Source organism: Salmonella sp. SJTUF15581, from assembly GCF_043356775.1.
Taxonomy (GTDB): domain Bacteria; phylum Pseudomonadota; class Gammaproteobacteria; order Enterobacterales; family Enterobacteriaceae; genus Salmonella; species Salmonella enterica.
Map to the genome: position 1 here is coordinate 173,014 of NZ_JBEUJY010000005.1, position 57,671 is coordinate 230,684.

Here is a 57,671-nt window from a genome sequence, read left to right on the forward strand (position 1 = left end):
CAGGTGATATGACCTTCGCCGGAGACGCGATCGCCGATTTTAAAGCCTTTCACTTCCTGACCGATGCCGACCACTTCGCCGACATATTCATGCCCCACGACCATCGGAACCGGGATGGTTTTTTGCGACCAGTCATCCCAGTTATAGATGTGAACGTCAGTACCGCAGATGGCTGTTTTACGGATTTTAATCAGCAAATCGTTATGGCCGACTTCCGGTTCCGGAACGTCGGTCATCCAGATGCCCTCTTCCGCTTTCAGTTTGGATAACGCTTTCATCTTACATCCTCAGGCAATCACGCCCAGTTGTTTACCAATACGCGTGAACGCGTCTACCGCACGCGTAATTTGCTCAGGCGTATGCGCCGCAGACATCTGGGTACGAATACGCGCCTGACCTTTTGGTACGACCGGATAGAAGAAACCGGTAACGTAAATGCCCTCTTTTTGCAGTTCGCGGGCAAATTTCTGCGCGACAACCGCATCTCCCAGCATTACCGGGATGATGGCGTGATCCGCGCCTGCCAGCGTAAATCCCGCGGCAGACATCTGCTCACGGAACTGCCGGGCGTTCGCCCACAAGCGATCGCGCAGTTCTGCGCCCGCTTCCACCATCTCTAACACTTTAATAGAAGCCGCCACGATCGCCGGCGCCAGGGAGTTGGAGAACAGATATGGGCGGGAACGCTGACGCAACCACTCAACGACCTCTTTACGCGCCGCGGTATAGCCGCCGGATGCGCCGCCTAACGCTTTGCCCAGCGTACCGGTAATAATATCTACGCGGCCCATTACGTCGCAGTATTCATGGGAACCGCGACCGTTTTCGCCGACAAAGCCTACCGCGTGAGAATCATCAACCATCACCAGCGCATCGTATTTATCGGCCAGATCACAGACGCCTTTCAGATTGGCGATGACGCCATCCATTGAGAACACGCCGTCGGTGGCGATCAGGACATGACGCGCGCCGGCCTCACGCGCCTCTTTCAGCCGCGCTTCCAGCTCTGCCATATCGTTGTTGGCATAGCGATAGCGCTTCGCTTTACACAAACGCACGCCGTCAATGATAGACGCGTGATTCAGCGCGTCGGAAATAATAGCGTCTTCCGCGCCCAGCAACGTCTCAAACAAGCCGCCGTTAGCATCGAAACAGGAGGAATACAGAATCGCATCTTCCATGCCGAGGAAGCTTGCCAGCTTTTGCTCCAGCGCTTTGTGGCTGTCCTGGGTGCCGCAGATAAAACGCACGGACGCCATACCGAAACCGTGGCTGTCCATGCCCGCTTTTGCGGCATTAATCAGCTCAGGGTGATTCGCCAGCCCGAGATAGTTATTGGCGCAAAAGTTAATAACGTGGCTTCCATCCGCCACGGTGATATCCGCCTGCTGCGCAGACGTAATAATGCGCTCTTCTTTAAACAATCCTTCCGCCCGGGCGGTTTCCAGATCGTTGGTTAACTGTTTGTAAAAATCCCCACGCATTGCGATTCTCCAGACTGGGCAAATTTCAGCACATATTACCCAAAGCGATACGTTGATACGAGATGACGCGTCATCACTTCTTTAAAATGCAGCATAAATCACGCGTATCCTCACGGGTTATCAGTGAATGGATGAATAGTGTTATGATAAGAGCATTCATGTCTGAGACAGTCTCTGACACCATAATTCAAAGGTTACAGTTATGATCATCGTTACCGGCGGCGCGGGCTTTATCGGCAGCAATATCGTTAAGGCCCTGAATGATAAAGGTATCACCGATATTCTGGTGGTGGATAACCTGAAAGACGGCACCAAGTTTGTAAACCTGGTGGATCTGAACATTGCTGACTATATGGATAAGGAAGATTTCCTGATCCAGATTATGTCCGGAGAAGAGCTCGGCGATATCGAAGCTATTTTCCATGAAGGCGCCTGCTCTTCCACCACCGAGTGGGACGGCAAGTATATGATGGATAATAACTATCAATACTCCAAAGAGCTTCTGCACTATTGTCTTGAGCGCGAAATCCCGTTCCTCTATGCCTCTTCTGCCGCCACCTATGGCGGTCGCACGTCTGATTTCATCGAATCGCGCGAATACGAAAAACCGCTTAACGTTTACGGCTATTCTAAATTCCTGTTTGATGAATATGTGCGCCAGATCCTGCCAGAAGCGAACTCGCAGATTGTCGGTTTCCGCTATTTCAACGTCTATGGACCACGTGAAGGCCATAAAGGCAGCATGGCAAGCGTGGCATTTCATCTGAATACACAGTTAAACAACGGCGAAAGCCCGAAACTGTTTGAAGGCAGCGAAAACTTCAAGCGCGACTTCGTTTACGTGGGCGATGTGGCCGCCGTTAACCTGTGGTTCCTGGAAAGCGGTAAGTCCGGCATCTTTAACCTGGGCACAGGCCGTGCGGAATCTTTCCAGGCCGTCGCCGACGCGACGCTGGCATACCATAAAAAAGGCAGCATTGAATACATTCCGTTCCCGGATAAGCTGAAAGGCCGCTATCAGGCGTTTACGCAGGCGGATTTAACCAATCTACGCAACGCGGGCTACGACAAACCCTTTAAGACCGTCGCCGAAGGCGTCACGGAGTATATGGCCTGGCTGAACCGCGACGCGTAAGTATGAAAATTTTGGTCATTGGCCCGTCCTGGGTGGGCGACATGATGATGTCGCAAAGTCTCTATCGCACGCTTAAAGCGCGCTATCCCCAGGCGATAATCGACGTGATGGCGCCCGCCTGGTGCCGTCCGTTGTTATCGCGTATGCCGGAAGTTAACGAGGCGATACCCATGCCGCTGGGCCACGGCGCGCTGGAAATCGGCGAGCGCCGCAGATTGGGCCATAGCCTGCGAGAGAAGCGCTACGATCGCGCCTGGGTGCTGCCAAATTCGTTTAAATCGGCGCTGATTCCTTTCTTTGCCAATATCCCGCACCGTACCGGCTGGCGCGGCGAAATGCGCTATGGCCTGCTGAACGATGCGCGCGTCCTTGATAAAGACGCCTGGCCGCTGATGGTGGAGCGCTACGTGGCGCTGGCCTATGACAAGGGCGTGATGCGCACGGCGAAAGATCTGCCGCAGCCGCTGCTCTGGCCGCAGCTCCAGGTTAGCGAGGGTGAAAAGTCGCTGATGTGCAGCGACTTTTCACTATCTTCTGAACGTCCTCTAATCGGCTTTTGCCCCGGCGCGGAATTTGGCCCGGCAAAACGTTGGCCGCACTATCACTACGCCGAACTGGCAAAACAGCTCATTAACGAAGGGTATCAGGTCGTACTGTTTGGCTCGGCAAAAGACCATGAAGCCGGAAATGAGATCCTGGCGGCGCTGAATAGCGAGCAGCAGGCATGGTGTCGCAACCTGGCGGGGGAAACCCAGCTGGAACAGGCCGTCATTCTGATAGCCGCCTGTAAAGCCATCGTCACCAACGATTCCGGACTGATGCACGTCGCGGCGGCGCTCGACCGCCCGCTGGTCGCCTTGTATGGCCCAAGTAGCCCGGATTTCACGCCACCGCTGTCTCATAAGGCCCGGGTGATTCGTCTCATTACGGGTTATCACAAAGTGCGTAAAGGCGATACGGCGCAAGGCTATCACCAGAGCCTGATCGATATCACGCCGCAGCGGGTTCTGGAAGAGCTTCATTCGCTGTTGTCGGAAGAGGGCGTTTAATGCGGGTTTTGATCGTTAAAACATCATCGATGGGCGACGTATTACATACCCTGCCTGCGCTTACCGACGCGCAACAGGCTATTCCAGGGATTCAATTTGATTGGGTTGTCGAAGAAGGGTTTGCGCAAATTCCGTCCTGGCACAGTGCTGTCGATCGCGTGATTCCCGTCGCTATTCGCCGTTGGCGCAAAGCCTGGTTTTCCGCGCCCATTAAAGCGGAACGCACAGCCTTTCATCGGGCGGTATGCGCATACCAATACGACGCTGTGATTGATGCGCAGGGGCTGGTGAAAAGCGCGGCGCTGGTGACGCGTCTGGCGCATGGGATAAAGCACGGTATGGACTGGAGTACTGCCCGCGAACCGCTGGCCAGCCTGTTCTATAACCGTAAACACCATATCGCAAAGCAACAACATGCGGTTGAGCGGACGCGCGAGCTGTTCGCCAAAAGCCTGGGATACGATAAACCGCAGTCGCAGGGCGATTATGCCATCGCAAAACATTTTCTGCATTGCCAGCAGGCGGTCAGCGATCCGTATGCGGTGTTTTTACATGCCACGACCCGCGATGATAAACACTGGCCGGAAGCAAACTGGCGCGAGCTTATCGGCCTGGTGGGCAACACCGGATTACGGATAAAACTTCCCTGGGGCGCGCCTCATGAGGAGGCCCGTGCTAAACGACTGGCCGAAGGCTTTGACTATGTGGATGTGTTACCGCGCATGAGCCTGGAGGAGGTCGCCAGAGTGCTGGCTGGCGCAAAATTTGTCGTATCGGTTGATACCGGCCTGAGCCATCTCACCGCCGCGCTCGACAGACCGAATATTACGCTATATGGCTCAACGGACCCTGGGTTAATTGGAGGTTATGGGAAGAACCAAATGGCATGCTGCTCACCAGAACAAGACCTGGCGAATTTAGATGCCACAAGCGTATTTGGAAAGATTCATTAAAGAGACTCTGTCTCATCCCAAACCTATTGTGGAGAAAAGATGCTAACCACATCATTAACGTTAAATAAAGAGAAATGGAAGCCGATCTGGAATAAAGCGCTGGTTTTTCTTTTTGTTGCCACGTATTTTCTGGATGGTATTACGCGTTATAAACATTTGATAATCATACTTATGGTTATCACCGCGATTTATCAGGTCTCACGCTCACCGAAAAGTTTCCCCCCTCTTTTCAAAAATAGCGTATTTTATAGCGTAGCAGTATTATCATTAATCCTTGTGTATTCCATACTCATATCGCCAGATATGAAAGAAAGTTTCAAGGAATTTGAAAATACGGTACTGGAGGGTTTCTTATTATATACTTTATTAATTCCCGTACTATTAAAAGATGAAACAAAAGAAACGGTTGCGAAAATAGTACTTTTCTCCTTTTTAACAAGTTTAGGGCTTCGCTGCCTTGCAGAGAGTATTCTGTATATCGAGGACTATAATAAAGGGATTATGCCATTCATAAGCTATGCGCATCGACATATGTCCGATTCCATGGTTTTCTTATTTCCAGCATTATTGAATATTTGGCTGTTTAGAAAAAATGCAATTAAGTTGGTTTTTTTGGTGCTTAGCGCTATCTACCTTTTCTTTATCCTGGGAACCCTATCGCGAGGGGCATGGTTGGCGGTGCTTATAGTAGGTGTTCTGTGGGCAATACTGAACCGCCAATGGAAGTTAATAGGAGTTGGTGCCATTTTATTAGCCATTATCGGCGCTTTGGTTATCACTCAACATAATAACAAACCAGACCCAGAACATTTACTGTATAAATTACAGCAGACAGATAGCTCATATCGTTATACTAACGGAACCCAGGGCACCGCGTGGATACTGATTCAGGAAAACCCGATCAAGGGCTACGGCTATGGTAATGATGTGTATGATGGTGTTTATAATAAACGCGTTGTCGATTATCCAACGTGGACCTTTAAAGAATCTATCGGTCCGCATAATACCATTCTGTACATCTGGTTTAGTGCTGGCATATTGGGTCTGGCGAGTCTGGCCTATTTATATGGCGCTATCATCAGGGAAACAGCCAGCTCTACCTTCAGGAAAGTAGAGATAAGCCCCTACAATGCTCATCTCTTGCTATTTTTATCTTTCGTCGGTTTTTATATCGTTCGTGGCAATTTTGAACAGGTCGATATTGCTCAAATTGGTATCATTACCGGTTTTCTGCTGGCGCTAAGAAATAGATAAAAAAACGCGCTGATACTTATTACGGTATCAGCGCGTTTTTCATCATCCGGGCTCAATCACTTATCAAACCAGCTTTTCATTTGTTCCTCGAAACGCTGCGCTACATTTTCCCAACTGTATTTTGAAAACACCAGGGATTTTGCTTTTTCGGCAATCTGGTGGCGTTCCTTATCAGCAAGCGCACGGTTAATATCATTAATTATACTGTCGCTCGACATAGGCTCTGCGAGGTGATAGCCCGTTATGCCATCTAACACAAATTCGCTAATCCCCCCTTTTTTGCTGGCAAGAACCGCTTTTCCTGCTGCCATCGCTTCTACAGCCACCATGCAAAATGCTTCTTCAACCTGAGACGGCACAATAACCAGATCGGCTATATGATAGAAGTTATGCATCTGGTCGGGAGATTGCCCCCCAGCCATAATACAATCCGTTCCAATCTCTTTTGCGGCGTCCAGTACTTTCTTTTGATACTCAGCTTTTTCACCCTTGCGGCTTGCATAAGGGTCGCCAACAACGACAAGTTTAATATTACTTTTTAAGGTACGTAATTTTTTGAACGCCTGCAAAAGCAACAGGATGCCTTTATCAGGCGAAATTCTCCCGGCATATAAGAGAACGGTGGCATCTTCCGCAATATTTAATTGCTGACGGAGGTTATTTTGTGGGTTTCTTTTATAAGTCTCAGCACAAAAACCATTAGGCACAATACTAACAGCAGCGGCGGGCAACCTTTCTTCATAAAACGCTTTAAGAAACTGACTGGGTACGATAATTTTTGCATCGTTATCAGGAAGTTCTGGTTCAAATGCGTTATGCATGTGCATAACCAGTTTTGCATTCGGATTGCGCTCTCTGATCTGCCGATACAGTTTCATACTATTATGAATAACAATGACGCTATCTTCCTGGGTAGTCACTTTATCTCTAATATTAAGGATGCGCTGGGAATAGGGTAATGGGTCGAGACGAGTCCATTTCTGAAAAAGACGCTTATAAACTTTACTAAACCCAATGTAATGAATATCACAGTTATCGTTTATTTTATTATATTCAGGATAGCCAGCATTCTTTATACAAGCAATAGCACTCGGTATTGATAGTCGTTTTGCAACCTGGTAAATCCAGGTTTCTACCGCAGCCGCACCACGAGGAGGAATTGAAAATATAGGAGTAACAGTAAATATGATTTTTTTAATCATAATAGCTATAATCCAGAATAGTTAACTTTATAGAAAAAGAAATGTTATACAAAAAGAAATGCGTGCCGAAGCAACGCAAAATAATGATTTATCTAGTATCTAGACAATTTTATCGTAATATATTTCATCCTCAAGTTCCGAGGCTGTAATATATGGAATAATATCGTAATGAATTGCAGTATCATCTGATAAATTAAAGATATTTAAATCACTCACATTTTTTCTCATAAAAGTAAAAAATGGCAGTATTTTAAACAGGTCTTTACTAAGCTCAGATGGCATAGGGCTGGTAGATTCGTCATAGAAACGTGGGCAACTTCCTGTTAAGTCAAGCCCAGAACATATAATACGACCATACTTGAGGGAATAGGCAACCTGAATAGCGGTATAAGCAATAGTATGGCAAGAGCAATACCCGATGCTGATATCCTTGCAAAATCCAGCCAGTCGCCCTCTTTTCGAAAGAGGAACTGAAATAAGTAATGCTTTATGAACCCGCTTGAGGATATTAAATTTAATTTTCTTTAAAAAGCCCCCTTTTTCTCGGCGATAAAAGGAGCGAATAATTAAACAGTTTTCTTCAATATATTTTTGATCATCCACTGAAGCCTGTTCGTACACATCAAGATTGACGATAGTAAACTGACTGTTACGGCTAAAGTTATAAAAATCTTCGCGCCGGCGATGGAGGAAGCGAACATCCGTCAGAAGGTACAAAAATGGCTTGACGTTATTGTTTAGCAAATATTGAACAGAACCATTGACTGCAATGACATCTTTCATTCGTAACAAGGACAGCGGCGTCTTTCTGGACGTAGGACCAGAAAGAAAAATAATACAATCTTCAGCCGTTCTTTTCGCAATAAGTTGCAGAACATCGGCGTGAGTTATGAAGTTAACGCTGCCCATAAAAAACTCGTATGTTTATCATGCAACCTATAAATAAATGTTATATTCAATAACTAATATTACATCTCAAATTCTCTCAAGTATGTCATAACGCTGCAGCAAATAAAAGTCAGTCAGCTCCTTAAATTAAACCAAACGTGCTACATTGATCAGCGCTTTTCCTTACCCTTAATACGACGAAGGAAATTTCTGAGTTTTTTCTTATAAATCAATAAGTAAAATCCGATATCTCTCACATTATTTTTGATACCATAATGTCTTTCTAAATCAATACGATCCTTTGCTTTTCGTTGTCTGGAAGGTCTTTTTCCGGACAAATCGATAATTCTGATCTCATTGCCTTGCAGGATAAAGTTACCTTTATGGGGATCGCCCGAAACCATACCATGCTGATGCAGAGAATATATCGACTGTTTGATTTTTCCTCTCACCTCGTCAGAAATTTCTGGCATATCAACAAGTTCAATACCTTCAATATACTCAATTATCATCACGTATGTTTTTACATAGCGTAATGTTTTAATTTCCGCCAGCAGGTAAAAATCATTAAGCGCCGCAAACCCTTCACGCCGCACACGATCTGTCTGATGAAAAAGCTTTTCGTAGTAATCTCCTTTTACTAACGATTTGAAAAAGCGTTCAGTATTTTTTACTTTTGGACTAAATACTTTGAGAATATATTTTCCGTAGTCTGTATTAATCAATACAACTTTTGTATCTTCTATATTACGGAAGACTTTAATAACCTGATGATTATAAGATAGAAAATCTTTGAATATCTCAATGTATTTTTCACCGTCTTTTTTGACAAAGACGGTATAGTTTTTAATCTTTTTTTCAATAATCATAATGGAGATTTAGGGAGGGGAATTATTTGTGGAAAAATTTACGATAAAGATATGCGCTTCCAGCCAGAAGGCCTTTAAAATAATGCCCCTGCACGAGAAGATGTTTATATCGCTTCTTAAATTCGACTATGGTACGCGCATCTTTTGCAGGAGAATCTTTCCAGGGCGAGTTCAGTCGTGCATTTTTATAATAGATAACTGAAGGATAATTTGCCCAGGCATGCCATGGTTTTGTAGCGCCCGTATAATGAATTAAAACAGTATTATCATTAATTATATTGCTATATTTTTTATGTGACTTATCTTTCAACTCACTTTTGATAGTATAAATGGTATTATACGGTCGCGGTAGAAAAATGACTTTGTCCTGTAGGAGAATATTCAAAACATCCTGATCGGGATATTTAAAAGAGTCAGCTTCTTTACCTGCCAGAAGTAAAAATGCCTTTTTGGTTAAGGCATTCTCTTTCCATAATTTCAGGTTAACAAAAACCACGCCGGAGTTAAAATAACCACCTTGTAAATTAAATGCTCTTAATCTCTCATTTACCTTATTCTGGATGGAATCAACATCTCTTACGACCGCAGCAATCTTCTCTGTCAAATCAAGCTGTAGAAGATCTTGCAAAGATCCTTTGCATACAACATCGGCATCCAAATAAAGTAGTGTATTTACCTTCTTGCTGAGATAATCGAAAGCAAATAAACGAAAATACATTGCTCTCGACCATACTTTAGTTTGAGGCAATACCTCAAGGCTTTCTACTTTAATAAGATAAAGAGAAATTTTTATGTGATGCTGTACGGCTAAACGCTCTATATATTTTACAAAACACGGGGAGTATGAATCACAAATAATGTGAAAAGCGAGCGGGATATTATTGTTTAATACAACTGAAGCGATTGATACTCCCACACCATCAAGATAGTTTTCATCAACGCCATAAGAAATGTTTAATACGTTATTATCATTATTATTACTTTCATCAAAAACTTTATATTCAGCTATTTCTATCTCAGGAAATGAATCCATTACATCACCTATGGGTTTTATTCAAGAAGTTTACGTTTAAAGTAGGCTATATAATAATTTATACCCGAAGTATAATGCTTCTGATTAAACATATGCTTTGCCGCATAACGTAACTGATGGCTAGTCACTGGATTTAAAAGTGCACAATGAGACCATGGTGAGTTGCTCTTAGCCTGTAAAAAATATTGTGACACGGAGTAAGCCCCCCAACTATGCCAGGGCTTCGTTGGTCCGATATAATGAACAAATACAGTCTCAGCATCGACTGGATTAATAACTGAATCTTTTAATTCATAGTTAAGACTAAATTGTGTATTAAATTTTTTATCAACAAAACGCGCTTTATTCACTAACAATATATTTAATACATCCTGATCAAGGTGCGTTATGCGCTGTACTACCTCCGGATCTTTTAGCATTTCAATCGCTTTCTTAGAGATATTTTCTGCGGTCCAAAGAGGTATGTTAATTAAAATAAAACCGGCATTAAAATAGCCAGAAACCAGCCCAGGCGTTGCCAGGCTAACCGAGCGCTTAGTCCACCATTCCAACTCGCCTTCAGCAACGACAGCCGCAATCTCATTTTCAGCGAAATTAAGATCAATAAGTTCCTGAATACTCCCCTTACATGCAATATCTGCATCCAGATAAAGTACTCTATCTGTTTTATCTGAAAAATAATCGGCGATAATGAATCTAAAGTATGTTGCATAGGTCCAGTTTTTGGTACTGGGTAGCGATTTTAAGCGCTCACAGTCGATTAGGTAAACAACAATCTGCGTAGCGTACTGTTTTGCTAATGCCTCAAATCGCTGCTGGTCTTCAGAGCCAAAGAAATCGGTAAAAACATGGAAAGCTAACGCCTTCTCTGGGTTAGCGAGGAGAACCGATGCAATAGAGACACCACAGCCAAAAAGAAAGTTTTTATCAATCCCATAAGCTATATTAAATTTAGCAGCGTCACTATGTTGTGCATAGTTATAATCTAAAGTCTGTTGAATGACTTCTTCTTCAAAATATTTTCTGCTCATAGTGATCACTTTTGTAATTTCGAGAATATTGCATTATTAAAATTTTTAAAATATAGCACATCGTAAAATCTCTCAATCGTGCCGGGAATAATATCATGCTGATATTTTACCTCACCAGAAATAACACGATTAAGGTGTCCTACAAAATCATCTATAGCCCCCGGAGTGTAAAGCTCACCATTCAAACCGGGTTTAATCATATCGCGCGGGCCAGACATACAATCAGAACTAATACACGGAATTCCATATGACATTGCTTCCAGCAGGGTCATAGGAAATCCCTCAAATGCAGAGGTAAGTAGTAACGCGGTGACATTTTTTATTTTTTGCTGTACGACTTGCCACGGCGCGCTTTGCCAACCATACCAGATCACACGCTGCTCAATACCAAGCTCCCGACTATAGGCCTGGCACTTTTCAAAATCTGAGCCATCACCAATAATATGTAGCTGCCATTCCCCTGTCGTACGAGCTAAGCCATCAAATAAATCTTTAACTCTTTTCTGCCCTTCAAATTTAAGACGCCCTACATAGAGAAATACAGCGGGTTTATCGCGCTCAGGCGGCGGCACAATGACTGTTTTAATAGAGACAGGATTATAAACGACGCTAATATCTTGCGCTGAGATACCCCGTGCCATCATCTGTTCTTTAATACCACTACTGATGGCCAGATGATAATCCGCGTACGTTATACATTCTGCATGTTTTTTATGGTCGAGCGAAAAATGCGGCCACGAGAAAATAGTAAACTGTTTACCACTTTTCTTTCGTGCTTTATTGGCATAAAGACATGAGATGACATCAATACATATCACAATATCCGGTGACGTTTCTTTCAGCCATTGACTAAAATTATAAACATGCTTAGCTCGACGAAGAAAACTTAATTTTATATTTGAGAATGATTGCGCATATTTAATCTCTTTTAGCCATGCTTTATCCATTTTGTCATTACGACAAAAGAAAAACATTTCACAGTTGATTTTCGGAGAGCTATTTTCAAACGTATGGATAACGTTGCTAATAACGGTTTCCATCCCTCCAAAACCAGATACCGCTTCGCCAATAAATGCTATTTTCATATATACCCCAGAGTTAAAACCTTAATCTAAAGACTTTAGATATTAAATAGCAAAAATAGTAATATAACCCTATAGAGTAATTTTTACCTGACATCTCTCTTTTTGCTTTAAGGCGTATTCAATATCTTTATTATTTTCGATAATGGAATATATTGCCACACCTGCTGGCATTATAAAACCATGATCAAAGCAAAGAGCAATGTCCAGTCTTCTTCCAAAAAAATCATCATGTTGAATTATGTTTTTTTGGTTTGAAATATAACTTTTAATGTCAGACATTCTGTCTATCCTTGTCTCACTCATAAATTACTCACTGAGTGCATAATTATTATAATTACAGATTTTTTCTTATTGTTCTTTCTTTAATTCGAGCGGCTTTAACATCTGCCTGATGAATCAACCCCGATTCTTTTTGCAAAATCTCTCGCAGGGGGAGAGAGAAATACTCACGCATAAACCGGAATATATCTCGCTGAGTCAGGCCAATATTCATTGAAGAAAAATAAAGCCCAATTAAATCTTTGTCACGCCAGCGAAGGGGAACGTGCTGGCGTATCTGCGCGCGATGCAGGTCGATTACGGAGATTTTTAAATCCTCTTCGCGACCAGTGAAAGGTAAATGCAGAAGAAAGTGGCAAATATAACAGTCGCGATGGTTAATTCCCCCGGCGTGCATTTTACGTACCATAGTCGCAACACGCTTAATGATCATCCACTTCACCTGCGCGTCCGGTGGATTAACAGCCCAGTCAGCACAGTAGTCTTCAAGGCTAATGGTAGGCGTTAAATCTTCGGTGATAATAAATGATGTTCTGGTTAGCGGGTTTACGCCTTTTTCACCAAAACCAACACCGTGCATCGTATCAACGCCCAGCTCATGTAGACGATGAATGGCGTGCCATTCTCTGTCAGCGCCCAGAACAGGCATACGTAACGAAATCAGGTTCTTCACAATTTCTTTCAGCGAAGTGCCTTTATGCCACTTCAGGAAGTAGCTTTTACCGTCCAGCTCAAACCGCAATGTTCGACGCGTCTCCAGCTCTCTGAACACTTCGCCCTGTAACGTTTTCACTTCCTCAAAAACATCTTTACCGCGCCATAGTGTGGTTAACGGCGCTTTCAGCTCAACCATCTAAATCACCTGTAATAATATCTGCGGCCTTCTCCGGTAAGCTGTATAAATCCTGGGTATCAGCATAATACCGCGCATTTTCAGCCCAGGCGTTGCGTAAGGAAGGCTGTGTCAGCGCTTTGAGTAAAACCTCATTTAGCGCATCCTGGCGGAATGGTTCAGTCATCGCTTCGCCACAGTTTGCATCCACAATATAATGTGCATAACCGCACACCGCGGTTGTCAGCACCGGCAAACCAGCAGTAATGGCTTCCAGCAAAACAATACCAGCAGCTTCCTGATAGGCTGGATGCAGTAAAAGGTCGGCTGCCGCCATTAACTCCGCGATATCATTACGTCCGGAGAAAAAATGCACATTCGTGCCGACGCCGCTTCTTTCAGCCAGTGCTGCAAACTTCTTCGGCTTATCCTGCCCGACAACATAGAGCACCGTATTTTGCCGTAAAGATTCGGGTAGCGATGCCAGCGCTTCAATAGAGCGATCCACACCTTTACGGGTAAAGTCAGACCCTACTTGCAACAGTAATTTTTGCTGTTCTGAGATACCATTTTTCTGACGATAAATTTGACGACTGTTCGGGATCTGTTGGCTATATTTTCTGTCCGGGTAAATCCCCGGAGGAAGAATATGGAAACGCTCCGCTTCAGTCTGATAATGTTTTTGGAAGTCAGCAATCTGCTTATTCGTCAGCATTAATAGTTGCGTCGGCTTGCCGTGTTCAAACGTGGCGCGTTCAAAAGCAGCATAATGCCGATAGCGTGATGTCAGGCGATAGAAAAAACCTTTTTCCTGTGCGACTTTTTCGGCGTAACACACGTCTGCGGCGTAATACACATCAAGGCCCGGCATCTTATTGAATCCAACCACCCGATCGACAGGGTGGTCGCGCAAATGGTGTTGCACCCAGGCATAATATTCTGCGTTACGACCGTGGTTCGTCCGGGATTTAACCGGCACGCGGATTAATTCAAAGTTATCCGGGCATTCCCCTTCCCATGACTGAGTATAAACACGAACCTGATACCCTCGCGCCGCCACGGTTTGGGCAATGCGCATAAAATCACGCTGCAGACCGCCAAAAGGAAAATATTTATATAAGCAAAAGGCAACTCTCATAGCAGGCTGTCCAAATCTATGGTGCGTGCCTCATGCGGCAGCATTTTTTCCGTCGCGGCGATAACATCTTCAGCCGGAATCACAGAAAGGTATTTTTTATTACGATCAAGCTCATGCCGTTCAGGCATCGGCTGATAATTGCCTGCCCAAAACTGAATGATGTCGTCGGTCCAGGGACGCCAGAACACATGATCCGTCGCGCCGAAAAGGCAAATGACCGGCGTTTTGACTGCTGCGGCAATATGACCAGGGGCCGAATCAACGCCGATAAAGAGATCCGCATGGTCAATCAACGCGCCTAATTCAGGAAAGCGAGTTTTACCCGCCAGACCAGTAACCGGTTTTGTCTCACAGCCGCGTGCAATAGCATCCACGCAGGCCATCTCGTCTGCGGCCGGGCCTGACGTCAGTACAACTTGATAACCGCGGCGCTGCACGGCATCAATAACCTGCGAGAATTTATCATTATCCCAGCACTTAAATAGCTGCCGTGCCGTAGGCTGAATAACAACATATTGTCGGGTCACACCAAGTTGTTTGAGCTGTTGTCGCATGTTTTCCCAATGTTCCGGGCGATAGCTCATGGTGGTTTCAGTGACATACTGTTTTAGCGCTAACGGCTTTAGCGCGGATAATGTGCGCTCAACAGCATGTTCTCCCGCATAAGGTACTAAATGCGTAAAGCTTTTTTTCCATAAAGCAGACTGACGATTACCGAAATCCTGCGAGATTTTTATTTTTGCGTTTAAAAAACGCACAATAAGCGCCACGCTCCACTGATCGGTGAGATTGACGACCAGATCATACGAGTTAGCACGCAATTTTTTGATTAGCGATAGCGCGTTTTTGATCTTCTCTTTTGTTCCTGCGCCTTTGTTACTGATGCCGTAGAGTGCATTAATCTCCGGATTTTCCGACAATATCGGTATGGTGTTCTGGTAAAGAAGCACATCGATTTTTGCATCGGGATAATTCTGCTTCAGCGTACTGATGACAGGGGTGGTAAGTAACATGTCTCCATGAAAACGCATTTTTATAATCAGAATTCTTCGAAATGGCTTTTCCACAAGCGACTCTTTGGTTGAAATTGTCCGGATAAATAAGCAGAAAAAAGCACGCTACCGCCCCAGGCTTCACAGCAACCCGATGGCTAATACCGCACTCATTTTAGATGCGCTAGTGTAACACTTCTTTCGCAGCAATCCGATACGAATAATTTTTATACACAATCATTTTTTTAATTATAAATTCAAAGAGATAATAATTTATCCCTCTCTTGTGAATGGTCATTCCCATTGTCCGGGGCGACAAGGGCGGCAAATTTCAATGGATTGCGTAAAAATGCAAAAATAATGGGGTTCAGCGCCTGGAATCCTCGCTTCTGAGCCAATTTGGCGCAAAAATGGGAAAAGTAATGGTAAAGCCCAGGCTAAATACATAGAATCCCCAGCACATCCATAAGTCAGCTATTTACTATGCTCGAATTGCTTTACACCGCTCTTCTCTACCTTATTCAGCCTCTGATCTGGATACGGCTTTGGGTGCGTGGCCGTAAAGCGCCGGCCTATCGTAAACGCTGGGGTGAACGCTACGGATTCTACCGCCGTCCGTTGAAACCGGGCGGAATCATGCTGCATTCCGTCTCGGTGGGCGAAACTCTGGCGGCCATCCCATTGGTCCGCGCTCTACGTCATCGCTATCCCGATCTGCCTATTACCGTAACGACTATGACGCCGACCGGCTCGGAGCGCGTCCAGTCCGCCTTTGGCAACGATGTTCAGCACGTTTACTTACCTTATGATTTGCCCGATGCGCTCAATCGTTTCCTCAATGAGATTGATCCTAAGCTGGTATTGATCATGGAGACTGAGCTCTGGCCAAATCTGATTGCTGCGCTGCACAAACGTCATATTCCGCTGGTTATCGCTAATGCGCGGCTTTCCGCCCGCTCAGCCGCGGGTTATGCGAAGCTTGGCAAGTTTGTCCGTACGCTCCTGCGCCGTATCACCCTGATTGCCGCGCAAAACGAAGAAGATGGCGAACGCTTTGTGGCATTGGGCGCGAAGAACAATCAGGTCACGGTCACCGGCAGTCTGAAATTTGATATTTCAGTTACGCCGCAGCTGGCGGCTAAAGCCGTTACGCTACGCCGCCAGTGGGCGCCGCACCGTCCGGTCTGGATTGCCACCAGCACCCACGATGGCGAAGAGAGTATCGTTATCGCCGCTCACCAGGCGTTATTACATCAATTCCCGAATTTATTACTGATTCTGGTGCCCCGCCATCCGGAGCGTTTCCCGGATGCTATCAATCTTGTGCGTCAGGCAGGGTTAAGCTACATCACTCGCTCTTCGGGCGAAGTGCCGTCCGCCAGCACCCAGGTCGTGGTAGGCGATACCATGGGCGAATTAATGTTGCTCTATGGCATTGCCGATCTCGCCTTTGTTGGTGGTTCGCTGGTTGAACGCGGCGGTCATAACCCGCTGGAGGCCGCCGCTCATGCGATTCCGGTACTGATGGGTCCGCATACCTTTAACTTTAAAGATATTTGCGCCCGTCTGGATCAGGCGAGCGGACTTATCACGATTACCGATGCGGCTACGCTGGCAAAAGAAGTTTCCTCTTTACTGACCGACGCTGATTATCGTAATTTCTACGGACGTCACGCAGTTGAAGTGCTGTATCAAAATCAGGGCGCGCTCCAGCGTCTGCTGCAACTGCTGGAACCTTATCTGCCACCGAAAACGCATTGAGGACTGTCATGCAAAAACGGGCGATTTATCCAGGTACGTTTGATCCGATTACTAACGGTCATCTCGATATTGTGACGCGCGCAACGCAGATGTTCGACCATGTCATTCTGGCTATCGCCGCCAGCCCCGGCAAGAAACCCATGTTCACCCTGGACGAACGTGTGGCGCTGGCGCAAAAAGCGACCGCACACCTGGGTAACGTAGAGGTGGTGGGCTTTAGCGACCTGATGGCCAATTTCGCCCGCGACAGACAGGCGAATATCCTGATTCGTGGTCTGCGCGCGGTGGCGGATTTTGAATATGAAATGCAGTTGGCGCATATGAATCGCCATCTGATGCCGCAACTGGAAAGCGTTTTCCTGATGCCGTCCAAAGAGTGGTCGTTTATTTCATCGTCGCTGGTCAAAGAAGTGGCACGCCATCAGGGCGATGTGACCCACTTTCTGCCGGACAATGTACATCAGGCGCTAATGGATAAGTTGAAATAAGTTTCCTTCCTTGCCGGGCCTGGCATTTTACTTCTGACAGTGACGGCAATAGAACGTCGCACGCTGTGCGTGTTTCGTTGCGACTATCGGCGTACCGCATACCCGACACGGCTCGCCTTTGCGCCCGTACACCTGCAACTCCTGCGCAAAATAGCCCGGTTTCCCATCGCTTTGCAGAAAATCCTTCAGCGTTGTCCCGCCTTGTTCAATAGAGCGCAGCAAAACGGCTTTAATCACCCGTGCCAGCAGGTCGCACTCCTCTGTCGAGAGTGACAACGCCAGGCGGTCAGGGTGAATACCAGCGGCAAACAGCGACTCGCTGGCGTAGATATTCCCCACGCCGACCACCAGCTTGTTATCCATCAGCCAGGGTTTAATCGCCGTCTTCTTCTTCGCGCATTTCTGCTGCAAATATTCGCCATTAAACTCATCGCTTAGCGGCTCCGGTCCCAGATGCGCCAGTACGTTATGCCCTTCCAGCTCTTTGGTCCATAACCAGGCGCCAAAGCGGCGAGGATCGGTATAACGTAGAATTTTGCCGTTGCTCATCACCAAATCGACATGGTCGTGCTTTTCCGCCGGCAGCGCTTCCGGCAGTATCCGCAAGCTTCCCGACATCCCCAGGTGAATAATTATCCAGCCGTCAGGCAGCTCCAGCAGTAGATATTTAGCACGACGCTGAACGCTAAGGACGGGTGTATCGCTCAGACGATAAATTTCGTCTGAAACCGGCCAACGCAGACGACCGTTACGGATATGGGCGTGCAGGATAGTAGCGCCAACTAAATGGGGTTCAATACCCCGGCGGCTGGTTTCAACTTCGGGTAATTCAGGCATAACGTCTCCGGCTGTGTGGCAGGTCTCATTAATATGGGGACGGCCAGAAAACAAAAAACCCCGCCGAAGCGAGGTTTTTGTTACATCAAAGCGAGAATTATTTGATTTTCGCTTCTTTGTAGATCACGTGCTGACGGACAACTGGATCGAATTTTTTCAGTTCCAGTTTTTCCGGCTTAGTACGTTTGTTCTTCGTAGTGGTATAGAAGTGACCAGTACCAGCAGAAGAAACCAGCTTGATTTTCTCACGAATACCTTTAGCCATGACTTATTTCCTCTTAGTACTTAGTACTTTTCGCCACGGGCACGCAGTTCAGACAGAACTGTTTCGATGCCTTTTTTATCGATGATACGCATACCTTTAGCAGATACACGCAGGGTGACAAAACGCTTCTCGCTCTCAACCCAGAAACGGTGAGAGTGCAGGTTAGGCAGGAAACGGCGTTTAGTCGCGTTCAGTGCGTGGGAACGGTTGTTACCGGTCACCGGACGCTTGCCAGTAACTTGGCAGACTCGGGACATGTCTATTCTCCAAAAATCAAATTAGCTCGAGCTTCGTATGGGGTATCGGCGCCTCGTCAGGCTTTACAGCCTGGTCATCGCGCAGTTCTATTGAACTCTCGATTGCCAGGCCCAAATGCCAAACCCGAGATTCTCAAAGGTGGCGTAGTATACGCTGACCCGGCGATATGCTCAAGTCCCGAACAGACAAAGATCCCGATGGATCGCGCAAAGAATCTTAAATCCAGCCGCGTTCGGCAAAAGAAACGTACTCTCCGCGCCCAATTATCAGGTGATCGAGCACCCGGATATCCATAAACTGGCAACACTTTATCACGCGCTCAGTGATAAATTTATCTGCTTTACTTGGCTCTGCGCAGCCTGAAGGGTGGTTATGCGCCAGAATGACCGCTGAAGCATTGAGTTTAATCGCTTCCCGAACAATCTCACGCGGGTGCACCTCTACGTGGTTAAGCGTGCCGGAAAACAGGCGGCTGTGCTGAAGCACCCGGTGCTGGGCATCGAGGAAGATCACCAGAAAGATCTCACGCTCTTCGCCCGTCAGTTGGCTTTGCAGAAATTCCCGCGTCATTTCCGGACTCAGCAACGCACTTTCCTCATTCATGCGCACGCTGTAATAGCGCCTTGCCAGCTCAGCAATGCCTTTCAACTGCGCGAATTTCGCCAGGCCGATGCCGTTTACGCCGCGAAACTGCGCAAAGTCCGCCGACAGCAGGCCATACAGCGACCCAAAGTGCTGCAATATCTCTTTTGCCAACGTCATAACATCTTTTCCCGGCGTGCCGGTACGTAAAAAAAGCGCCAGCAGCTCCACGTCGCTGAGGGAAGCAATGCCGGATCTGAGCATTTTTTCACGCGGTAATAATTCGTCCAACGTATCCATACGCGCACCTCCTTTTTTAAGGAAGCGGCATAGTGGCACAGCCTTTGGGAGAGATCGACGCCCCGATTTTGTTCTTGCGTAGCGCCTCGCAAAGTGGAGCGCAGGCAAAGACACGACGCCGTAGAGATTGTGATAAAATAGCCGCCTTTCAAAGTCACCCAACAGGAAAGACATGATGAGCCTGGCCGGTAAAAAAATTGTTCTCGGCATTAGCGGCGGTATCGCTGCGTATAAAACGCCGGAGCTGGTGCGCCGTTTACGTGAGCGCGGCGCTGACGTGCGCGTGGCAATGACCGAGGCGGCAAAAGCCTTTATTACCCCCCTGAGCTTACAGGCAGTGTCGGGCTATCCCGTATCCGACAGTCTGCTTGACCCTGCCGCCGAAGCCGCGATGGGGCATATCGAGTTGGGGAAATGGGCCGACCTGGTTATTCTTGCCCCCGCGACCGCCGACCTGATCGCCCGTGTAGCATCGGGTATGGCTAATGATTTAGTCTCCACCATCTGCCTGGCGACGCCAGCCCCGGTGGCCGTTCTTCCGGCCATGAACCAACAGATGTACCGCGCTGCCGCCACGCAACATAATCTGGAGGTGCTCGCCTCTCGCGGCCTGTTCATTTGGGGGCCGGATAGCGGCAGTCAGGCGTGCGGCGATGTAGGCCCAGGCCGAATGCTGGACCCATTAGTTATCGTTGATAAGGCCGCCGCGCATTTCGCTGCCGTCAACGATCTGCGACATCTTAATATCATGATTACGGCAGGCCCGACGCGCGAACCGCTCGACCCGGTGCGTTATATTTCCAACCACAGCTCAGGTAAAATGGGCTTCGCTATTGCGGCGGCCGCAGCGCGTCGCGGCGCAAATGTCACGCTGGTCTCCGGTCCCGTTTCGTTACCAACACCGCCTTTTGTAAAACGGGTTGATGTCATAACCGCGCTGGACATGGAAGCCGCTGTTCAGGCCGCCGTTCAACAGCAGCATATTTTCATTAGCTGCGCCGCCGTGGCTGACTATCGCGCAGAGACTATCGCCAGTGAAAAAATCAAAAAACAGGCGGCGCAAGGTGATGAATTACTAATAAAAATGGTCAAAAACCCGGACATTGTCGCCGGGGTGGCCGCGCTCAGTGACAATCGACCCTATGTTGTTGGGTTTGCCGCGGAAACGAATAATGTGGAAGAATACGCCCGGCAAAAACGTATCCGTAAAAACCTTGACCTGATTTGTGCAAATGATGTTTCTCTTTCAAATCAGGGATTTAATAGCGATAAAAACGCTTTACACCTTTTCTGGCAGGATGGAGATAAAGTCTTACCGCTTGAGCGGAAAGAACTCCTGGGCCAATTATTACTCGACGAGATCGTGACCCGTTATGATGAAAAAAATCGACGTTAAGATTCTGGACCCGCGTGTTGGTCAGCAGTTTCCGCTGCCGACTTATGCTACTTCTGGTTCTGCCGGGCTTGACCTGCGCGCCTGTCTCGACGACGCCGTAGAACTGGCGCCTGGCGCAACGACGTTGGTGCCTACCGGACTGGCCATTCATATCGCCGATCCATCACTGGCGGCAGTCATGTTGCCGCGTTCGGGCCTGGGCCATAAACATGGTATCGTGCTGGGCAACCTGGTCGGGCTGATTGATTCCGATTATCAGGGGCAACTGATGGTTTCGATCTGGAACCGTGGTCAGGACAGTTTTACCATTGAACCGGGCGAACGTATCGCGCAAATGGTGTTTGTTCCGGTCGTTCAGGCCGAATTTAATCTGGTGGAAGCATTTGACGCCACCGAACGTGGCGAGGGCGGCTTCGGTCATTCTGGCCGTAAGTAAATTTTACGCATCCCCATAACGTCATAATACTGCCGCAAGCGCTGAGTTTGCGGTTATAGCGTGGGTGCTCGCCTGGCAAGTGCTTATTTTCAGGGGTATTTTGTAACATGGCAGAAAAACAAACTGCGAAAAGGAATCGTCGCGAAGAAATACTTCAGTCACTGGCGCTGATGCTTGAATCCAGCGATGGAAGCCAACGCATCACGACGGCAAAACTGGCGGCCTCGGTCGGCGTTTCAGAAGCGGCGCTATACCGCCATTTTCCCAGCAAGACCCGCATGTTCGATAGCCTGATTGAGTTTATCGAAGATAGTCTGATTACCCGTATCAATCTGATTTTAAAAGATGAAAAAAACACCAGCACGCGTTTGCGCCTGATTGTGTTGCTGATTCTGGGTTTTGGCGAACGCAACCCTGGCCTGACGCGCATTCTTACCGGGCACGCGCTGATGTTTGAACAGGATCGCCTGCAGGGGCGTATTAATCAGCTTTTTGAACGCATCGAAGTGCAGCTCCGTCAGGTGCTACGAGAAAAAAGAATGCGTGAAGGCGAAGGCTACACGACGGATGAAAATCTGCTGGCAAGCCAACTGTTAGCCTTCTGTGAAGGTATGCTTTCACGGTTCGTGCGTAGCGAATTTAAATACCGCCCAACGGACGATTTCGACGCCCGCTGGCCGCTCATTGCCGCTCAGCTACAGTAACGCTGACTGGATAGTGGCTCACGCCTTATCCAGGCGACAGAAACATAAGCCCGGTAAAGCGCCACCGGGCAATTCGCTTACACGCCAAATTCTTCCCGGTATGCTCGCACAGCCGCCAGATGCTCAGCCATATCAGGTTTTTCTTCCAGATAGGCAATCAGGTCTTTCAGCGTAATGATGGAGATAACCTTACAACCATAGTCGCGCTCCACTTCCTGAATCGCGGAAATCTCGCCGCGGCCACGTTCCTGACGATCCAGCGAAATCAGTACGCCAGCCAGCGTAGCCCCGTGCGCCTGAATAATCTCCATCGACTCGCGAATCGCCGTACCTGCGGTAATCACGTCATCCACCAGCATCACGCGGCCCTGTAGCGCGCTGCCCACCAGACACCCGCCTTCGCCATGATCTTTTGCCTCTTTGCGGTTAAAGCAGTACGGCAGGTCTTTATCGTGATGTTCCGCCAGCGCAACCGCCGTCGTCGTCGCGATCGGAATACCTTTGTACGCGGGGCCAAACAGCAGATCAAATTCAATACCGGAATCCACCAGCGCTTCGGCATAAAAACGGCCTAACAACGCCAGGTCGCGCCCGGTATTAAACAGCCCGGCGTTGAAGAAATAGGGGCTTTTGCGCCCGGATTTCAGCGTAAACTCGCCAAACTTTAGTACCTGCTTGTTAAGCGCAAACTCAATAAACTGGCGCTGATACGGTTTCATGGATTCGCTCCTTTTCTTACTTTCATCATTTACGAAATTTACGGACAAAAAAAAGGCGACTTTTCAGTCGCCTTAAAATCAATTTTCTAACGCCGCCTTCTGCGTCGCCACAATGGATTCAATTCCCCCTCGGGCCAGCGCCAACAAAGTGAGAAGTTCTTCATGGCTGAACGGCTCGCCTTCCGCGGTACCCTGTACTTCAATAATGCGGCCGTCTTCAGTCATCACGACGTTCATGTCGGTTTCTGCGGCGGAATCTTCAACATATTCCAGATCGCAGATCGCTTCGCCGTTAACGATGCCTACAGAAACCGCCGCCACCATGCCTTTCATCGGATTGGTTTTCAGCTTACCGTTGGCAACCAATTTATTCAGCGCATCCGCCAACGCCACGCAGGCACCGGTAATAGACGCTGTACGCGTACCGCCATCGGCCTGGATTACATCGCAGTCCAGCGTAATGGTAAATTCGCCGAGCGTTTTCAGATCGACCGCCGCACGCAGCGCACGCGCGATCAAACGCTGAATTTCCATAGTACGGCCGCCCTGCTTACCCTTTGCCGCTTCGCGCGCGTTACGGGTATGGGTAGCGCGAGGCAACATGCCATACTCTGCGGTGATCCACCCCTGGCCTTGTCCTTTCAGAAAACGTGGAACGCCCTCTTCAATGGAGGCAGTGCACAACACTTTGGTATCTCCAAATTCGACCAGTACCGAGCCTTCAGCGTGTTTTGTATAGTTACGGGTCAGGGTTACGGGACGCACCTGATTAGCGCTACGGCCTGCTGGACGCATATTGAGATCTCCGGCTTAAAACGAATGTGGCTGCGCATTATACGGACTTCCGATGGTTATTCCTATCCTGACAAGGCCTGGATAGCTATAATCCCCTCATCTCTCCTTTAAAAACGGGAACATCTATGATCCGCAGTATGACCGCCTACGCCCGGCGTGAAATCAAGGGTGAATGGGGTAGCGCGACCTGGGAAATGCGCTCGGTAAACCAGCGTTATCTGGAAACTTACTTTCGTCTGCCGGAACAGTTCCGTAGTCTTGAACCCGTCGTGCGCGAACGCATTCGTACACGCCTGACGCGCGGCAAAGTCGAATGTATGCTGCGTTTTGAACCCGATGCCAGCGCGCAAGGCGAGCTTATTCTGAATGAAAAGCTCGCGAAACAATTAGTTAGCGCCGCAAACTGGGTCAAAATGCAGAGCGACGAAGGGGAAATCAATCCGGTTGATATTTTGCGCTGGCCAGGTGTCATGGCGGCGCAAGAGCAGGATCTGGACGCGATTGCCGCAGAAATTTTAGCCGCGCTGGACGGTACGCTGGATGACTTTATCGTGGCGCGTGAAACGGAAGGCCAGGCGCTGAAAGCGCTGATTGAACAACGTCTGGAAGGCGTCAGCGCCGAAGTAGCGAAAGTCCGCGCGCATATGCCGGAAATCCTGCAATGGCAGCGTGAGCGCCTGGTCGCGAAGCTGGAAGATGCTCAGGTTCAGTTGGAAAACAACCGTCTGGAGCAAGAGCTGGTGATGATGGCGCAACGCATTGATGTGGCGGAAGAGCTGGATCGTCTGGAAGCGCACGTCAAAGAGACTTACAACATCCTGAAGAAAAAAGAGGCGGTAGGTCGCCGTCTGGACTTCATGATGCAAGAATTTAACCGTGAGTCGAACACCCTGGCCTCCAAATCCATCAACGCTGATGTAACTAACTCCGCTATTGAATTAAAAGTGTTGATCGAGCAAATGCGCGAGCAGATCCAGAATATTGAATAATTCTGGCGCTCAATATGTCACAGAGCCCGCCTTATGCGGGCTCTCGCGTTTATCGGTAGTACGTTTTTAATTTCCGGCGAATAGCGTCGATAAGGCGTCGCTTCCACTCTACCGTTGAAGCCCGATACTGCATAAAAATAGCGCCTTCCGCCTGCTCCCCGGCAAGCGGCAGGACAAAAAGACCGCGCTTATCGGATAAATTTTCATACCAGGGGCGCGGTACAATCGCCATTAGCGGCGCCGACTGGACAGCAGGCGCAAGTTGACTGTAATCATGACAAACAAACGCCAGCGGACGTTCAAACCCGGCACGAGCCTGCTGCCTGTCCAGTTCGTTGTTCTCTTTTGTCCACGGCAAACAGTAAATGTGTTGATAATGCTGTAGATCAGCAAAATTCAACGCTGTGGCATTCTCCAGACGTGAACGCAATGGCGCGCCATAAACCGCGATCAAACGCGTAGTCCCCACCCGCTCGTAATGCAGAGCGCTGACCTGCTTTTGATGGTCGCCAATTGCCAGCACCAAATCAACCGAGCTATCCAACAGTTCATCACGCCAGGGTCGGCGGGCAAAAGGAAGGCACTCGATCACCGCCTGATGAAGATGACCTTTCTCTGCGAGAACGGGCGTAAGCAGCGCGTTCAATGCGGGAGGAAGTACCACCCGAAAACAACGGGAGCCGTTCTCTTTATCGCCAAACAGCTCCTCATTAAGCGAAACAAACACAGGTGCCAATTTGTCACGCAGCGCCTGCGCATAAGGCGTAGCAATCTGGCGGTTCCCTTCCCGTCGAAACAACGGATCGTTTAGCGCATCGCGCAATCTCATTAGCGCATGACTTACCGCAGAAGGCGACAAAGCCAGCTTTTGCGCCGTTTTCCCCGTAGAGCTCGTCTCCAGCAGCACATACAGTACTTTTAACAGGTTCATATCCATTTGCAGCAAGTTCATTAAACGTCTCTCTTATTGAACCTGGCTAAATTACTGCCAGGTATACTGCGGGCGCTTCAATCAGGAGAACATTATGAATCGCTATGCATTATTCCTTGTATGTATATTTTCAACATCAGCACTTCCTGCCATGGCGGCATTAGATCCTTCACAACCGTTATCACCCGCGCCTCCGTTATCACTGTTTAAAGCGTGGGCTAAGCCTATAAAGCCGTTTCAAATCACAGAAGGCGTGTGGTATGTCGGCACGGAAAATCTCTCTTCTATTCTGCTGACCACTCCGGCAGGGCATATTCTTATTGATGCGGGGTTGGATGAAAGCGCACCGCAAATTAAAGCGAATATTGAAGCGGCAGGATTCCGCCTCACAGACGTGCGCTATCTGTTGAATAGCCATGCGCGGCTGGATCAAGCGGGGGGCATGGCACGTTTGAAAGCGTGGAGCGGCGCACAATTGGTCGCCAGCCAACCCAACGCCGATCAGATGGCGAGGGGTGGACGAGAGGATTTTGCGCTTGGCGATGCGCTCCCCTTCCCGCCCGTCACCACTGATAAAATTATCCACAACCAGGAAAGCATCAGCCTCGGAGGGATAACCGTGACAGCACTATTCACGCCTGGACATCTACCCGGCTCAACCTCCTGGCGCGTAACGCTCCGCAACGGCAAGACGCTAATTTACGCAGATAGTCTCGCCACACCTGACTATCTGCTGATTAACAACAAAAATTACCCTGACCTGGTTACTGATATTCAGAGTAGCTTTAAGACACTGGCCGCCCAGCATGTTGATATCTTTATTGCCAACAAAGGTGACCGCTTCGGGCTACTGGAGAAACGACAGCAACTTCGCAACGGCGATACACAGGCTTTCTTTGATTCCAATGGCTTGCAACAGTATGTGGAACGCTCGCGTCAGCGCTTCATCACACAACTTACCGCACAGCAGCCATAATGAAATGACTCACCGGCGGCGCGTCCAGGGCGCCGTTCATTTAATTTATCTAAGTCAAAACAGAAAAACCTCGTATATAATAAACCACAAAGATTATGTTCAATTTATTGATATTTATAATAAATAATTATTAATCATAAATTTAAAATCATTACTAAAATTTATTAATCGCGTAATGCCTTAGAAAATCTCAATCGTGATACAGCGCACAAATCGTTAATCTTCGCCCCCAGTAAATTAGGGGGAAATCATGCTGTTGCACGTTCTTTATTTAATTGGCATCACTGCCGAGGCCATGACGGGCGCACTCGCTGCGGGTCGTCGTCGCATGGATACATTCGGCGTAATTATTATTGCTACCGCCACCGCCATTGGTGGAGGCTCGGTTCGCGACATTCTGCTCGGTCACTATCCGCTGGGTTGGGTGAAGCATCCCGAATATGTCATTATTGTGGCGACTGCCGCTGTATTGACCACCATTGTTGCCCCCGTCATGCCCTATTTACGCAAGCTTTTCCTGGTACTTGACGCGCTGGGGTTGGTGGTTTTCTCTATTATTGGCGCTCAGATAGCCCTTGATATGGGCGAAGGGCCAATTATCGCCGTGGTAGCCGCCGTCACTACCGGCGTCTTTGGCGGCGTGCTCCGCGATATGTTCTGCAAACGCATTCCACTGGTGTTTCAAAAAGAGCTATATGCCGGCATTTCGTTCGCCTCGGCGGTGCTCTATATTGCGCTGCAACATTACGTCATGAATCCGGATGTCGTCGTTATCTCTACGTTACTGTTTGGCTTTACAGCAAGGTTATTAGCGCTACGTCTTAAACTTGGCCTGCCGGTATTTTATTACCGCCATGAAGGGCACTAAGACCCAAATCCGGGAATATGCTGAGCAGCCAGCCATCTGCTCAGCGTTTTGATCTGCGGATTATCCCGCCAGTCGATAACTCTCCCGGCACGGCGCTCGCCCGTCGCTGGCAACTGCCGCCAGTGTTGCTCTGTTCGCATTAATAACTGCTCCCATGAGAGATCGCCGCTGGCCTGTAATGCGGCCTGCGTTAAGGGGATATCCATCGCCATGATCCAGCGGGTAAACGACTGCCGGCGCGCCAGGTTAAATTGCCGCCATATCTGCTCGCTTTTTCCTTTAGCAAAGCCTGGCGTGTTGGCTATTTGCGCTGACGTCAGGGCAAGCCAGGAGAAGATATGCTCAAAGCGATGCGTCTGATGCAAGGCCCGCCAGCTGGCTTCGCCCATTCCGTCCAGACCCAACGCCGACCGTGACCCCAGCCATACCAGCCTGGAGATAAACTGTTCCTGACACGTTGCCGACGCGTAAAAGCAGGTCAGCGAGTTGAAATGGCTATCAGGCGGTACAGGTTTACTCCGCTCACGACTCCGCCAGACGACCTCATCAAGCCGGGGAATGCCTTGCCCCGCCAGACTCACCAGGATCTGATCGCCCGGCGCGATATCCCACGCTTCCCAACGTTTCACAGAGCCGATATTGACCCGCTGAACCCGCTTATCATCCAATATAACGGGGACAAGCGACGCTACTACGGTAATTTTGCCGCTTTTACCCACCGAGAACTGAATAGCGCTCACTTGCGCGACCTGCGCTACTGGCGGATATTTCCATGCTGCCAGCCAGTCGCCCTGCCCGGGTCGCCAGTATTGTGACGCGGGTTCTTTAGCCATGCGTATCACTACGCCATCCGTCACAAAGGGTAACGCTGACGTCAGCCATGACTGGCGCGCCCGCTCGACCTCGCTGGCATCTTTTACCACCAGGGAATATTTCTTCGTCAGACTGAATCCAGCCTTAGCAAGTTGGCTTAATCTTTCGGGCATATTTGCCGGACCGTCCGGCCACGCCCAAATAAAAATACCCAACGAATTTAGCGCGGAGGCGTTATCCTGGCGCATTAACATTCCTGCGACTTTCGAGCGCGCATTCATCCCGCCCATCCGTTGCTGGATATGCCCCTCGCGCTGTAGAAAGATTTCGCCCTGCAACACCGCGTTAGCTAGCGCGCCTTGTGTTGTCTGCGGTATAGAGGGGATCAGGCGAATTTTTGGCGTCCAGTCCTCGCCTTGTAGTCCGTTACCCCGGCTAATAGCCCTGGTCAGTTTACCGTTTTGATAAACCAGCGTTACCGCTACGCCATCCACTTTTGGCTGTACCCAAAGCTCGCTGCGCCCGCGCATCCACTGTTCTACCGCCTGTCGGTCCGCGAGTTTGCGTACGCCCGTATGCGCAACAGGATGCATTGTTGTACCGTTTAACGGCGGTGAAACCGGAGTAGATAAAACATCCTGACCAACACAGCGTTGCCACTGAACCAGCCTTGCGCTGAGTTGGTCGTACACACTATCGTCAACCGCGCTAACACCTTGTTTCCAGTAGATGTCATTCCAGTCAGCGAGCTGTTGCTGTAAACGGGCGATTTCTTCAGCGGCCCTTGCTGGCGGCCAGGCCGGGCAAAGCGCCCCACTCTGCGAATGCCACAATAAAATTCCCCACGCCATACTTTTCCATAATCTCATCACGACCTCCTGCGCACATTGCCAGGCAGGTATAGCGCTTTAGTGAATAAAAACCGACAGGTAAAAATGCATCATCCGAGCCGCTTTCCAGATTTTTTGGTGGGTTGCTGCAACGACGCGATAAAAGCGGAAAAAGGGACGCAAAATGCAATAATCTGGCGCAAAAAGTGTGACAAAGACTACGTCGCATAACGGCGATGTGTATAATAAGCCCGTATCAAGGCTCTATTTCGATAATCACAGACGTAAGATACTCATGGCTCAAGGTACGCTTTATATTGTTTCTGCCCCCAGTGGCGCGGGTAAATCCAGCCTGATTCAGGCTTTATTAAAAACCCAACCGTTGTATGACACTCAGGTTTCCGTTTCACATACCACGCGCGCGCCGCGTCCGGGTGAAGTGCACGGTGAGCACTATTTCTTTGTAAATCATGATGAGTTTAAAACCATGATTGGCAGGGAGGCGTTTCTGGAGCACGCGGAAGTGTTTGGCAATTACTACGGCACTTCGCGCGAAACCATTGAGCAAGTGCTGGCAACCGGCGTTGATGTTTTTCTGGATATCGACTGGCAGGGCGCCCAGCAAATTCGCGAAAAGATGCCGCAAGCACGCAGCATTTTTATTTTGCCGCCATCAAAGATCGAATTGGATCGCCGTTTACGCGGCCGCGGGCAAGATAGCGAAGAAGTCATTGCCAAACGAATGGCGCAAGCGGTTGCAGAAATGAGCCATTACGCCGAATATGATTATCTTATTGTGAATGACGACTTTGATACCGCGTTAAGCGACTTGAAAACCATCATTCGCGCTGAACGTCTGCGTATGAGCCGCCAAAAGCAGCGTCATGACGCTTTAATCAGCAAATTGTTGGCAGACTGAACCCACTTTCAGTATCATGCCCAGTCATTTCTTCACCTGTGGAGCATTTTAAGTATGGCACGCGTAACTGTTCAGGACGCTGTAGAGAAAATTGGTAACCGTTTTGACCTGGTACTGGTCGCCGCGCGTCGCGCTCGTCAGATGCAGGTAGGCGGAAAGGATCCGCTGGTACCGGAAGAAAACGATAAAACTACCGTTATCGCGCTGCGCGAAATCGAAGAAGGTCTGATTAACAACCAGATCCTTGACGTCCGCGAGCGCCAGGAACAGCAAGAGCAGGAAGCCGCTGAATTACAAGCCGTTACCGCTATTGCTGAAGGTCGTCGTTAATCACAAAGCGGGTCGCCCTTGTATCTGTTTGAAAGCCTGAATCAACTGATTCAAACCTACCTGCCGGAAGACCAGATTAAGCGTCTTCGGCAGGCGTATCTCGTTGCACGTGACGCTCACGAGGGCCAGACACGTTCAAGCGGTGAACCCTATATCACGCACCCGGTAGCGGTGGCCTGTATTCTGGCCGAGATGAAACTCGACTACGAAACGTTGATGGCCGCTCTGCTGCATGACGTGATTGAAGATACCCCCGCCACCTATCAGGACATGGAACAGCTTTTCGGTAAAAGCGTTGCCGAGCTGGTAGAGGGGGTGTCTAAGCTTGATAAGCTCAAGTTCCGCGATAAGAAAGAGGCGCAGGCCGAAAACTTTCGCAAAATGATTATGGCGATGGTGCAGGATATCCGCGTCATTCTCATTAAGCTTGCTGACCGTACCCATAACATGCGCACGCTGGGCTCGTTACGCCCGGATAAACGTCGTCGTATTGCCCGTGAAACGCTGGAAATCTACAGTCCTCTGGCGCACCGTTTAGGTATTCATCACATCAAAACCGAGCTGGAAGAGCTGGGCTTTGAAGCGCTGTATCCCAATCGTTACCGCGTCATCAAAGAAGTGGTAAAAGCGGCGCGCGGCAACCGTAAAGAGATGATCCAAAAAATCCTCTCTGAAATCGAAGGACGTTTGCAAGAGGCGGGAATTCCGTGTCGCGTTAGCGGTCGCGAAAAACATCTTTACTCGATCTACTGCAAAATGGTGCTCAAAGAGCAGCGTTTTCACTCGATCATGGACATTTACGCTTTCCGCGTCATCGTTCATGATTCCGATACCTGCTATCGCGTACTCGGCCAGATGCACAGTCTCTATAAGCCGCGTCCGGGACGGGTGAAAGACTATATTGCCATTCCCAAAGCGAACGGCTATCAGTCTTTGCACACCTCAATGATCGGTCCGCACGGCGTTCCTGTTGAAGTCCAGATCCGTACCGAAGACATGGATCAGATGGCGGAAATGGGGGTCGCGGCGCACTGGGCGTATAAAGAACACGGTGAGACCAGCACCACGGCGCAGATCCGCGCCCAGCGCTGGATGCAGAGCCTGCTGGAGCTACAACAGAGCGCCGGTAGTTCGTTTGAATTTATCGAAAGCGTAAAATCCGATCTCTTCCCGGATGAGATTTACGTTTTCACCCCGGAAGGGCGCATTGTCGAACTGCCCGCTGGCGCTACGCCGGTGGATTTTGCCTATGCAGTGCATACTGACATCGGCCACGCCTGCGTCGGCGCGCGTGTCGACCGCCAGCCTTATCCGCTGTCGCAGCCGCTTAGCAGCGGTCAGACCGTCGAAATTATTACCGCGCCGGGCGCGCGTCCCAACGCCGCCTGGCTGAACTTTGTCGTCAGCTCTAAAGCGCGCGCTAAAATTCGTCAGTTGCTGAAAAACCTCAAACGTGATGACTCCGTAAGCCTGGGCCGTCGTCTGCTTAACCATGCTTTAGGCGGTAGTCGTAAGCTGGCGGAAATTCCGCAGGAAAATATTCAGCGCGAACTGGATCGTATGAAGCTGGCAACGCTTGACGATCTGCTGGCGGAAATCGGTCTCGGCAACGCGATGAGCGTAGTGGTCGCGAAAAATCTGCAGCAAGGCGAAGCCGTGGTGCCGACCGTTGCGCAATCGAATCACGGCCACCTGCCGATTAAAGGCGCGGATGGTGTGCTTATCACCTTTGCGAAGTGTTGTCGTCCGATCCCAGGCGACCCGATCATCGCTCACGTCAGCCCAGGTAAAGGACTGGTGATCCACCATGAATCCTGCCGTAATATCCGTGGATACCAGAAAGAGCCAGAGAAATTTATGGCGGTCGAATGGGACAAAGAGACGGAGCAGGAATTCATTACCGAAATCAAGGTGGAAATGTTTAACCATCAGGGCGCGCTGGCTAACCTGACGGCGGCGATTAATACCACCACCTCCAATATTCAAAGCCTGAATACTGAAGAGAAAGATGGTCGCGTCTATAGTACCTTTATTCGCCTTACCGCACGCGATCGCGTACATCTGGCGAATATCATGCGCAAAATCCGCGTGATGCCAGACGTTATTAAAGTCACCCGTAACCGAAACTAGCGCTATGAATCCAAAACGTTATGCGCGTATATGCGAAATGCTCGCCAGGCGTCAGCCTGATCTCACGGTCTGCATGGAGCAAGTCCACAAACCTCATAACGTTTCTGCAATCATTCGTACCGCAGATGCCGTTGGCGTCCATGAAGTCCATGCTATCTGGCCAGGTAGCCGGATGCGCACCATGGCTTCCGCGGCGGCGGGCAGCAACAGTTGGGTACAGGTGAAAACTCACCGTACCATTGGCGATGCGGTAGCCCATTTGAAAGGTCGGGGAATGCAGATTCTGGCAACCCATCTTTCTGATAAGGCCGTAGACTTTCGCGAGATTGATTACACGCGCCCGACCTGTATTCTGATGGGTCAGGAGAAAACCGGTATTACGCAGGAAGCATTAGACCTGGCGGATCGGGATATCATCATTCCGATGATCGGTATGGTACAGTCGCTGAACGTTTCCGTCGCCTCCGCGCTCATTCTTTATGAAGCCCAGCGCCAGCGGCAGAACGCGGGCATGTATCTGCGTGAAAATAGCATGTTGCCGGAAGATGAACAGCAGCGCCTGCTGTTTGAGGGTGGTTATCCGGTGCTGGCGAAAGTCGCTAAACGTAAAGGTCTGCCTTATCCTCGCGTCAATCAGCAGGGCGAAATCGACGCCGATGCTGACTGGTGGGCGACGATGCAGGCGGCAGGGTAATCACCATGTCAGGCCGCTTGTTAGACGCTGTTCCGCTCAATTCCCTGACAGGCGTCGGCGCAGCGCAAAGCAGTAAACTGGCGAAAATTGGCCTGCATACCGTGCAGGACCTCCTGCTCCACCTCCCTCTGCGTTACGAAGACCGTACCCATCTCTACCCTATTGGCGAACTGCTGCCTGGCATCTACGCCACCGTTGAAGGTGAAGTGCTGAACTGCAATATCACTTTCGGCGGTCGTCGGATGATGACCTGCCAGATTAGCGACGGTTCCGGCATTCTTACCATGCGCTTTTTCAATTTTAACGCGGCGATGAAAAACAGCCTGGCGACGGGACGACGTGTGCTGGCCTACGGGGAAGCGAAGCGCGGCAAGTATGGCGCAGAGATGATCCATCCGGAATATCGCCTGCAGGGCGATCTCAGCACGCCGGAACTTCAGGAAACGCTCACCCCCGTCTATCCGACCACCGAGGGCGTGAAGCAAGCGACACTGCGCAAGCTTACCGATCAGGCGCTGGAGTTGCTCGACACCTGCGCCATTGCCGAACTACTGCCGCCGGAACTGGCGCAGGGTATGATGAGCCTGCCGGAGGCGCTACGTACCTTGCATCGCCCGCCGCCGACGCTCCAGCTCGCCGATTTAGAAACCGGCAAACACCCGGCGCAGCGGCGGCTTATTCTTGAAGAGCTACTGGCGCATAACCTCAGTATGCTGGCGCTTCGCGCAGGCGCGCAGCGCTATCACGCTCAGCCGCTAAGTACCAACAACATATTGAAAGACAAGCTGCTGGCGTCGTTGCCGTTTAAACCCACCAGCGCGCAGGCGCGGGTGGTGGCAGAGATCGAACGTGATATGGCGCTGGATGTGCCGATGATGCGTCTGGTTCAGGGCGACGTCGGTTCAGGGAAAACGCTGGTTGCCGCCCTGGCGGCGCTACGCGCCATCGCTCATGGTAAGCAGGTGGCGCTGATGGCGCCGACCGAATTGCTGGCTGAACAGCACGCAAATAATTTCCGCAACTGGTTCGAACCGTTGGGCGTTGAAGTGGGTTGGCTGGCGGGTAAGCAAAAAGGTAAAGCGCGTCAGGCGCAGCAAGAGGCTATTGCCAGCGGTCAGGTGCAGATGATTGTCGGCACCCACGCTATCTTTCAGGAACAGGTGCAGTTTAACGGGCTGGCGCTGGTCATTATCGATGAGCAGCACCGCTTTGGCGTCCACCAGCGGCTGGCATTGTGGGAAAAAGGCCAACAACAGGGCTTTCATCCGCATCAGTTGATTATGACCGCAACGCCCATTCCGCGCACCCTGGCGATGACTGCCTACGCCGATCTCGATACCTCGGTGATTGACGAGCTACCGCCGGGCCGTACCCCTGTCACTACCGTTGCGATTCCGGATACCCGTCGCCATGAAATCATTGATCGTGTGCGCAACGCCTGCACAACCGAAGGCCGTCAGGCCTACTGGGTCTGTACGCTGATTGAAGAATCTGACCTGCTGGAAGCGCAGGCGGCGGAAGCCACCTGGGAGGAGCTCAAGCTGGCGCTGCCGGAGTTGAATATTGGCCTGGTACACGGCCGCATGAAGCCCGCCGAAAAACAGGCGGTGATGCAGGCCTTTAAGCAGGGTGAACTGCATCTGCTGGTCGCCACTACGGTGATTGAGGTGGGGGTCGATGTTCCTAACGCCAGCCTGATGATTATTGAAAACCCGGAGCGACTGGGCCTGGCGCAGTTACACCAGCTCAGAGGGCGCGTTGGCCGTGGCGCGGTCGCGTCGCACTGCGTGCTGCTCTATAAATCGCCGTTGTCGAAAACGGCGCAGAAGCGTTTACAGGTATTGCGCGACAGCAACGACGGCTTTGTGATTGCACAAAAAGATTTAGAGATTCGCGGCCCGGGGGAATTACTGGGCACGCGCCAGACGGGTAATGCCGAATTTAAAGTAGCTGATTTGCTGCGCGATCAAGCCATGATCCCCGAAGTTCAGCGTATTGCCCGTCATATTCACGAACGTTATCCGCAGCAGGCACAAGCGCTGATTGAGCGCTGGATGCCGGAAACCGAACGTTATTCCAACGCCTAATCCTATTCGCCGCGCGACAGAGCCGACAGAAGATCCTCAATCTGGATAGCGATAACGTCCTGGGCTGCCAGGGCATCGCGCGAGATACGCGTTGCCATCGCACTCTCCGGCTCGTCCCGCAGCATTTCCGCCGCCTTCTGCACCCCGTCGAGGATCATCTCCGACGTTAACTGCCGGGTTAAAAACGCCAGATTATTTTCCAACCACGGTTCTTTCGTCGCACCTAATGGCGGTTGCCACTGCCACGAGCCTTCTGGCCAAAGCGGGTTAACCTCTACCGGATAAATTAAATGTGCGGCGTACTGCAACGCGCATACCGCTTTACCCGGCGTATCCAGTAACCACCACTGATTCCAGAGCGAACGGATAAACGGCGCAATGCCGCCGAGAGCATTGAAGGTATCCAGCCAGGTCAGCGGAGAGTTGAAACCGCGCTCGTGATTGATTCGCGCCAGCATGGTCTCCAGCAAAAAATGCCGTACCTGCTGACGCTGAACGGCATCCATCATTTCCCGCCAGAGATAAGGCCGCCGTAACGCGCGCAGGAAAGACTCCTCGAAGTGATCGCCATAGCCATGGGTTAACAGCGTTTCGCGCCAACAGGCAAGGCACAGCGGAAACAGATAACGAAACAATTCCGGCTGCATCGGCTCGTGATAAACCAGATTCAGCACATAATAAACGCTCAGATGCCAATCGGTAATCTGCCGCCAGTCCGTCGCCGCCAGCGCCTGCAACTCAGCATCGGCATAGTCAAACTCCGCTTCCCACACGTTAAGAACCGGCGGCTCATCGCCAAAAATATGACGGCAGCGTTCACGCAGGGTTTCAGGTTGACGGCAACGTTTTTTCATCTTTATCCGGCAAACATTGGCAGCATCAGGTACAGCTTGATCACTAACGCATTGACGATATCGATAAAGAACGCGCCGACCATCGGCACCACCAGGAACGCCATATGCGAGGGGCCAAAACGGTCGGTAATCGCCTGCATATTAGCAATGGCGGTCGGCGTTGCGCCAAGGCCAAAACCGCAGTGACCCGCCGCCAGCACCGCCGCATCATAGTTTTTCCCCATCATACGCCAGGTGACGAAGATCGCGTACAGCGCCATGAAGATGGTCTGTACCACCAGAATCGCCAGCATCGGCAGCGCCAGCGACGCCAGTTCCCACAGCTTCAGGCTCATCAGCGCCATTGCCAGGAACAGTGACAAACTCACGTTCCCCAGCACCGAAACAGCACGCTCAAATACGCGATAAAAACCCACCAGCGCCAGGCCATTGCTGAGGATCACCCCAACAAATAGCACACAAACGAAGACCGGCAGTTCAAGCACCGTTCCCGCCAGTAGCTGCGCTACGATTTTGCCCACGGTCAGACAGATAGCAATCAGGGCGATAGTTTCGATTAGCACCAGAGAGGTGATCATACGACCCACATCCGGCTTTTCAAAGGCTGTCGGCACGGCCTGATCGTCAGGCATTCCATCCGGCGTGGTGGAGTGTTTCACCAGATAACGCGCTACCGGGCCGCCAATCAACCCGCCCAGCACCAGACCAAAGGTTGCACATGCCATTGCAACTTCGGTGGCACTGGCAAAACCATAACGTTCGACAAACAGTTTACTCCACGCCGCGCCGGTACCGTGTCCGCCGGACAGCGTAATTGACCCGGCAATCAGCCCCATTAACGGGTCCAGCCCCAACAGACTCGCCATGCCGATACCGATGGCATTCTGCATCAGCAGTAATCCGACCACGACGACCAGGAAGACGCCAACAACGCGTCCCCCCTTGCGCAGGCTGGCAAGGTTCGCGTTAAGGCCGATCGTCGCGAAAAACGCCAGCATCAACGGATCGCGCAGGGTCATATCAAAGTTGACCTCCCAACCGACGCTTTTTTTCAGTACCAGCAGAGCAACCGCGACCAGTAACCCCCCTGCCACCGGCTCCGGAATCGTATATTTCTTCAGTAAGGAGACAGACTGGACCAGCTTGCGACCCAGTAGCAGCACCAGCGTGGCGGCGACAAGGGTCGATAAGGTATCGAGTTCAAACATTTAAAGCTCCTGTAGTGCGCTGTGACACGTGCGCACAAATCATTTCCTGAGTCAGTTTTTTAGCTCTTTGCGAGTCTTCGGCATGGATTTTAAGCAGAAAAAGGCAAAAAGTTATATAAAAAGGTGCATTTATCTTTTTTAAATATTAAGAATATTCGCTCGCAATCGTTTGCTTTTACCATCTGGTCAGATAAAATCACCGCTTTTCCACCACGAGAATGTCCCTGATGTCCGTTAACGCCATCGAGCCGGCAGATGCGCAACCGGTTGCGCAGACGCAAAACAGCGAATTAATTTACCGTCTTGAAGATCGCCCGCCGCTCCCTCAAACCCTTTTTGCCGCTTGTCAGCATCTGCTGGCCATGTTTGTCGCGGTAATCACGCCAGCGCTGTTAATCTGCCAGGCGTTGGGTTTACCGGCGCAGGATACGCAACACATTATCAGCATGTCGCTGTTCGCCTCCGGCGTAGCCTCTATTATTCAAATCAAAGCGTGGGGGCCGGTAGGATCGGGGCTGTTATCCATCCAGGGAACCAGTTTTAACTTTGTCGCCCCGCTGATTATGGGCGGTACCGCGCTGAAAACCGGCGGCGCGGACGTCCCGACGATGATGGCGGCGCTGTTCGGCACGCTGATGCTGGCAAGCTGCACCGAGATGGTGCTTTCTCGCATTCTACATCTGGCGCGCCGGATTATCACGCCGTTAGTCTCCGGCGTCGTGGTAATGATTATTGGCCTGTCGCTGATTCAGGTGGGGCTAACCTCCATCGGCGGCGGCTATGCCGCAATGAGCGACAACACCTTTGGCGCACCGAAAAACCTGCTGCTGGCCGGCGTCGTCCTGGCCATTATTATCCTGCTGAATCGGCAGCGTAATCCCTACCTGCGCGTGGCTTCTTTGGTTATTGCCATGGCGGCTGGCTATCTTTTGGCCTGGTTTATGGGCATGTTGCCTGAGAATAACGCGCCGGTCTCACAGGACATCCTGATGGTGCCGACCCCGCTGTATTATGGTCTGGGCATTGACTGGAACCTGTTACTGCCGTTGATGCTGGTCTTTATGATTACGTCGCTGGAGACCATCGGCGACATCACCGCCACCTCTGATGTCTCCGAGCAGCCGGTATCCGGCCCCTTGTACATGAAACGGCTAAAGGGCGGCGTACTGGCTAACGGCCTGAACTCATTTGTTTCAGCGGTATTTAATACGTTCCCGAATTCCTGTTTCGGTCAGAACAACGGCGTAATTCAGTTGACCGGCGTCGCCAGTCGCTATGTGGGATTTGTCGTCGCGCTGATGCTGATTGTGCTCGGCCTGTTCCCGGCGGTAAGCGGTTTTGTGCAGCATATCCCGGAACCGGTGCTCGGCGGCGCCACGTTGGTGATGTTCGGCACCATTGCCGCCTCCGGCGTGCGTATTGTCTCGCGTGAGCCACTGAACCGCCGCGCGATTCTGATTATCGCCCTGTCGCTGGCCGTGGGTCTTGGCGTCTCGCAACAGCCGCAGATCCTGCAGTTCGCGCCGGAATGGGTGAAAAATCTGCTCTCATCCGGAATTGCCGCTGGCGGTATCACGGCTATCGTGCTGAATCTGATTCTCCCGCCGGAAAAACCGTAAAAACCCTGCGGCGGCGACACGATTCGCCGCTGCTGTAACGCTCTTTCACCATTCCTGTCTTGAGGATTGCACGCAAATCGTGCATAAATCCCCTATGTGCATTTCACGGGATGGAAGACCATGAAATTGATTGGGAGGTTGCTTCTCTACGTGCTGATCGCCTGTGTAGTGGTGATTTTCGGCTTTTATTTTCTGCTGCAAACGCGCTGGGGCGCAGATCATGTCAGCAACTGGGTATCAGAGAACAGCGGTTATCACCTCACATTCGACGTGATGGATCATCGTTTTTCCGCCCCATCCCATCTTTTACTGGAGAATGTGACCTTTGGTCGTGATGGTCAGCCTGCTACCCTGGTCGCGAAAACCGTAGATATCGGTCTGAGCATTCGCCAGTTAACCGCGCCGCTGCATGTCGACACGATCCTGTTACAGGACGGCACGCTGAATATTTCAGTGCAAACCGCCCCTTTCCCGTTTGAGGCCGACCGCCTGCAACTTCGCAATATGGCGCTCAATAGTCCCGGCAGCGAATGGCGGTTGAGCGCCCAGCGCGTTAACGGCGGCGTTATGCCCTGGCGCCCCGAAGCCGGTCGGGTATTAGGCAATAAAGCCCAGATCCAACTGAGCGCCGGTTCGCTGACGTTAAACGACGTTCCCGCCACTAATGTGCTTATTGAAGGCAGTATCGACCATAATCAGGTGATGTTAAACACCGTCGGCGCCGATATGGCGCGCGGAGCGTTAACCGGCGTCGCCCGACGTAACGCTGATGGTAGTTGGGTCGTTGAAAATCTGCGGCTGAATGATATTCGGTTACAAAGCGATAAATCCCTGAGCGAGTTTTTCGCGCCGCTTACTACGGTTCCATCTTTGCAGATTGGTCGTCTTGAAGTGACGGATTCCAGCCTGCAAGGACCAGACTGGGCAGTCACCGATCTTGACCTGAGTTTGCGCAATCTGACTCTGCACAAAGAAGACTGGCAAAGTCAGGAAGGTAAATTATCGATGAACGCCAGCGAGTTTATTTACGGCTCGCTGCACTTGCTCGATCCAATCCTGAACGCCGAATTTTCACCACAGGGCGTTGCGCTACGCCAGTTCACCACCCGCTGGGAAGGCGGTATGGTCAGAACTTCCGGCGCCTGGTTACGCGAAGGCAAAGCGCTTATTCTGGACGATACCGCTATCGCCGGGCTGGAGTATACGCTGCCGGAAAACTGGAAGCAGTTATGGATGAAGCCGTTGCCCGACTGGCTGAACAGCCTGACGCTGAAAAAATTCAGCGCCAGCCGCAATCTGGTGATTGATATCGACCCGGCCTTCCCGTGGCAAATCACCGCCCTGGACGGCTACGGCGCAAACCTGGAGCTGGTACAACATCATCAATGGGGCGTCTGGAGCGGCAATGCGACCCTCAACGCCGCAGCGGCAACCTTTAACCGTGTGGACGTGCGCCGCCCGTCGCTGTCGTTGACGGCTAATGCCAGCACGGTCAACATCAGCGATCTGAGCGCGTTTACTGGAAAAGGGATACTGGAAGCCACTGCCAGCGTATCGCAACTGCCGCAGCGTCAGACGCAAATCAGCCTGAACGGACGCGGCGTACCAATGGATGTGCTACAGCAGTGGGGCTGGCCGGCATTACCGATTGCTGGCGATGGCAATATTCAGCTCACGGCCAGCGGCAATATTCAGGCCGATGCGCCGTTGAAACCGACGGTAAACGGGCAATTACACGCGGTCAACGCACAAAAGCAGCAGATAACACAGACGATGCAAGCGGGCGTGGTGTCCGGCGGTGAAGTTACGTCAACGGAGCCAACGCTGTAATTGAGGGCTTGCCCGGTGGCGATGGCGCTTACCGGGCTTACGGTTCTTGCTCATTTGTAGGCCGGATAAGCGCAGCTCACGGCGCCATCCGGCGATTCAGATTTAAAGCGTAATCACCACTTCATTTCCCTGCGGGGTGACCACTACGCCCAGTTCACTTCCCGCATATGAGCCGCATTTGGTACCGCTAATCTGCGTAATATTACGCAGACACAGCGTCCAGTTGCGCGCCTTGCCTTCGCCGCTCACCGTAATAGTATTGCCTGTGCGTTTCGCCTGCAGCGTAAAGATTGTCGAACCATCCGTAGCAGGGACTTCGCAGACCGCTTCGCAGCCGTCATCCAGATGGAATAACTGGAAGGCCGTACCCTCATGCCAGGCGTAATCGGGCTTCTGGCTATTGTTGCCCAGCGCCAGTAGTGTATTGTCACGCACGTACACTGGCAGACTCAGGAAGTCATGCTGCTGTTTATGCCAGCGGCTGCCCTGCACTTCATCGTTGCGCCACAGGTGCGTCCAGCGGCCTTCTGGCAGGTAGAACTCCACGTCGCCCGCTTCACTAAATACCGGCGCTACCATGACCGCATCTCCCAGCATGTACTGGCGATCAAGATAATCACACGCCGGATCGTCCGGGAACTCCAGCATCATCGCCCGCATCATTGGCGTACCGGCTTCGTTGGCGCGCGCCGCTTCCCGATACAGATACGGCATCATCCGGCACTTCTGTTCGGTGAAGAAGCGCACCACGTCACAGGACTCGTCGTCATAGGCCCACGGAACCCGGTAGGATTTGCTACCGTGCAGGCGGCTGTGGCTGGAGAGCAAGCCGAATGCGCACCAACGCTTGTAGACATGCGCCGGCGCGGTATTCTCGAATCCGCCAATATCATGGCTCCAGAAGCCAAACCCTGACAGGCCGATGGACAGCCCGCCGCGCAGGCTTTCCGCCATCGATTCGTAGTTGGCGTAGCAGTCGCCGCCCCAGTGCACCGGGAACTGTTGCGCGCCCACCGAGGCGGAACGGGCGAACAGCACCGCCTCTTCAACGCCCACGGTCTCTTTCAGCACGTTCCACACCAGTTCGTTGTAGATGTAGGCATAATGGTTGTGCATTTTCTGTGGATCTGAACCATCAAACCACTGCACATCCGTTGGAATGCGTTCGCCGAAGTCAGTTTTGAAGCAGTCCACTCCCATCTCCACCAGGCCCTTCAGCTTGTCGGCATACCATTCGCAGGCTTGCGGGTTGGTAAAGTCGTAAATCGCCAGTCCCGGCTGCCATTTATCCCACTGCCACAAGGAGCCGTCCGGGCGTTTAAGTAAATACCCTTTCTCTTTCAGCTCCTGGAAGACCGGGGATTTCTGGCCGATGTAGGGGTTAATCCACACGCAGACTTTCAGCCCTTTCGCTTTCAGGCGGCGAATCATCCCTTTCGGATCGGGGAAAGTCACCGGGTCCCATTCAAAATCGCACCACTGAAAAGCTTTCATCCAGAAACAGTCGAAGTGGAAGACGTGCAGCGGCAGATTGCGCTCGGCCATACCGTCGATAAAGCTGTTAACGGTCGCTTCGTCGTAGTTGGTGGTGAATGAGGTGGTCAGCCACAGGCCAAACGACCAGGCGGGCGGCAGCGCCGGACGACCCGTAAATTGGGTATAGCGGTTCAGCACGTCTTTCGGGGTCGGGCCGTCGATGACGAAGTATTCCAGATACTCGCTCTCGACGCTGAACTGAACTTTGGAGACTTTCTCGGAGCCAATTTCAAACGACACGCACTGCGGATGATTCACCAGCACACCGTAGCCACGGTTGGTGATATAGAACGGGATATTCTTGTACGATTGCTCGGTGCTGGTGCCGCCGTCGCGGTTCCAGGTCTCCACCGTCTGACCGTTGCGCACCAGTGCGGTAAAACGCTCGCCAAGCCCGTAGACGGTTTCGCCCACGCCGAGATCCAGACGCTCGAACATGTAGTTGCGCCCGCTGTTGGTGTCCTGCACATAGCCGTTATTTTTCAACTGACTACCGGTGATACGTACACCGTTACGCAGAAAATCCAGAGACCAGAGCTCGCCTTTGGTGACGCGCACGCTCAGGCTGCCGCTCTTGAGTTCGGCAAATTCAGCGTTGTTCTGCATCTCTACGTTGATATCTTGCAAGACATTGAGCGGATAATGTGGGCCGTTATCCAAAGCGCCCTGGAAGTGTTCCATCCGTACACCTATCACTCCTTCCTGCGGCGAGAAAAAGCGCAGGGTAAACAACGGGGTATCCAGTTGCCAGGTACGTTCGCGGACATCACGCGGCGCGGCATAGATCACCATCTCATTCCCGTGCTGTTCAACGTCGAACACCTGAACCGGGTGAATCAAATTAAGGCCAGGCTGGATCAGCCAGTTTCCGTCGCTAATTTTCATAGTCTGTTCCTTTAGTTTTGCAATTCTTTATGGGTAAATTCTTGTTCGTTGCGGTGTGCGCCCTGCGCCAGTTGCTCCAGAATGGTTTTCAGGAACGGGCTTTTCAGGGTGTAGTAGCGTTTAGCGATCGCGGCGCTCAGCAGATAACAGATGGCCGGGACGATAGTGAACAGAGCGATGATGATGCTGATCGTGGCGCTGTTTTGCGTTTTCGCCGCCGCGTCGTAACCGCCGCCTGCCAGCATCCAGCCAATCAGCGCCCCGCCGAGGGCAAGACCCAGTTTCAGCACGAACAACGTGCCGGCAAAACTGATCCCCGTCAGGCGTTTGCCGTTACACCATTCGCCGTAGTCGACGGTGTCAGACATCATCACCCACTGGATAGGCGTGACTAACTGGTGCAATACGCCAATCACAAAGATAAAGACGAACATAGCGATCGTGGCGTGCATCGGTACGAAGAACATCGCCACGCTGATTACTGCGAGTAAAGCATTGGTCCACCAGAAAACGCTCACTTTGCATTTCCAGTCGGTCAACGGTTTTGCCAGCGCCGAGCCAATCAGGTTGCCGACGCAATAGGTGGTGAGGAAGGCGACAAACACGCCCGGTTTGCCCAATATCCAGGTGACGTAATACATCATCGCCCCGCCGCGCACGCATACCGCCAGAATATTCAGGATGGTGAGCAGGCCGACTATGCGCCACTGGTCGTTGTGCCAGATATCACGCAGGTCTTCACGCATGGAGGTATGGGTGGCAGGCGCTTCAACGCGCTCTTTGGTGGTAAAGAAGCAGAACGCCAGCATCAGGAACGCCACCACCGAGAGCGCCGCGATACCCCCCTGGAAGCCCAGCGCCTTATTCTCGCCGCCAATCAGTTTCACCAGAGGCATCATCAGTACGGTAGAAAGCATTCCGCCCGCCGTTGCCAGCACAAAGCGCCAGGATTGCAGGGAGATACGCTGCGTTGGGTCATTGGTTATTACACCCCCCAACGCGCAGTAAGGGATGTTGACCACAGTGTACAGAAGGGTGAGCAACGTGTAGGTGATGGCGGCATAAATCATTTTGCCGTTCAGACTGAGATCCGGCGTGCTATAAGCCAGCACACAAACGATACCAAACGGCAACGCGCCAAACAGCACCCAGGGTCGGAATTTGCCCCAGCGAGAGCGGGTGCGGTCGGCCAGCAGGCCCATGCAAGGGTCGGAGATGGCATCAAGCGCACGCGCCAGTAAAAACATGGTGCCAACAAAACCAGCGGGAATGCCGAAAATATCGGTATAGAAGAACATCATATATAACATGACGTTATCAAAGATGATGTGGCTCGCGGCATCGCCCATACCATAGCCAATCTTCTCCTTAACGGAGAGAATCTCACTTTTCATTACGCATCCTTAACGCTCACAACGCTCACTGATACCGGTTACAGTTTTTGTAAACCTTCCCTGCGAGCGTGAATATTCCGTTATTTAGTTATCAAATTACGATTCTTGTTTTCTGTGATCAGGGTAGCGTCAAAAAGTGTGATGAAATGTAACTAATGGATTTTATGGGGGTTTATATGAAACCGATCATGGCAGAAGGAAAGGGAAGTTAAAAAAGCACGGGAGGGGATGTGGAAACGTCAGGAAGTAGCTATAATGCGCGCGCCTCCATGTAGCAATCGAGGCGCGGAAGATCGTCGTCTCCGGTGAGGCGGCTGGACTTCAAATCCAGTTGGGGCCGCCAGCGGTCCCGGGCAGGTTCGACTCCTGTGATCTTCCGCCAACATCCTTCTCTCATGCCCACCATTCGTCCTCTATTTCGGGACAAAGTATTTGCTTATTATTAAGACTAGTTCTTGCATATAATACGAAAGGAAAGGTGGATAGAGAAAGTGGAATATTATTTTATTAATCACCATTTACCGATTGCTAAAACCGAACGTCCATTTATTGTGGGATATCGTCTGCAAAGAAGGGATAAAAGTACGCCAGGACTAACGCGGGCGGGACTTAACTAATCACCAAACGAACTTGTGGGTCATACTTACAGGCTCATCCTTTCTCAAAAGAGATACGCTTACCAGGCCAAAATTATGAGATCAACGTATAGAGCCATCCGGATAAAGATACATGCCTCCCTCCAGATACACGGGTTCTCCTTCTTCTACCGCTAAATTATGATACAGCGATTGCATTTCATCATCTGCACTTTCTTCCGGTTGGTTTTCAACTCGATAATAGGTATCTACATCATAGTTCTGTTTACGGAGATCGTCGTCGCTGTATACGCCAAGCCGTTTTTTTAAGCCTGTTATATTAAATATCCATTTTAACCCATCTTTAATATAATAGGCATCACCATAAGCATTTTCATCGGGGCATTCTTTATAGCCCATCCGCAATGCAACATCACAGCCATGCTTACCAACATATTTATAACTCATATCCCCCCCAATATGTTGCTTCAATATCCCAGATAAAATTCATAACGAAAACCTATCCTGATAACCTATGCCACATGAAGGATAGAATTTAAACTAAAGTACGCGTTATATTATCCCCTAAGTCCGTATCAAGTATGCGTATTCTGTAGTAGGTAGTAATATGTTCTAATTTATTAATGTGAGTTATATATGAAGAGATTATTTACAGCGATGATTATCGCTTTTATTACTGTCACGGCATCATCCGGTGCGCTTGCCTGCCCAAAGGGGCAACATCCACATGGGGGTACAGGCTCACATCATAAGGGTGGATGGTGTTCATACGAGCAGTAACGTCGCAGCTTACTCATTGAACGGCACTATAGCCTTACATTTATCAACGCAGGCGCTACGTTTGTCGATGCCGTAACTTTCTGAAGAAAAAACATGAACGAGTTGGTATCGATCGCAAAGAATATGGTTACCAGCAACAGTCACCTTGTCTCCAGGCTGTCGATATTCTACGGACACGACAGGAAAGGATTTTATTAATTCCTTAGAAAAACCATGTTAATCAACAGGATAAATAGTTAAAACGTGATAAAAGGCGTAACCTTTGCCCGCTTAAAGCGGGCAATATTGCAGGCAAGAGATGTTATTATACTAAAACATAAAAACAGGTGAGGCTGGTGTAATGAGAATCGACAAACTTTCACTGCTTAACTTTCGTTGCTTCAGACAGCTCGATATTACTTTTGATGAGCACATTACGATTCTGGTTGCACCGAATGGCGCGGGCAAGACGACAGTGCTGGATGCGATACGCCTGGCGCTGTTTCCCTTTATTCGTGGTTTTGATGCCAGCCTCTACGTAAAAGATAAATCGCTGGCGATCCGTACAGAAGATGTACGTCTGGTTTTCCGCCCCGAAGCGCTGAACATGGAAATGTCGTCTCCGGCCATGATTACGGCTACCGGGGAATGGGAAAGTGGAAAAACGGCAACCTGGATGCTCGACAAGCGAGGAGAACAGCCGCCGCATGAAGATAAGACAGCGGCGCAGCTTACCCGTTGGGGTGAACAACTTCAGACGCTGGTGCGTGAAGAGCATAATTTGCAGCAGGTTGAACTTCCCCTAATGCTTTATCTGGGGACTGCTCGCTTGTGGTATCAGGAACGTTATGAGGCACAGCCTACTGAACAGCGTCTGGATAACAGCGCCTTTTCACGTTTGTCTGGTTATGACGATTGCCTTTCTGCCACATCAAATTATAAGCAATTTGAACAATGGTATAGCTGGTTATGGCTTAGCTACCGTGAACATCAAATCACACAACTTGAATCACCTTCAGCAAAGTTAAAAGAAGGTGTTCGTGTTCAGCGGATGAAAGAAGCTATTCAAGCCATCCAGCAAACCATTAACTGTCTGACGCAGGAAGTGACTGGCTGGCACGATCTGGAATACAGCTCCAGCCATAACCAGCAATTGGTGATGAACCATCCACAGCACGGTAAGATTCCCTTATCCCAGCTCAGCGACGGCCTGCGTAATGCGGTTGCGATGGTAGCGGATATCGCGTTTCGCTGTGTCAAACTCAACCCCCATTTACGCGATGAAGCCGCCTTAAAAACACAGGGGATTGTGCTGATCGATGAAGTCGATATGTTCCTGCACCCAGCCTGGCAGCAGCAAATTATCCAGTCTTTGCGCAGCGCATTTCCACTAATCCAGTTTATTGTCACTACCCATAGCCCGCAGGTTATCAGCACGGTAAAACGTGAATCCATTCGTCTGCTTGAGCAGGATGAGAATGGCAACGGGAAAGCGTTGATGCCGCTCGGAGCGACCTACGGCGAGCCGAGTAACGACGTGCTACAAAGTGTGATGGGTGTCGATCCGCAACCTCCGGTTAAGGAGAAGGCTGACCTACAAAAGCTGACGGCTTGGGTAGATCAAGGGAAGTACGACGAGCCAGAAGCACAGCAACTGATGGCTGCATTACAGGTGGCGCTGGGTGATCAACATCCACAACTCCAACGCTTACAGCGCAGCATTGCCCGGCAGAACATGCTGAAAGGGAAAGCGCAATGAGGCATGTGATAAAAACCCGACGTGGAACAGATGCCTTACTCACTGCACATGAGCAACCACCACAAAATTCAGATCAATCAACTCGTCGCTGGCAGCACTTTGGTCGTGAGAATAAAGCAGCCTTAATGACTCTGCTTCTCAATGAGCAATATCACCTTTGCTGTTACAGCGAAATCCGTGCTGATTTGCGTGGCCTCGGCTATCACATTGAACACGTCGAAAATAAAAGTCAGCAGCCAGGGCGAACCTTCGATTATCAAAATCTCGCCGCCAGCGCGTTAGACTCTGAGAATGGTTTGCACCTGTTTGGTATCAACGCTTTCGGCGGTCACGCAAGAGGGAAACAAGAGGCCGTGGATATGGCAAAGTTTATTCATTGTCACCTCCCTGACTGTTCTCGTTATTTTGCTTACCTTTCTGATGGCCGAATAGTACCGGCTGATGAGCTAAATGCCCAGGAAATGGAGAGGGCAGAGTACACCATTGATCTACTAAATCTGAACAGCGGATTCCTTCAAACGGAACGTCGTAATCATTGGGAAGAGCTGGAACAGCTTTTTGAGGAACATATTGAAAAAGGCTGGGATCTGCAACAATTACTTCAGCTTGAGCTGGTCCCTTCGCCAGATCATAAACTGCATGAATTCTTCAGCATTACACGCCAGTTTTTCCAGCAAGAAGCTGAACAGGTATTACAGATCCACGCCCCAGCATTAATTTAACACCACTATTCCTGATTCAGGGCGACAGCGTGATTTATTGTGAGTCGCCTTCCTGATTTACACCCGCAAGATTTATTCAACTTTATTTCACCGCATAATGTGTCTGCCACTCCCGGCAGGCGCGTTTGCTTTTTACTGGCAGTTAGTTTAATTTTTTGTACGTATCCCACATAATCGTGCTATTCACATTTAGAGATCACGTCATCGATCTGCTGACGAAGGAATCTCTATGTGTAAATCCCGTCTCACTGAGCATCAGAACATCGCCGTAATTAAGTTGGTCGAAGCTGGACGAACGCTTAAAGATATCTGCCAGGAGGCGGATATTTGTGAAGTGACTGACGACATCTATGGACATTAGGTTTGACCACATCCTGTTTCTCACTAATGTGCTCCGGGAAAGAGTTTTCATCAGATGAGCGATTGAAAAGAGAAGCCAGAAGCTGAAGTTGCTTCGACCGATAAGTCTGTCGGTTGCTCACACTGTCACGATCAGAATTAAGTCAGATCAACTTATTGGCAAGGTATGACTCCCGGCGTTAAGTTACAAGATTTTCTCATGGCATTAGCATTACCCCCCCTTAAAGTTTACATGCGTCTCTATAAAAGAGTCTTAAATTTGTATATAAGAAGTTGATGAGAGCACAAATGTCACCATTAAGTCATTGAATAACAATGCAATAAAAGAAAAAATCTTAAATTAGGTTTTAATAATAAGAATTCATTACAGGTTTACAGGAATTACTTTTATATTTCATCACATCACCCCGATAGTGACGAGGACAGCAGACAGATGGTATTGAGAACCGTTATTTATCACTCTCATGATTTAGCAAATAGTGCTGTTTTAAGACGTTTTATGATATTGGAGATAATGTATAAAAATCCCAATGCGTGAAATAAAAATCCGAAATGATGTATTACGACTGTCGGATCTGTCATGGTTCCTTAAAGCTGTATTTTAGGTCTTTCCAGGAGTTTATGACACTGACAATAATTCGCGACTTTTGACAGCCGTAGCACGGTATATTATCTGGATTGACACATTTATTTACCAATGAAATATTAATAGAAACATCGACGGGAGTCGTTCAGGATGATGAGAAAGCCTTCACAAATTGTCCATTGCATTAGTTGCGATTTATCCTGTCAATTATTCCCTGACAGCGCAGTACGGGTGCAATACTGTCATAATGCGGCATTTTCCATCTGGCCAGATGGTAATGCTTTCCTGAAAAAAGGGTTTATTGAAAAGTTATTGCTTGATAGACACAACCATTTATCCAGCGGTTTTATCTTTGTTGATTTTTCTTTCCCGAATCTTCGACGATTTACCGATTTACAATGGGCTGACAGTCTGGCAAACAGTGGTATGCATATTGTCCTGATTTCTGACAGAAGTTTAACTCCGCTGGCCAATTACTGGATTTTGAAAAGCAATAAAATACAAGGAATTATTTATTCCGATGACGATGATATTGTGCAACAGCAAAAGATGCACCGCTTGTTTACCGGTCGGCTTGCCAACAGTAAACGTGGACGAACGCTTAACTATACGGAATTTATATTACTGAAGCGCTTTGTATCAGGAATAAGTATTCAGCAGATTGTAAATATTGACAATATTGATATTAAGAAACTTTATGTGCATAAGCTGCGGCTTGAAAATAAGCTAGGGCATAGCATTCATAAAATAATATCAAATATTTTATAGATCCGTTTCCATTTTTATTATTTCCATATTATTGCGATGTGGAAGACGCTTTACGCCATAATGCAGGAGGCAGAATGCCAACTCCCCAAAATTACTCATTCATCGCCATAGCGGTATCAGCAGCATTAGCCTCTATGGTATTTCCCTCCCAGGCGGCCTGGGTCGACGTTGATAGTCTGCCATCCAGTGGGCTGGTCAGCCAGTTGACGCCGGAATTACAGGCTATTATTCCCGCTCAGGCCAGTACCGGTTTCACCAAAGTCGGTACCATGCCCAACTACGTTTATCAGTGGAACACCGGCACCATCCCGGTTTATGGCAATGGCCTCACGCTTAATGGGCCGGGCGCGGAGGCGTTTGAACACACTGTCACGGTTATTCAAAACAGCGGGACGGGAAGTCCGGGCGTGATTTTTGGCAACGACCTGACCATTCGGACGCAGTCGGCGAATGCCGCGAATAATGGTAGAGACGTCGATGGCATCCGTACTCACGGCGCAAATACTCCGGATAACCCGGTATTTATTATTACCGGTGACCGTACCAACATCTACGTGGATGGTCAGGATGGTGACGGTATTAACGCCGGATATAACTCACTGGGCCAGGGTTGGACCGGATCGGCCAATATTTACGTCGGCGACGATCTGTATATCAAAACAACAGGTAGCCAGGGACGTGGAATTACAGCCAACGCCATGCGGGATGCGTCACGTGCCAAAAATACGATTGTCGTCGGCAATCGTGCACATATTGTTACTACCGGCGACAGTTCGGAGGGGCTGCGTACCGGACAAAGTGGTTCGTTGATTCGTCTGGGTGACGATGCAACCATCGAAACCTCCGGCGCATCCTCAACGGGGATTTACGCAGCATCCTCCTCCAGAACCGAGCTTGGCAACAACGCTACTATTACGGTGAACGGTGCCAGCGCACACGCGGTATATGCAACTAACGCTACCGTTAATTTGGGAGAGAATGCCACTATTAGCGTTAACAGCGCCAGTAAGGCTGCATCCTATAGTAAAGCCCCTGCCGGTTTATACGCCCTCTCCCGAGGCGCCATTAATCTGGCAGGCGGTGCGGCTATTACTATGGCGGGCGATAACAGTAGCGAAAGTTACGCCATCAGCACGGAAACTGGCGGCATTGTTGACGGTTCTTCAGGAGGACGTTTCGTCATCGACGGTGATATTCGTGCTGCTGGCGCCACCGCTGCCAGCGGTACGCTACCGCAGCAGAACAGTACGATTAAGCTCAATATGACGGACAACTCGCGATGGGACGGGGCGTCGTACATCACCAGCGCTACGGCGGGCACAGGCGTTATCTCTGTACAAATGAGCGATGCGACCTGGAATATGACCAGCAGCTCAACGCTCACTGACCTGACGCTGAATAGTGGCGCAACCATTAACTTCAGCCATGAAGATGGCGAGCCATGGCAAACGCTCACCATCAATGAAGATTATGTAGGCAACGGCGGTAAGCTGGTCTTTAATACTGTGCTCAACGATGATGATTCCGAAACGGACAGGCTGCAGGTTCTCGGCAATACTTCAGGTAACACATTTGTTGCAGTAAATAATATTGGAGGAGCCGGGGCGCAAACCATTGAAGGTATTGAAATTGTTAACGTTGCTGGCAATTCCAACGGTACTTTCGAAAAAGCAAGCCGTATTGTTGCCGGAGCCTATGACTACAACGTGGTGCAGAAAGGTAAAAACTGGTATCTGACCAGCTACATTGAGCCGGACGAACCGATTATTCCCGATCCGGTGGACCCTGTTATTCCCGATCCGGTAGACCCTGATCCAGTAGACCCGGTTATCCCTGACCCTATTATTCCCGATCCGGTGGACCCTGATCCTGTAGACCCTGAGCCAGTAGACCCGGTCATCCCTGATCCGACAATTCCTGACATAGGGCAATCTGACACACCGCCGATAACAGAACATCAGTTCCGTCCGGAAGTGGGCAGCTATCTTGCCAACAACTATGCGGCAAATACGCTGTTCATGACGCGTCTCCATGACCGTCTGGGTGAAACCCAGTACACCGACATGCTGACGGGTGAGAAGAAGGTCACCAGCCTGTGGATGCGTAACGTCGGCGCCCATACTCGCTTCAACGATGGCAGCGGGCAGCTAAAAACCCGCATCAACAGCTATGTGTTACAAGTGGGAGGCGATCTGGCACAGTGGAGCACTGACGGTCTTGACCGTTGGCATATTGGTGCAATGGCAGGTTATGCCAACAGCCAGAACCGCACGCAGTCGTCCGTGAGTGACTATCATTCCCGTGGTCAAGTCACCGGTTACAGCGTCGGCCTTTATGGCACCTGGTATGCTAACAATATCGATCGGTCTGGGGCTTACGTGGATACCTGGATGCTGTACAACTGGTTTGATAACAAGGTCATGGGTCAGGATCAGGCCGCTGAGAAATATAAATCCAAAGGAATTACCGCCTCGGTTGAAGCCGGTTACAGCTTCAGGTTAGGTGAAAGCGCGCATCAAAGCTACTGGTTGCAGCCCAAAGCGCAGGTGGTATGGATGGGCGTGCAGGCTGACGACAATCGCGAAGCCAATGGTACCCTCGTCAAGGATGATACCGCCGGTAATCTGCTAACCCGCATGGGCGTAAAAGCCTATATTAACGGCCACAATGCCATTGATGACAATAAATCTCGAGAGTTCCAGCCATTCGTGGAGGCGAACTGGATCCATAATACGCAGCCTGCCAGCGTGAAGATGGACGATGTCAGCAGCGATATGCGTGGTACGAAAAATATTGGTGAACTGAAAGTGGGTATGGAAGGACAAATTACCCCGCGCCTGAACGTATGGGGTAACGTGGCGCAACAGGTAGGTGACCAGGGCTATAGTAATACCCAAGGCCTACTGGGGGTTAAATACAGTTTTTGATTCAGGTAACAACAGAGCCGCTGATCTTCAGCGGCTTTTACCCGGAAGCGCTTTCATTTGGCTGATACGTTCCATGAACGGCTCCCAAAACAGCTTAATGTGTACAGAAAAATATCGGGCGTTTCCCGATGGTGAACATAAAGCCACGATGGCCCTGAGTCAGGATGGTGTAACTGATACTTTTCCCTGGATAGACATAAAAATCGGGTAAAACCGTCTCGATAACCGCATCGGACAGTGTTTCGTCACGCGTGACTTTGTTGATATCCGTCGATATAAAATGGGTGCTGTCTTTATTTTCACTCCATACATAGGAAACATCACGGCGGATCACGCCGCTCATTTTATTATCGACGTAATACGTTCCGCTGATGGAAACCACCCCAGTACGTTTTTTCAGCGAATACATAAAATCCAGCGTCAGGTTAGCCTGAGTGTTGTTATAAAACACAATCACAGGCGCCGTACATTTCTCTGGATCCCGGTTCTTTTCCGTATATAAATGAAAAAGATGCCCAAGCCCTACTCCCAGAAACAGTAGCGTCAGGCAGGCTAACATCAGTGCCTTTTTACCCATGTGTCACCCCGCGGAAAAAAAGCGTCACGCAGCCTGTATCACCGCGCGTTTTATAAGGTTGCTGACAAATCAATGCCGTAACCGCTGGGGTGCGACTGCTGGAAGGGAAATAGACCCATGGGTATTTCTGACAATCCATACCGGTTTTTAGAATCATTGACTTATAGCTAGCAAAGCGGCTACCGCTTTCGATATCTTCATTCCGCGAGAAAAAATGACAGCCCTGAGTTGTTTCAACCAGCGTGTAGCGATCGTAAAAATCCTTATCGGGAACGGTTTGCCAGCTTATAGTGCCAAGCAAAATACCAACAGCAAATGTCCCGGTCATCCAAAGTACAGGTACATAATGTTTAAACCAACGCCCTGACATACGCGGTGGCGTCTCACCCTTTTTTTCTATTGCCTGAGCGAAGTCTTTGCGGATGGTCATGAGGCTCACACCTGGCTCAATCTGAAAGCCTCTACGCGGAACCGTGATTATCAGCGTATCTTCATTTTCGCCAACGGTACGTAATCCGCGGCGAATAATGGAGATATTCTGATAAAGCGTATTTGCCGACACCACCATGCCGTCTTCTTCCCACACTTTTTGAAAGAATGTTTGTTGTGAGACGACGGAGGGGGCGTTTTCCAGCAGAAGGCGCAAGCAGCGGCTGGCGGGCGTTGTCAGAATAATGTTGAGATCTGGCCTCGATAATGACGCCAGGCGATTCATTTCTGGATTAAATTCAATATTATCGTTAATTATCCATAACATCGCATTGTTACCATGCCAAAACATAACGTAGTTGGAGAGGGTTAATAGACACCACTGAGTATAGTCTGATGCTGTGGCTGCGTAGCAGGACATGGATTGTCCCCTGCACATACCGATCATATAGAAGAGCGAGAGGCATAAGACATTAACAGGTAAGCGTAGACACCGCTTTTCTCATTATAGCAGGCAAGTAATGTGATGGACGCCCCTTCCTGAAGTAGCCAGAGCTATATTTTTACAAACTGCATTATTCCGGGAGTAGTATCACACGGTATTGATATTGCCAAATCTGTTTTTCAGTTCTGCGTCTGGATGGATGGTGGCTCCGTTGCATGGAATAAAAAAATCTCACGCTCCAGATTGCAGGATACCTTTCGACAAATTGAGCCCGTAACGCTTAACGCTATGAGGCTTGTTTAACCTCTCATTTTTGGGGAGTAACGTTCAGTACAATGGGGTATCCCGCGAGGCTGACTCCAGCACAACATGTGAAAGCCTTTTTTCGTAGCCAGAGGAACAACGCCAACGATACTCTGGCAATTTGTGAGACTGTGTTTCGCCCGGGTATTTACTTTGTTTCTGTAAATACACCTCTCTGTGGGGTGAAAAAAAGGCAGGATACTCCAGTTTACCCCTGGTGCTATTTTCAGTGGGAAGGTCAGCTCTGAAATTTATTTCATAACTTATGGTTCTACCCTGGAACCGACGAATTTTGAGCGATTATTTATGAAAGTTACGTTTTTTTGGAAGCTGGTAACGTTGTACACGCTCCTGATGCTCCCTCAATTTTTCCTTGTACCACATATCACTACACCCCGGATCACTCGGAGTAAGGCAATATAAATTTTTATCTGTTTGAGGCTCCTTCTTCTCCCAGGATAATGTTGGTTTATCTTTTGGTAAATATAAATATTCTTTATTATCAGTAGAATATGGATGATTTGATGAGGCAGATGCTGCCATGCTATAAAGCAATAAGATTAAAAGGATATTCATCTTTTTTAAGCGTGGCATGAGCGTGCTTCCTTCAGGATTAAATACATACGACCTCCCTGAAAAGGTCAAAGTTCCCGTTAAAGCATTGACCCTCCCCCCTGAAAACAACGACTGCTGGTAGCATTTCAGGAACACGCCCTCCCGGATAAGTGTAAGCTTTCCCGGACGGGCACTCAGCGCCACCCTATCCTTTATCTCCATCATTCATTGTCCTTATTTTCCCCCGCGTTCCCGCGGAGGAGAATAAAAACCATCATTAAAAATAAAAACCAAAGGTTAAAAACTAAAGACCCTGACGACACACCACGTTGATCTTGCTGCTATCGCTGCTGAAGTAGACGCCGCCATAGCGCAGGCTGACGTTGTTATGGGAGCCGCTACTCAACTGATCCGATGACCAGTAGGTGTTGTCGGAGAAACGCGCGCTGGTATAACGTGTCATCATGCCCCACTCGTTCAACAGCGCTCCGGTGCCCCGGATCAGTGTTGCGGTGTGATTTGTACGCAGGATCATCTGGGCGATCGTCGGCAGGCTGTAACCCGACTGCGATGAGCAATACGTGTTCGCGTCGGACCAGCTCATTCTGGTCGACCCACTATGTATGAACCAACTCTTAAGCGTGAAACTGTACTTAATGATGTTCCCCTGACTGCTTGTCGGCGTACCCGTAATGGTCACCTTGTCGCCCGTACCTGTTCCGGTGAACTTCACCACCCCATCCGTCACTGATACCCAGCTGGCGTCGGAGGTCCAGGTGTAGTCAGTCACGCTCTTGCTGTCCTTCGGCACGATGGTGAACGTCGCCCCGGTAAAGCCGGTGGTCGGGAATGTCCCCTCTTCGCTGGTCTGTGTAAAGGTGTAAGCATTGACCTGCGTATTGATGGATGCAGGGGCCTCATATCCCAGAATGATGCCGTACTTACCAGACTGCGCCGCCGTGCTCCACCCGCCCAGCCTCACCGTCGCCCTCAGGTTCGTACCCGCCGTGGTAGCCGTGTAGGTGGCCGTGTAGGTCCCGTCCCCGTTGTCACGCCAGCGGCTGCCGGCTTTAAGGATCGCATTCGGTACGGTGACCGTATCCGCCGTCAGCGAGGCGGCCGTCCCGGTCACTGCGTTGTCCTGTCCGTCCTTCAGCGTCACCGTCACTGCCATATCAGAACCGGACACATAGGCAGTGGCGTCGGTGCTGATAGCCGATTTCGCCCCGTCCGGCGTGGCCGCCATGATGGCATACGCATCAGATGACGCCGGGTTGCCCCTGCCGCCCAGCCTCACCGTCGCCTTCAGGTGTGAACCCGCCGTGGTGGCCGTGTAGGCCGCCGTGTAGGTCCCGTCCCCGTTGTCCCGCCAGCGGCTGCCGGCTTTAAGGATCGCATTCGGTACAGTGACCGTGTCCGCCGTCAGCGAGGCGGCCGCCCCGGTCACCGGGTTGTCCTGCCCGTCCTTCAGCGTCACCGTCACTACCATATCAGAACCGGACACATAGGCAGTGGCATCGGTGCTGATAGCCGATTTCGCCCCGTCCGGCGTGGCCGCCGTGATGGCATACGCCCCGGACTGCGCCACCGTGTCCCACCCGCCCAGCCTCACCGTCGCCTTCAGATCTGTGCCCACTGTGGTGGCCGTGTAGGTGGCCGTATAGGTCCCGTCCCCGTTGTCCCGCCAGCGGCTGCCGGCTTTAAGGATCGCATTCGGTACGGTCACCGTATCCGCCGTCAGCGAGGAGGCCGCTCCGGCCACCACATTATTGTTCGTGTCCTTCAGCGTCACCGTCACTGCCATATCAGAACCGGACACATAGGCGGCGGCATCGGTGCTAATGGTCGACCGTGCCCCGTCCGGCGTGACGCTGCTGATAGTTACCACGGCTGAGGACAACGTAGTACCGTTGACTACTGGCGTAAGGGTGACATTCTCAGCATCCCTTCCGGCTGTTACTGTAACCGCATAAACTCCTGCAGATTTTCGTGTCAGGGCCGATATCGTGGAGCTTTTCAGGACGCTGCTGTTCAGGCTGATGTCCTTCACATCCATATCTACCGGCTGGTTATTCTCATCCAACAGCATCAGGGTCAGCACCTGCGTACTCTTCCCGTCCGCCAGCAGGACACTGCTCACCGGTGTGAAGGTCGAGGTCTGTTTGTTCACCTCCGTCGCCTGCACGGTCACCTGAGTGTCACTCCGCGAAGAGCGGTTGCCCTTCGT

General features: G+C 50.2%; 52 protein-coding genes, 1 tRNA gene and 3 pseudogenes (2 of these 56 only partly in view). 27 read left to right on the forward strand and 29 right to left on the reverse strand.

The genetic code is table 11. The features are described 5' to 3' along the window. Both tdh and kbl read right to left on the reverse strand, forming a co-directional pair. Positions 1 to 278: the 5' portion of an L-threonine 3-dehydrogenase gene (gene tdh / locus ABVN36_RS11460; protein WP_000645990.1), read on the reverse strand. The gene continues 748 nt to the left of window position 1, outside the view; 278 of the gene's 1,026 nt are visible here — the first part of the coding sequence; the start codon lies at positions 276 to 278; the stop codon falls past the left edge of the window. Positions 279 to 287: 9 nt separating this feature from the next. Further along, on the reverse strand, positions 288 to 1,484 hold the full coding sequence (gene kbl / locus ABVN36_RS11465) for a glycine C-acetyltransferase (RefSeq protein ID WP_001213790.1): 1,197 nt from the start codon (positions 1,482 to 1,484) through the stop codon (positions 288 to 290). A gap of 202 nt (positions 1,485 to 1,686) precedes the next feature. Here kbl and rfaD point away from each other — a divergent pair, with 202 nt between their 5' ends. Genes rfaD through rfaL form a run of 4 tightly spaced genes read left to right on the forward strand, consistent with a single transcriptional unit; the run spans position 1,687 to position 5,875 of the window. Then, the gene (rfaD, locus tag ABVN36_RS11470; RefSeq protein WP_000587771.1) at positions 1,687 to 2,619 is read left to right on the forward strand and encodes an ADP-glyceromanno-heptose 6-epimerase; all 933 of its coding nucleotides are present in this window, start codon (positions 1,687 to 1,689) and stop codon (positions 2,617 to 2,619) included. A 2-nt stretch (positions 2,620 to 2,621) separates the two neighbouring features. Further along, the gene (gene rfaF / locus ABVN36_RS11475) at positions 2,622 to 3,668 is read left to right on the forward strand and encodes an ADP-heptose--LPS heptosyltransferase RfaF (protein ID WP_000699196.1); all 1,047 of its coding nucleotides are present in this window, start codon (positions 2,622 to 2,624) and stop codon (positions 3,666 to 3,668) included. After that, positions 3,668 to 4,621, forward strand: a complete 954-nt coding sequence (gene rfaC, locus ABVN36_RS11480; protein ID WP_023138280.1) for a lipopolysaccharide heptosyltransferase RfaC — start codon at positions 3,668 to 3,670, stop codon at positions 4,619 to 4,621. Before rfaF ends, rfaC begins: the two co-directional genes overlap by 1 nt. A gap of 39 nt (positions 4,622 to 4,660) precedes the next feature. Further along, complete coding sequence (gene rfaL / locus ABVN36_RS11485; protein WP_000958457.1) at positions 4,661 to 5,875, forward strand: O-antigen ligase RfaL; 1,215 nt, start codon at positions 4,661 to 4,663, stop codon at positions 5,873 to 5,875. A 56-nt stretch (positions 5,876 to 5,931) separates the two neighbouring features. On the opposite strand, the gene ABVN36_RS11490 is transcribed toward rfaL, so the two are convergent. The 10 genes and pseudogenes from ABVN36_RS11490 to rfaQ all read right to left on the reverse strand — a co-directional run bounded on the left by ABVN36_RS11490 (position 5,932) and on the right by rfaQ (position 15,299). Continuing rightward, positions 5,932 to 7,077, reverse strand: coding sequence for a lipopolysaccharide N-acetylglucosaminyltransferase (locus ABVN36_RS11490; protein WP_000591825.1), 1,146 nt, complete (start codon positions 7,075 to 7,077; stop codon positions 5,932 to 5,934). Positions 7,078 to 7,176: 99 nt separating this feature from the next. Then, on the reverse strand, positions 7,177 to 7,986 hold the full coding sequence (gene waaZ / locus ABVN36_RS11495; protein WP_000536017.1) for a 3-deoxy-D-manno-oct-2-ulosonate III transferase WaaZ: 810 nt from the start codon (positions 7,984 to 7,986) through the stop codon (positions 7,177 to 7,179). Between the two features lie 149 nt (positions 7,987 to 8,135). After that, positions 8,136 to 8,834 (reverse strand): lipopolysaccharide core heptose(II) kinase RfaY, encoded by a 699-nt coding sequence (gene rfaY, locus ABVN36_RS11500; protein WP_000582809.1) that lies wholly within the window; start codon positions 8,832 to 8,834, stop codon positions 8,136 to 8,138. A gap of 22 nt (positions 8,835 to 8,856) precedes the next feature. After that, positions 8,857 to 9,867 carry a lipopolysaccharide 1,2-glucosyltransferase RfaJ gene (rfaJ, locus tag ABVN36_RS11505; RefSeq protein ID WP_023138281.1) on the reverse strand — a complete coding sequence of 337 codons (1,011 nt, stop codon included), beginning with the start codon at positions 9,865 to 9,867 and terminating at the stop codon, positions 8,857 to 8,859. A gap of 17 nt (positions 9,868 to 9,884) precedes the next feature. Continuing rightward, positions 9,885 to 10,898: a lipopolysaccharide 3-alpha-galactosyltransferase gene (gene waaO / locus ABVN36_RS11510; protein WP_023138282.1), complete on the reverse strand. Its 1,014-nt coding sequence runs from the start codon at positions 10,896 to 10,898 to the stop codon at positions 9,885 to 9,887. A 5-nt stretch (positions 10,899 to 10,903) separates the two neighbouring features. Further along, positions 10,904 to 11,983: a lipopolysaccharide 1,6-galactosyltransferase gene (waaB, locus tag ABVN36_RS11515; RefSeq protein WP_023138283.1), complete on the reverse strand. Its 1,080-nt coding sequence runs from the start codon at positions 11,981 to 11,983 to the stop codon at positions 10,904 to 10,906. Between the two features lie 117 nt (positions 11,984 to 12,100). Then, positions 12,101 to 12,262: pseudogene (locus ABVN36_RS11520) on the reverse strand (glycosyltransferase family 8 protein); the annotation flags it as partial. A 55-nt stretch (positions 12,263 to 12,317) separates the two neighbouring features. Further along, complete coding sequence (gene rfaP / locus ABVN36_RS11525; RefSeq protein WP_023138285.1) at positions 12,318 to 13,115, reverse strand: lipopolysaccharide core heptose(I) kinase RfaP; 798 nt, start codon at positions 13,113 to 13,115, stop codon at positions 12,318 to 12,320. Further along, positions 13,108 to 14,232 carry a glycosyltransferase family 4 protein gene (locus ABVN36_RS11530; RefSeq protein ID WP_023138286.1) on the reverse strand — a complete coding sequence of 375 codons (1,125 nt, stop codon included), beginning with the start codon at positions 14,230 to 14,232 and terminating at the stop codon, positions 13,108 to 13,110. Before ABVN36_RS11530 ends, rfaP begins: the two co-directional genes overlap by 8 nt. Next, positions 14,229 to 15,299, reverse strand: a complete 1,071-nt coding sequence (gene rfaQ, locus ABVN36_RS11535) for a lipopolysaccharide core heptosyltransferase RfaQ (protein WP_001526672.1) — start codon at positions 15,297 to 15,299, stop codon at positions 14,229 to 14,231. The genes ABVN36_RS11530 and rfaQ overlap by 4 nt, the downstream gene beginning before the upstream one ends. 408 nt (positions 15,300 to 15,707) lie before the next feature. On the opposite strand from rfaQ, the gene waaA reads away from it, so the two are divergent. Together waaA and coaD are read left to right on the forward strand one after the other, a co-directional pair. Then, on the forward strand, positions 15,708 to 16,985 hold the full coding sequence (gene waaA, locus ABVN36_RS11540; RefSeq protein WP_000891580.1) for a lipid IV(A) 3-deoxy-D-manno-octulosonic acid transferase: 1,278 nt from the start codon (positions 15,708 to 15,710) through the stop codon (positions 16,983 to 16,985). 8 nt (positions 16,986 to 16,993) lie between these two features. Then, positions 16,994 to 17,473 (forward strand): pantetheine-phosphate adenylyltransferase, encoded by a 480-nt coding sequence (gene coaD / locus ABVN36_RS11545; RefSeq protein ID WP_001171884.1) that lies wholly within the window; start codon positions 16,994 to 16,996, stop codon positions 17,471 to 17,473. A gap of 27 nt (positions 17,474 to 17,500) precedes the next feature. Here coaD and mutM read toward each other — a convergent pair whose 3' ends face one another. The 4 genes from mutM to radC form a co-directional block, all read right to left on the reverse strand. Next, complete coding sequence (gene mutM, locus ABVN36_RS11550; RefSeq protein WP_023138287.1) at positions 17,501 to 18,310, reverse strand: bifunctional DNA-formamidopyrimidine glycosylase/DNA-(apurinic or apyrimidinic site) lyase; 810 nt, start codon at positions 18,308 to 18,310, stop codon at positions 17,501 to 17,503. A gap of 97 nt (positions 18,311 to 18,407) precedes the next feature. After that, on the reverse strand, positions 18,408 to 18,575 hold the full coding sequence (gene rpmG / locus ABVN36_RS11555) for a 50S ribosomal protein L33 (protein WP_001051798.1): 168 nt from the start codon (positions 18,573 to 18,575) through the stop codon (positions 18,408 to 18,410). Between the two features lie 20 nt (positions 18,576 to 18,595). Continuing rightward, the gene (gene rpmB / locus ABVN36_RS11560) at positions 18,596 to 18,832 is read right to left on the reverse strand and encodes a 50S ribosomal protein L28 (protein WP_001519051.1); all 237 of its coding nucleotides are present in this window, start codon (positions 18,830 to 18,832) and stop codon (positions 18,596 to 18,598) included. A gap of 217 nt (positions 18,833 to 19,049) precedes the next feature. Continuing rightward, positions 19,050 to 19,715: a DNA repair protein RadC gene (radC, locus tag ABVN36_RS11565; protein WP_023138288.1), complete on the reverse strand. Its 666-nt coding sequence runs from the start codon at positions 19,713 to 19,715 to the stop codon at positions 19,050 to 19,052. 175 nt (positions 19,716 to 19,890) lie between these two features. Between radC and coaBC the strand changes: the two genes are divergently transcribed. The 3 genes from coaBC to slmA all read left to right on the forward strand — a co-directional run bounded on the left by coaBC (position 19,891) and on the right by slmA (position 22,251). Then, positions 19,891 to 21,111: a bifunctional phosphopantothenoylcysteine decarboxylase/phosphopantothenate--cysteine ligase CoaBC gene (gene coaBC / locus ABVN36_RS11570; RefSeq protein WP_000050107.1), complete on the forward strand. Its 1,221-nt coding sequence runs from the start codon at positions 19,891 to 19,893 to the stop codon at positions 21,109 to 21,111. Then, a complete protein-coding gene (dut, locus tag ABVN36_RS11575; protein ID WP_000976078.1) occupies positions 21,089 to 21,547 on the forward strand; it encodes a dUTP diphosphatase in 459 nt (152 codons plus the stop codon). Before coaBC ends, dut begins: the two co-directional genes overlap by 23 nt. A 107-nt stretch (positions 21,548 to 21,654) precedes the next feature. Next, positions 21,655 to 22,251 carry a nucleoid occlusion factor SlmA gene (slmA, locus tag ABVN36_RS11580; protein WP_000818608.1) on the forward strand — a complete coding sequence of 199 codons (597 nt, stop codon included), beginning with the start codon at positions 21,655 to 21,657 and terminating at the stop codon, positions 22,249 to 22,251. 77 nt (positions 22,252 to 22,328) lie between these two features. On the opposite strand, the gene pyrE is transcribed toward slmA, so the two are convergent. After that, complete coding sequence (gene pyrE, locus ABVN36_RS11585; RefSeq protein WP_000806165.1) at positions 22,329 to 22,970, reverse strand: orotate phosphoribosyltransferase; 642 nt, start codon at positions 22,968 to 22,970, stop codon at positions 22,329 to 22,331. Positions 22,971 to 23,048: 78 nt separating this feature from the next. Continuing rightward, positions 23,049 to 23,765, reverse strand: a complete 717-nt coding sequence (gene rph / locus ABVN36_RS11590) for a ribonuclease PH (protein WP_001247078.1) — start codon at positions 23,763 to 23,765, stop codon at positions 23,049 to 23,051. 125 nt (positions 23,766 to 23,890) lie between these two features. On the opposite strand from rph, the gene ABVN36_RS11595 reads away from it, so the two are divergent. Beyond that, positions 23,891 to 24,754, forward strand: a complete 864-nt coding sequence (locus tag ABVN36_RS11595; protein WP_000621352.1) for a YicC/YloC family endoribonuclease — start codon at positions 23,891 to 23,893, stop codon at positions 24,752 to 24,754. Positions 24,755 to 24,803: 49 nt separating this feature from the next. Here the strand turns inward: ABVN36_RS11595 and ABVN36_RS11600 are convergent, their stop codons facing one another. Beyond that, on the reverse strand, positions 24,804 to 25,706 hold the full coding sequence (locus ABVN36_RS11600) for a LysR family transcriptional regulator (RefSeq protein ID WP_001050866.1): 903 nt from the start codon (positions 25,704 to 25,706) through the stop codon (positions 24,804 to 24,806). A gap of 73 nt (positions 25,707 to 25,779) precedes the next feature. On the opposite strand from ABVN36_RS11600, the gene ABVN36_RS11605 reads away from it, so the two are divergent. Further along, a complete protein-coding gene (locus ABVN36_RS11605; RefSeq protein ID WP_023138289.1) occupies positions 25,780 to 26,661 on the forward strand; it encodes an HARLDQ motif MBL-fold protein in 882 nt (293 codons plus the stop codon). A 250-nt stretch (positions 26,662 to 26,911) separates the two neighbouring features. Continuing rightward, on the forward strand, positions 26,912 to 27,529 hold the full coding sequence (locus tag ABVN36_RS11610) for a trimeric intracellular cation channel family protein (RefSeq protein ID WP_000924334.1): 618 nt from the start codon (positions 26,912 to 26,914) through the stop codon (positions 27,527 to 27,529). On the opposite strand, the gene ligB is transcribed toward ABVN36_RS11610, so the two are convergent. Beyond that, positions 27,526 to 29,211, reverse strand: coding sequence for an NAD-dependent DNA ligase LigB (ligB, locus tag ABVN36_RS11615; RefSeq protein ID WP_023138290.1), 1,686 nt, complete (start codon positions 29,209 to 29,211; stop codon positions 27,526 to 27,528). The two genes, ABVN36_RS11610 and ligB, sit on opposite strands and share 4 nt — an antisense overlap. 256 nt (positions 29,212 to 29,467) lie before the next feature. Between ligB and gmk the strand changes: the two genes are divergently transcribed. The 5 genes from gmk to recG are packed head-to-tail and all read left to right on the forward strand — an operon-like array spanning position 29,468 to position 35,332. Beyond that, positions 29,468 to 30,091: a guanylate kinase gene (gmk, locus tag ABVN36_RS11620; protein ID WP_000046966.1), complete on the forward strand. Its 624-nt coding sequence runs from the start codon at positions 29,468 to 29,470 to the stop codon at positions 30,089 to 30,091. Between the two features lie 54 nt (positions 30,092 to 30,145). After that, complete coding sequence (gene rpoZ, locus ABVN36_RS11625; protein ID WP_000135058.1) at positions 30,146 to 30,421, forward strand: DNA-directed RNA polymerase subunit omega; 276 nt, start codon at positions 30,146 to 30,148, stop codon at positions 30,419 to 30,421. Between the two features lie 18 nt (positions 30,422 to 30,439). Beyond that, entirely contained in the window at positions 30,440 to 32,551 is a 2,112-nt protein-coding gene (spoT, locus tag ABVN36_RS11630) for a bifunctional GTP diphosphokinase/guanosine-3',5'-bis pyrophosphate 3'-pyrophosphohydrolase (protein ID WP_000280481.1), read from the forward strand. A 4-nt stretch (positions 32,552 to 32,555) separates the two neighbouring features. Beyond that, positions 32,556 to 33,245, forward strand: a complete 690-nt coding sequence (gene trmH, locus ABVN36_RS11635) for a tRNA (guanosine(18)-2'-O)-methyltransferase TrmH (protein ID WP_001068436.1) — start codon at positions 32,556 to 32,558, stop codon at positions 33,243 to 33,245. A gap of 5 nt (positions 33,246 to 33,250) precedes the next feature. Further along, on the forward strand, positions 33,251 to 35,332 hold the full coding sequence (gene recG, locus ABVN36_RS11640) for an ATP-dependent DNA helicase RecG (RefSeq protein WP_000016748.1): 2,082 nt from the start codon (positions 33,251 to 33,253) through the stop codon (positions 35,330 to 35,332). A gap of 2 nt (positions 35,333 to 35,334) precedes the next feature. Here recG and ABVN36_RS11645 read toward each other — a convergent pair whose 3' ends face one another. Together ABVN36_RS11645 and gltS are read right to left on the reverse strand one after the other, a co-directional pair. After that, positions 35,335 to 36,186, reverse strand: a complete 852-nt coding sequence (locus ABVN36_RS11645) for a hypothetical protein (protein ID WP_000745471.1) — start codon at positions 36,184 to 36,186, stop codon at positions 35,335 to 35,337. Positions 36,187 to 36,188: 2 nt separating this feature from the next. Next, a complete protein-coding gene (gene gltS / locus ABVN36_RS11650) occupies positions 36,189 to 37,394 on the reverse strand; it encodes a sodium/glutamate symporter (protein WP_000462256.1) in 1,206 nt (401 codons plus the stop codon). Positions 37,395 to 37,621: 227 nt separating this feature from the next. Between gltS and xanP the strand changes: the two genes are divergently transcribed. Then, positions 37,622 to 39,013: a xanthine/proton symporter XanP gene (gene xanP, locus ABVN36_RS11655; RefSeq protein WP_000115428.1), complete on the forward strand. Its 1,392-nt coding sequence runs from the start codon at positions 37,622 to 37,624 to the stop codon at positions 39,011 to 39,013. Positions 39,014 to 39,133: 120 nt separating this feature from the next. Next, complete coding sequence (locus ABVN36_RS11660) at positions 39,134 to 40,843, forward strand: AsmA family protein (RefSeq protein ID WP_000766672.1); 1,710 nt, start codon at positions 39,134 to 39,136, stop codon at positions 40,841 to 40,843. Positions 40,844 to 40,945: 102 nt separating this feature from the next. Here the strand turns inward: ABVN36_RS11660 and yicI are convergent, their stop codons facing one another. Both yicI and ABVN36_RS11670 read right to left on the reverse strand, forming a co-directional pair. Beyond that, entirely contained in the window at positions 40,946 to 43,264 is a 2,319-nt protein-coding gene (gene yicI, locus ABVN36_RS11665) for an alpha-xylosidase (RefSeq protein ID WP_000702994.1), read from the reverse strand. 11 nt (positions 43,265 to 43,275) lie between these two features. Next, positions 43,276 to 44,658, reverse strand: a complete 1,383-nt coding sequence (locus ABVN36_RS11670) for a glycoside-pentoside-hexuronide family transporter (protein ID WP_000834259.1) — start codon at positions 44,656 to 44,658, stop codon at positions 43,276 to 43,278. Positions 44,659 to 44,945: 287 nt separating this feature from the next. Here ABVN36_RS11670 and ABVN36_RS11675 point away from each other — a divergent pair. Continuing rightward, positions 44,946 to 45,040: transfer RNA gene (locus tag ABVN36_RS11675), tRNA-Sec, on the forward strand. Between the two features lie 316 nt (positions 45,041 to 45,356). On the opposite strand, the gene ABVN36_RS11680 is transcribed toward ABVN36_RS11675, so the two are convergent. Then, complete coding sequence (locus tag ABVN36_RS11680; RefSeq protein WP_000120776.1) at positions 45,357 to 45,701, reverse strand: hypothetical protein; 345 nt, start codon at positions 45,699 to 45,701, stop codon at positions 45,357 to 45,359. A gap of 371 nt (positions 45,702 to 46,072) precedes the next feature. Here ABVN36_RS11680 and ABVN36_RS11685 point away from each other — a divergent pair, with 371 nt between their 5' ends. The 7 genes and pseudogenes from ABVN36_RS11685 (at position 46,073) to misL (ending at position 53,135) form a co-directional block, all read left to right on the forward strand. Next, a complete protein-coding gene (locus ABVN36_RS11685; RefSeq protein WP_223228506.1) occupies positions 46,073 to 46,240 on the forward strand; it encodes a TA system toxin CbtA family protein in 168 nt (55 codons plus the stop codon). A gap of 134 nt (positions 46,241 to 46,374) precedes the next feature. Then, a pseudogene (locus tag ABVN36_RS11690) lies at positions 46,375 to 47,566 on the forward strand (AAA family ATPase). Beyond that, the gene (locus ABVN36_RS11695; RefSeq protein WP_125011023.1) at positions 47,563 to 47,772 is read left to right on the forward strand and encodes a hypothetical protein; all 210 of its coding nucleotides are present in this window, start codon (positions 47,563 to 47,565) and stop codon (positions 47,770 to 47,772) included. Before ABVN36_RS11690 ends, ABVN36_RS11695 begins: the two are co-directional and overlap by 4 nt. Next, positions 47,769 to 48,494 carry a retron system putative HNH endonuclease gene (locus tag ABVN36_RS11700; protein WP_023198719.1) on the forward strand — a complete coding sequence of 242 codons (726 nt, stop codon included), beginning with the start codon at positions 47,769 to 47,771 and terminating at the stop codon, positions 48,492 to 48,494. The genes ABVN36_RS11695 and ABVN36_RS11700 overlap by 4 nt, the downstream gene beginning before the upstream one ends. 229 nt (positions 48,495 to 48,723) lie before the next feature. Beyond that, positions 48,724 to 48,834: pseudogene (locus ABVN36_RS11705) on the forward strand (IS3 family transposase); the annotation flags it as partial. Positions 48,835 to 49,590: 756 nt separating this feature from the next. Beyond that, entirely contained in the window at positions 49,591 to 50,208 is a 618-nt protein-coding gene (locus ABVN36_RS11710) for a helix-turn-helix transcriptional regulator (RefSeq protein WP_000984812.1), read from the forward strand. Positions 50,209 to 50,282: 74 nt separating this feature from the next. Then, positions 50,283 to 53,135 carry an intestinal colonization autotransporter adhesin MisL gene (gene misL / locus ABVN36_RS11715; protein ID WP_033903590.1) on the forward strand — a complete coding sequence of 951 codons (2,853 nt, stop codon included), beginning with the start codon at positions 50,283 to 50,285 and terminating at the stop codon, positions 53,133 to 53,135. A 94-nt stretch (positions 53,136 to 53,229) separates the two neighbouring features. On the opposite strand, the gene ABVN36_RS11720 is transcribed toward misL, so the two are convergent. The 4 genes from ABVN36_RS11720 to ABVN36_RS11735 form a co-directional block, all read right to left on the reverse strand. Next, positions 53,230 to 53,694, reverse strand: a complete 465-nt coding sequence (locus tag ABVN36_RS11720) for a hypothetical protein (RefSeq protein WP_001521985.1) — start codon at positions 53,692 to 53,694, stop codon at positions 53,230 to 53,232. Positions 53,695 to 53,704: 10 nt separating this feature from the next. Continuing rightward, positions 53,705 to 54,562 carry a transcriptional regulator gene (locus ABVN36_RS11725; protein ID WP_001278062.1) on the reverse strand — a complete coding sequence of 286 codons (858 nt, stop codon included), beginning with the start codon at positions 54,560 to 54,562 and terminating at the stop codon, positions 53,705 to 53,707. A 627-nt stretch (positions 54,563 to 55,189) separates the two neighbouring features. Continuing rightward, positions 55,190 to 55,669 carry a hypothetical protein gene (locus ABVN36_RS11730; protein ID WP_000970020.1) on the reverse strand — a complete coding sequence of 160 codons (480 nt, stop codon included), beginning with the start codon at positions 55,667 to 55,669 and terminating at the stop codon, positions 55,190 to 55,192. Positions 55,670 to 55,748: 79 nt separating this feature from the next. Continuing rightward, positions 55,749 to 57,671, reverse strand: partial view of an inverse autotransporter beta domain-containing protein gene (locus ABVN36_RS11735; RefSeq protein WP_001537629.1) — the 3' portion only. The gene runs 1,527 nt beyond the window's last position; only the last 1,923 of its 3,450 coding nucleotides appear in the window; its start codon lies beyond the right edge, outside the window; it ends in the stop codon at positions 55,749 to 55,751.

Coding starts and splice junctions, on each gene's coding strand:
- ABVN36_RS11605 (WP_023138289.1), top strand. CDS start 25,780: ATGAATCGCTATGCATTATTCCTTGTATGTATATTTTCAACATCAGCA.
- xanP (WP_000115428.1), top strand. CDS start 37,622: ATGTCCGTTAACGCCATCGAGCCGGCAGATGCGCAACCGGTTGCGCAG.
- waaA (WP_000891580.1), top strand. CDS start 15,708: ATGCTCGAATTGCTTTACACCGCTCTTCTCTACCTTATTCAGCCTCTG.
- recG (WP_000016748.1), top strand. CDS start 33,251: ATGTCAGGCCGCTTGTTAGACGCTGTTCCGCTCAATTCCCTGACAGGC.
- rpmG (WP_001051798.1), bottom strand. CDS start 18,575: ATGGCTAAAGGTATTCGTGAGAAAATCAAGCTGGTTTCTTCTGCTGGT.
- radC (WP_023138288.1), bottom strand. CDS start 19,715: ATGGATACGTTGGACGAATTATTACCGCGTGAAAAAATGCTCAGATCC.
- rfaD (WP_000587771.1), top strand. CDS start 1,687: ATGATCATCGTTACCGGCGGCGCGGGCTTTATCGGCAGCAATATCGTT.
- ABVN36_RS11720 (WP_001521985.1), bottom strand. CDS start 53,694: ATGTTAGCCTGCCTGACGCTACTGTTTCTGGGAGTAGGGCTTGGGCAT.
- ABVN36_RS11670 (WP_000834259.1), bottom strand. CDS start 44,658: ATGAAAAGTGAGATTCTCTCCGTTAAGGAGAAGATTGGCTATGGTATG.
- ABVN36_RS11730 (WP_000970020.1), bottom strand. CDS start 55,669: ATGATGGAGATAAAGGATAGGGTGGCGCTGAGTGCCCGTCCGGGAAAG.
- rfaY (WP_000582809.1), bottom strand. CDS start 8,834: ATGATTATTGAAAAAAAGATTAAAAACTATACCGTCTTTGTCAAAAAA.
- ABVN36_RS11600 (WP_001050866.1), bottom strand. CDS start 25,706: ATGAACTTGCTGCAAATGGATATGAACCTGTTAAAAGTACTGTATGTG.
- pyrE (WP_000806165.1), bottom strand. CDS start 22,970: ATGAAACCGTATCAGCGCCAGTTTATTGAGTTTGCGCTTAACAAGCAG.
- ABVN36_RS11490 (WP_000591825.1), bottom strand. CDS start 7,077: ATGATTAAAAAAATCATATTTACTGTTACTCCTATATTTTCAATTCCT.
- rfaP (WP_023138285.1), bottom strand. CDS start 13,115: ATGGTTGAGCTGAAAGCGCCGTTAACCACACTATGGCGCGGTAAAGAT.
- rfaC (WP_023138280.1), top strand. CDS start 3,668: ATGCGGGTTTTGATCGTTAAAACATCATCGATGGGCGACGTATTACAT.
- waaZ (WP_000536017.1), bottom strand. CDS start 7,986: ATGGGCAGCGTTAACTTCATAACTCACGCCGATGTTCTGCAACTTATT.
- rfaL (WP_000958457.1), top strand. CDS start 4,661: ATGCTAACCACATCATTAACGTTAAATAAAGAGAAATGGAAGCCGATC.
- coaBC (WP_000050107.1), top strand. CDS start 19,891: ATGAGCCTGGCCGGTAAAAAAATTGTTCTCGGCATTAGCGGCGGTATC.
- misL (WP_033903590.1), top strand. CDS start 50,283: ATGCCAACTCCCCAAAATTACTCATTCATCGCCATAGCGGTATCAGCA.
- ABVN36_RS11595 (WP_000621352.1), top strand. CDS start 23,891: ATGATCCGCAGTATGACCGCCTACGCCCGGCGTGAAATCAAGGGTGAA.
- rfaF (WP_000699196.1), top strand. CDS start 2,622: ATGAAAATTTTGGTCATTGGCCCGTCCTGGGTGGGCGACATGATGATG.
- rfaJ (WP_023138281.1), bottom strand. CDS start 9,867: ATGGATTCATTTCCTGAGATAGAAATAGCTGAATATAAAGTTTTTGAT.
- dut (WP_000976078.1), top strand. CDS start 21,089: ATGATGAAAAAAATCGACGTTAAGATTCTGGACCCGCGTGTTGGTCAG.
- gmk (WP_000046966.1), top strand. CDS start 29,468: ATGGCTCAAGGTACGCTTTATATTGTTTCTGCCCCCAGTGGCGCGGGT.
- kbl (WP_001213790.1), bottom strand. CDS start 1,484: ATGCGTGGGGATTTTTACAAACAGTTAACCAACGATCTGGAAACCGCC.
- ABVN36_RS11710 (WP_000984812.1), top strand. CDS start 49,591: ATGATGAGAAAGCCTTCACAAATTGTCCATTGCATTAGTTGCGATTTA.
- ABVN36_RS11725 (WP_001278062.1), bottom strand. CDS start 54,562: ATGTCCTGCTACGCAGCCACAGCATCAGACTATACTCAGTGGTGTCTA.
- rph (WP_001247078.1), bottom strand. CDS start 23,765: ATGCGTCCAGCAGGCCGTAGCGCTAATCAGGTGCGTCCCGTAACCCTG.
- ABVN36_RS11530 (WP_023138286.1), bottom strand. CDS start 14,232: ATGAGAGTTGCCTTTTGCTTATATAAATATTTTCCTTTTGGCGGTCTG.
- coaD (WP_001171884.1), top strand. CDS start 16,994: ATGCAAAAACGGGCGATTTATCCAGGTACGTTTGATCCGATTACTAAC.
- ABVN36_RS11680 (WP_000120776.1), bottom strand. CDS start 45,701: ATGAGTTATAAATATGTTGGTAAGCATGGCTGTGATGTTGCATTGCGG.
- rpmB (WP_001519051.1), bottom strand. CDS start 18,832: ATGTCCCGAGTCTGCCAAGTTACTGGCAAGCGTCCGGTGACCGGTAAC.
- waaB (WP_023138283.1), bottom strand. CDS start 11,983: ATGAAAATAGCATTTATTGGCGAAGCGGTATCTGGTTTTGGAGGGATG.
- rpoZ (WP_000135058.1), top strand. CDS start 30,146: ATGGCACGCGTAACTGTTCAGGACGCTGTAGAGAAAATTGGTAACCGT.
- ligB (WP_023138290.1), bottom strand. CDS start 29,211: ATGAGATTATGGAAAAGTATGGCGTGGGGAATTTTATTGTGGCATTCG.
- trmH (WP_001068436.1), top strand. CDS start 32,556: ATGAATCCAAAACGTTATGCGCGTATATGCGAAATGCTCGCCAGGCGT.
- mutM (WP_023138287.1), bottom strand. CDS start 18,310: ATGCCTGAATTACCCGAAGTTGAAACCAGCCGCCGGGGTATTGAACCC.
- yicI (WP_000702994.1), bottom strand. CDS start 43,264: ATGAAAATTAGCGACGGAAACTGGCTGATCCAGCCTGGCCTTAATTTG.
- slmA (WP_000818608.1), top strand. CDS start 21,655: ATGGCAGAAAAACAAACTGCGAAAAGGAATCGTCGCGAAGAAATACTT.
- waaO (WP_023138282.1), bottom strand. CDS start 10,898: ATGAGCAGAAAATATTTTGAAGAAGAAGTCATTCAACAGACTTTAGAT.
- gltS (WP_000462256.1), bottom strand. CDS start 37,394: ATGTTTGAACTCGATACCTTATCGACCCTTGTCGCCGCCACGCTGGTG.
- ABVN36_RS11700 (WP_023198719.1), top strand. CDS start 47,769: ATGAGGCATGTGATAAAAACCCGACGTGGAACAGATGCCTTACTCACT.
- ABVN36_RS11610 (WP_000924334.1), top strand. CDS start 26,912: ATGCTGTTGCACGTTCTTTATTTAATTGGCATCACTGCCGAGGCCATG.
- ABVN36_RS11645 (WP_000745471.1), bottom strand. CDS start 36,186: ATGAAAAAACGTTGCCGTCAACCTGAAACCCTGCGTGAACGCTGCCGT.
- ABVN36_RS11660 (WP_000766672.1), top strand. CDS start 39,134: ATGAAATTGATTGGGAGGTTGCTTCTCTACGTGCTGATCGCCTGTGTA.